The organism is Caballeronia sp. LZ008 (assembly GCF_031451435.1).
Classification (GTDB): domain Bacteria; phylum Pseudomonadota; class Gammaproteobacteria; order Burkholderiales; family Burkholderiaceae; genus Caballeronia; species Caballeronia zhejiangensis.
In genome coordinates this window covers 993,672-1,049,930 of sequence record NZ_JARUXK010000001.1, presented here as the reverse complement: position 1 = coordinate 1,049,930, position 56,259 = coordinate 993,672, and the positions used below count along the sequence as shown (strand labels likewise).

The window sequence follows — 56,259 nt, the reverse complement described above, 5'->3', positions numbered from 1 at the left end:
TAGTTGGCCCCGACGCTGTACGCGCGATTGTCCGAAAATCCGCCCGCTTGATTCGAGAACGCGTAGAGACCGCCGAAACTCAGGCCGCCATAGTTTCCACTGGTGTATTTGACGGAGTTCGCCGCGAGGAACGAATTGTTCGCGTTGTCGTTGTCGAGCAGATGCGCGAACGCCGTGCCGCCCGTGTTGCCGGTCAGCGTGAAGGTCTGGAAGTAATCGTGGATCGAGTCGTATTGATGGCCGAAGGTGAGCGTGCCGAGCGTATCGGTGCCGATGCCGACATACATCGGATGATCGTTCAGCCCCTCGCCCGTCGCGACGGACAAGCCGCGCTCGAGCCGGAAGATCGCGCGCGCGCCGCCACCGAGATCCTCGGTGCCTTGCAGTCCCCAGTAACTTCCGTCGATGGTGCCGCTCGTCAGGCGATATTGCGAGTGGCCGCCGACGTTGTTCGTATAAGCGATGCCCGCGTCGAGTTCACCGTAGAGCTGCACCGAGCTCTGAGCCCACGACGCCGCAGGCAAGCCGATGAAGGCCGCGCAAGCCGCGATGCAGCAAGTCAGCGAGCGATTGTTGCGCGCGGCAAGGTGATCGGACTCGGAGATCGACGACGCAGCTCGGGATGCTTTGCGGCGATTCGGCATGGCAGGCTCCGATGATTCTTGTTTGAGATCGATTGTCAATTTTGTGAAGAAGCTTGTCAGTCAAAAGAAGATGCCCGATCGCATCTGTGTCCAGGAACCAACGAACGACCGTATTCCCCGCTCGCTCCTGTTGCGGGGATGACGCGTTTTGGCGTAGCCGGCGCCCCGCCGCGCTTGTCGATAGAATCGGACGACTTAAGCCAACCCGACCACGCTCATGTCCGAACCGATTCGCGTCATCCTCACCGGCCACACCCGCGGACTCGGCGCCGCGCTCGCTTCGCTGCTGCTCGAGCAAGGCGCGCAAGTGCTCGCGATTTCCCGAAAGCGCAACGACGAACTCGCCGCGCGCCATCCCGGTCAGTTGCACGAAGTCGAGTTCGATCTCGCCGATCTCCCGAAGCTCACCGAATGGCTGTCGGGCGACGCCCTGTCCCGCTTCGTGTCCGGCGCGCAACGCGTGGTGCTCGTCAACAACGCGGGCCTGCTCGCGCCGGTCGGCAGTCTCGCGGATCAGAAGCCGGCCGACGTCGCGCGCGCGGTCAGTGTGAACGTCGCCGCACCGCTGATGCTTGCGTCGGCGGTGGCGCAGGCGGCCGGGCCGTCGATCGACACGCGCATCGTGCATATTTCGAGCGGCGCGGCGCGCAACGCTTACCCCGGCTGGAGCATCTACTGCGCGACCAAGGCGGCGCTCGATCATCACGCGCGCGCGGTCGCGCTCGACGGCAATCGCGCGCTGCGCATCTGCAGCGTCGCGCCGGGCGTCGTCGACACCGACATGCAGGCCGAAATCCGCGGCACCGCGCTCGAACGCTTCCCGATGCGCGAGCGCTTCGACGCGCTCAAGCGCGACGGCCATCTCGCAACGCCCGAGGCGTCGGCGCGCAAGGTCGTCGATTATCTCCTGAGCGACGCATTCGGCGACACCCCGACGGCGGACGTCCGCGATTTGTAATGATTCCGCAAGTCAGGCCGCTTCGACCGATGCGCGCACCGCGTCGAGCGCCTGACGCGACAGCGCATCGGCGCGGGCGTTGCGCGCACGCGGAATCCACTGCAGACGCACATCGCCGATTTGGGCGATGAGCGAGCGCACGCGCGCGGCGTGATGCGCGAGCGAGCGGATGCCGGCGTTCTCCGGTGCGCTGACGTCGTCGATGACGACGCGGCTGTCGCCGTAGATCACCACTTCCGCTGCACCTTCGCGCAGCGCCGCTTCGAGAAGCGCGATCAGCGCGAGATATTCCGCCGCGCTGCTGTCGCCGATGCCCGCGGCGATGCTGATCTCGACCGTCTCCCCGAGCGGACCGACGAGCACCCCTCCCATTCCCAGCCGCCCGGGATTCGGCAGCGCGGAGCCGTCGAACCAGCCGCGCCATCCTGTCGCTTCGGGCTCGGTCCTACGCGGCCTGCTCCGTTCGGCGCGCCGGGCGTCGCGTGAGCGCAGCGCATCGGCGTTTCGGATTTGCTCGGCGCGGCGCGCATCGACGAAATCTCGCAAGGATTGCTCGCCCGCCGCCTTCTGCAACGTCCTGACGAGCGCCGCGTGCTCGGTGAGCGCCGCGCCTTTGGCGAGACGGCGGCTCTGCATGCGCTCCTTCTTGTAGGCGACGGCCAGCAATTCCTCGAAAGCGATCATGGGCAGCGGACGGAATGAACGAATTCCGAGCTTAGCAGAGCGCGATGACACGCCATGGGTACGGCCGTTGCTCACCATAACGTGTCTCACGATGGTCAAAGGAGCGGATCATGAGTCAATCGATGGAACCGGCTTCCGCGGGCGCGAAGATCGTCGGCAAGGGCGCGGCGACGGCCGCCGGCCCCGGACCCGATGTCATGGCGGCGAGCACGCTCGACGGCAATTCGGTCAGAAGCAGCGACGGCCAGGATGTCGGATCGCTGAAGGAAATCATGCTCGACGTGACGAGCGGACGGATCGCTTATGCGGTGCTGTCGAGCGGCGGCTTTCTGGGCATCGGCGACAAACTGCTCGCCGTGCCGTGGAGCGCACTCACGCTCGATACGGACAACCACTGCTTCCGGATCGACGCGACGGCCGAGCAGGTGCGCAACTCGCCGGGCTTCGACAAGGATTCCTGGCCTTCGATGGCGGATCGCGTCTGGGCGAGCACCGTGCATCAGCACTACGGACGCGAGCCGTACTGGTCGAGCGACCGGACGAGCGACGTCGGCCCGGGCGGCGCGATCCCGCCCGGCGGAGTGGATGCGCCCGAAGCGGGCGGCGTGAAGCTATAGCAAAGGGGAAATCGCCGCCGATGGGCGGCGTTTAAGACGCGCGGCGCGCGGTCAGTCGAGCGGCCGCTCTCCGACCTGAATGTTGACGCCTTCGGTTTCGCCCATCAGCGCGCGCAGGACATCGCCTGCGAAATCCTCGATGGCGAAGTGCCATTCGAGCGAGCCGACCGGGAAGTCGTTGGGGCTGCACTTGCCTTGTGCACGGCGAATCGCACCGACCGAGAGGCTCAGCGCGCGAGCGTGCTGAAAGTGCGGATCGTCCGAGTCGAGGAACGGGAATTGGTCTTTATCCATGACATCCTTAACGGTCCCCGCCGACGAAACTTTAGGCCTGCTACGAGCGCGCAATCGTTTGCGTACGTTCGAGTTTGAAGACACCATGCAGCCTTATCGAAATATTGCCGGCAATTCGGGCGTCGAAGCATTCGACATCCTGCACGACGGCATCAAAGTGCGCTTCGTCAACGGCGGGACATACCTGTATGACTATCGCGTGCCCGGTCGCGCGCGCGTCGAGGAGATGAAGCAACTGGCCCGCGCCGGACGCGGGCTCAGCACATACATTGCGAAGTTCGGTGGGGAGTATGCCGAAAGAATCGACTAGCTGCCCGAAGGGGCGATTCTACGCGAGATCGGGAAGTTTTCTTCGGACGATTGAATGTGGCGTCATCGAACGACAGGCAGATTCGGCACGTTCTCGTTGACCGCCGTGTTGAGTTGGTGAAGCTGGCGCTGCAGCTTGTTGAGTTGCGCCTGGGCCGCGGCGCGCCGTCCTTCGAGTTGCGCCAGCTCCTTGCGGATTTCCTGCTGCTTGAGCGCAACCTCCTGATCGTGCCGCCCGCCTCGCTGCAAATCGACGCGCACGCGCTCGATCTGGGCGTCCGATTCCGCGGTGAGACGTTCGATCTGCTCGTTCTGCGCTTCGAGATGCGCGCGCCGCATTTCGGCGTCGGCAAGCCGCATCGCCTGTTCGACGAAATGACGGAACGCCGATTCCGCCGCGCCGAGGTCGCCGGCCTTGAGCACGCGCCAGACCGCATCCTCATGATGGAGCACGGCGTAATAGATCAGATCGCGCGGATAAAACAGCAGGCTCGCGGAATAGGCGAAGCTCTGAAACGTGCGAAACGTCGAAAGCGCACCTTGCTGAACGAGCCATTCGACTTCCGCGAGATGCGCGGCCTGCACGGCTTCCTTGCCGGATTGCTGGGTGGCGGGAACGACCCCGGGCCGCAGCGGCGTGACGCGCGTCGAAAGCTGAACCGGGACGGACTCCCCCTCGGACAGGTCTTCGGCGTGGATCTCCGGCGCGGTGAAGCCGCGTGGAATGTTGGCTTTTTGACGCACGAGAAACGATGGTGCGTTGTCGAGCAAGCTCCCTCTTCTGCTCAGCAGGCTTTTCACGATGGCTCCCTGGCCAGTCTTTTTCAGCACTGGCCGTCATGCATTGAGGTTGGTTTAAATTCGGTACCGCGACACGCGTTATTCGATTCGAATGAATACCGGCGCAACCATTCTGCATGACGAACGGAATCTGCTTTCTTTCGCTCGAATAAGCTATCGGATCAAGTATAGGCGAGACGTCCGGCGATTCAAACGATGCAGAAAATGCCGCCGACGCAGTGCGCGGATTCCGTGAGAAAGAGGATAAAAATGTAACGCGATGAAAAAATCGGAATGCGCCGAATGCAACGATCGAAAATCAAGAGTGGCGATAAAACGCTTGCGTCCCGTTCATCCTCATCCTGGCGATTTGAGCGGAGCGCGCTTTCGACATCAAGGCGACCATACGCATGATCCTGATGCCCTGAAGACCGCACGCAATGCCCGGCGTCTCAGCGACGCGCGACTCGAGCGAACCCATGACTCCATGCAGATTGACGACAGGCGTCGGCAATCCGGGCATGCCGATCTGCGTCGCGGGCCTGTGCAGCGGCGCGTGCGTCAGTGCGGCTTCGCGCCGATCGTCCGCGAAGAAATCTGACAGAACCTCTGGCGTTTCGACATGAGGCGCGCCTTCGTTTCGATTCTGAAAAAATTCGTCAATCGATTCCAAATAACGAACCGGCGTTTCTTCGACACGCCGTGCAATCGCCGCGCAGCGTTGCAGTTTCCAGTTTTCGCGCTGACTGACTGCCGCGATCGAATCCGCGATACGCGCGCGCATTTCCGCTTCGCGACGCGCAATCAATGCGTTCAGCATGTGCGCTTCCTCGCCCGACTCCTCGGGCAATTGATCGCGCCATTTCAATAATTCGCTCAGTGCGATGATCGACATGAAGTACTCCGTGGCGTGCAGACTTTCGAACGGGAAACAGGCAATTCGATATTGTTTGGATCGCGAATTGTAATAGACCCGCGCCCTGGATCGCCTGTCAAATATCCTATCCGTTTATCGGCCATTTAGCGTCGCTTAAGACATAAATAAGGACAGTCCTAATCGCGGCGCACGCGGCACGTTCGATGCTGACGGTTCTGTAAGCGGCGCGCCTGGCGCCGGCTCAAGGAGACAGATATGAAAACCACTACCGCGATCGCTGGCGCGCTCCTCGCGCTGGCCAGCACCAGCGCGCTTTCGGAGGAAATGTCGCGCGATCAGTTGATGCAGCGTCAGCAGCAGATGCAGCCGGGCAAGAATGAACCGATGCCCGCCCCGCGCACGGGCGACTCGTCGCAAGGCGGCGTGCAGTCCGGCACCTCCGGCGGCGGCACGCTGATGCAGCAGCGCGAGCAAGGGATGTCGCCGGCTCAGCCGGGTGACTCCAAATCGACCGGGACGATCAAGCAGTAGCCGCGCACTTTCGTCCACGACGCCGGCCTTGCGCCGGCGTTGTCGTTTCGGAATCGCGCGCTCGCATCGGTCGGATATGGCTCAAAGTAAAGGATCGCTTCCTTAGTCATACGAACGTCACTTGCCGCTCGCAATAATGCGCGGGCAATTCCATAGAAAGGAGACGTTCATGGTTCTAGCGCGTGCATGTGCCTTGTCGTTCGGTTTTTTAGCGTTGACCATCGCGGGTTCGTCCGCTTGGGCGAGCGTCGATCTCATCGCGATCGGTCAGTTGAGCGGCAATGCCGTCGATCGCTCGAAGGCGACGGCCGCGCCGCTCGAAAACGGCGCGCCGGGCAATCTGCTCGGCGGGCTCGGCTCCGAACTCGCGTATGCCGGCTGCGACACGTTTCTCGCCGTGCCCGATCGCGGCCCGAACGCGATCTCGTACAACAAGGCCATCGACGACACCGCGTCGTACATCAACCGTTTCCAGACGCTGATCCTGCGCCTCCAAGCCGGCGCGAAAGGCGGCACGTTGCCCTACACGCTCGATCCGACACTCGTCGACACGACGCTCCTCCATACGCGCGAGCCGCTCGTGTACGGCGACGGCGCCGCGGCGAACGTCGGCAACGGCGCGCCCGCGTTCAACGCGAAGAAGCACACGCACTACTTCACCGGCCGCTCCGACAACTTCGCGCCGACGCGGCCGTCGACGTATCCGCGCGACGCGCGCTTCGATCCGGAAAGCATCCGCGTGGCGCGCGACGGCGCGAGCGTCTTCATCTCCGACGAATACGGCCCGTACATCTATCGCTTCGACCGGCAGAGCGGCGAGCGCATCGCGGCGTACGCGGTGCCGGCGTCGTTCGCGGTGACGGCGCTCTCGCCCGTCGGCAGCGACGAGATCGGCGCGAACGCGTCGGGCCGCGTCGCGAACAAAGGCATGGAAGGCCTCGCGATCTCGCCGGACGGCGACGCGCTCTTCGGCGCGATGCAAAGTCCGCTGCTGCAGGACGGCGGCACCGATGGCGCGTACACGCGCATCCTGCGCATCGATCTGCGCACCGGCAAGTCGACGCAGTTCGCCTATCCGCTCACCAACATGGGCACGGCCGACACACCGAACTATCCGACGATCAGCGATATCGTCGCCGTGAACGACCACGAGCTTCTGCTCGACGAGCGCGACGGCAAGGGCCTCGGCGACGATTCGAGCGCGGCCGTCAAGCGCGTGTATCACGTCGATATTTCGGGCGCGCAGGACGTGAGCCAGACGAGCGGCGCGAGCGGCCTCGCGCCTTTCGCGCTGCAGAAGACGCTGTTCCTCGATGTCGTCAAGGCGCTGAACGCGCACGGCATCGCGTCGACCGACATTCCGGCGAAGCTCGAAAGCCTCGCGTTCGGGCCGGACGTGCGCGTCGGCGGCGCGCTCAAGCACACGTTGTTCATCGCGAACGACAACGACTTCGTCGGCACCGTGACGGACACGAACCATCCGGACGGCATCGATAATCCGAACCAGTTCTTCGTCTTCGCGATCGACGATGCCGATCTGCCGGGCTATGTCGCGCAACGTCTCGACGACAAGGCTTGCCGCTCCCGCCACGACGACGATCACGGCCATCGCCGTCATGACGATTGACGCGGCCCCTTCGCGCGCTTATCCACAGTTTCGGTGGACAAGCGTGTAGATAAGTCGAGGGCCGCGCGTCTATCCCGTTGATGCGACACGCGTTTCGCGGATGCGTCCGGCGAACGCGCGCCTCCTTAAACCGTATATACTGTTTTCTCCACATACGACGGGAGAGAACGGGATGAGCACACCGCAAGTCAAGGCGCCGACGAAGAAGGCGTTTCATTTCCCCAAGGGCGCAACGGAAGCCGCGCCCGCTCCCGCGAAGCGCGGGGCCAAGGCCAGCAAGAAGACGGCTAAACCAGCAGAGCAGACCAAGGCCGCGGCCACGACGCCGAAGACCGCGAAGAAGCCGGCCGCGAAAGCGCCCGTCGCAAAGAAAGCCGGGAAGACGCCGACAGTCGAAGCCGCTGCCGCGAAGAAAACGGAGAAGACCGTCGCGAGCCAGCCGAACGCCGACGCGAAAGCCCGCCGCGTGAAGAAGGAAAAAGTCGTGCGCGACAGCTTCACGATGCCCAAGTCCGACTACGCGAAGATCGCCGCGCTCAAGGAGAAGTGCCAGAAGAACGGCGTGCGCGTGAAGAAGAGCGAACTGCTGCGGGCCGCGCTCGCGATGCTCGACGCCGCGCCCGAGAAACGCCTCGTCGAAGCGATCAAGGCGCTCGAAAGGGTCAAGACCGGCCGCCCGGCGAACGCCTGAACGTCACGCACTCAGAAGAGGTTTCTGAACGCCCAGTAGAGACCGGCGGCGAGCGCGATCGACGCCGGCAACGTCAGCACCCACGCGAGCACGAGGCTGCGCACGGTGTTCCATTGCAGCCCCGAGCCGTTGGCGGCCATCGTTCCGGCGACGCCCGAAGACAGCACGTGCGTCGTCGAGACCGGCAGGCCGTAGGCATCCGCCGCACCGATGGTCAGCATCGCGATCAGCTCCGCCGACGCGCCCTGCCCGTACGTCAGATGCTGCTTGCCGATCTTCTCGCCCACGGTCACGACGATGCGCTTCCAGCCGACCATCGTGCCGAGCCCGAGCGCGATCGCCACCGCGACCTTCACCCACGTCGGGATAAACTTCGTCGCGTGGTCGAGCTGCTTCTTGTAGTTGTCGATCACGGCGCGGTCCGCGGGCGCGAACGCGGGCGCGTTCGCCTTCTCCATCAGGCGGATCGCTTCGGACGCGAGATACATGTTGTTGCGCACGTTATCGACAAGGTTCTGCGGCACCGCCGCGAGCGATCCCGACGCGCCGACCTGGTTCGCGATGATGTCGGTCAGTTGCTTCAGCGCGGGCAGCGTCGCGGGCGAAAGCTGGCGCGTACGCACGTAGGATTGAACGTCTTCGCGTGCATCGGCGGATGGTGGCGCATCGTTCGGATATTTCGCGAAGCTCGCCGATGCCTCGTGCGCCACGGCTACGAAGTTCTGCGTTTCGGCGGGGCTCACCGCCTTGTTGAGCGCGTAGGCAGTCGGCACCGTGCCGATCAGAATCAGCATGATGAGACCCATGCCTTTCTGCCCGTCGTTCGAGCCGTGCGCGAAAGATACGCCGGTGCACGTCAGAATCAGCAGTGCGCGAATCCAGAACGGCGGCGGATGATTTTTCTTCGGTTCCTTATAGAGCGCCGGCACGCGCACGAGCGCCTTCCGCAAAAGCAAGAGGAGTCCCGCGCAGATGAAGCCGACGATCGGCGAGAACAGCAGCGACTTGCCGACGCCCGCCACCTGCGACCAGTCGACGCCGCTCGTGCCGTTCGGCCCGCGCAATAGCTGATTCATGAGACCGACCCCGATGATCGAGCCGATCAGCGTATGCGAGCTCGACGACGGCAGGCCGAAATACCACGTCGCGAGGTTCCAGATGATCGCGGCGATGAGCAACGCGAAGACCATCGCGAAGCCTGCGCTGCTGCCGACCTGGAGTATCAGCTCGACGGGCAGCAGTTGCAGGATGCCGAACGCGACCGCGCCGCTCGAAACCAGCACGCCGATGAAATTCCACGTCCCGGACCAGACCACCGCGAGGTTCGGCGTCAGCGAGTGCGTGTAGATGACGGTCGCGACCGCGTTGGCGGTGTCGTGGAAGCCGTTGACGAACTCGAATCCGAGCGCGATCAGCAGCGCGACGGCGAGCAGGAAATAAGGCAGTGCGGAACTCAGCCGGACGGATTCGAGATCGTTAGCCAGATGCAATCCGACATAACCGATACCGCCGAGAAGTATGAGACCGAAAACGATGAGACCGGTCCGGCGCGTGCGTTCGCTCACGCCGCCCTGCTGAGGAAATGCGATATCCGGCATGGTTGCCTCGCGTTCACCGTAGCGGAGCAAAGATACGGTCCGTCGACCTTTCCGACTGTGAATCTTTTGTGTCAACAGTTCATGTAAAACTTTCGCTGCGCGCATGCTGAGGCGCGTACCCCTCCTTTCGCCCATGTCCGCATGCAAAGCGCGCTCCCCGCGTCATGCGGGTTTTGCGCTCGCGGAAGCATCGGCATCCTGAACGCATCGGAGTCGCTCACGTGACGCCGTTCGCCATCGATATCCGCAAAGGGGGCTGCCATGTACTTCGGGACACTCGTCGCTCGGTCGCGCGACGATCAGGAAAATGCGACCTGGCAGCGCGACATGGATGCATCGCGCGTCGTCACGGCCGGCCGTTGCCGCGCGTTCTGGCGCTGGCTCGCACGATGCTTCGCGTGAGCGGAAACATCCGAAAGTAAAGGATCGTCGCGCACCCGAGGTAATAGGATTCGTCCGAGCGTTTCCAAGCGCCGGAGCGGCTTAAATGCAGGCCTTCCGTTATTACAAGAGGCTTTTCAAGATGAATGACCTGCATATTTCCGTCGATCCGAACGGCCACGCGACGCTCTCGCAGTCGGTGCAGATCAGCGAACATTGCAACAATCGCGCGCGACTGCTTACGTCGCTCGTGAACATCGTCGCTGCGCCGGGTGGCTTCGAGCACTTCTGCGCTTATCCCGAAGCGATGCGGCGCGACATCCTGAATTTGCTGCGCTCGGTGGCAGAGGAGCAATTGCCGCTTATCGCCGCACTCGAGGAGCACGCGACGAAGGCCGGTTATGAGCGAGGTGCTCAGGCGGCGCGCGAAGTGCTCATTCAGGAACAGCAGGCGGCGAACTCGGCGCTGCACTACGACGCCGAGAATCACGCCGCTCAGATGATTCTCACGCACTGAGCTTGCAATGCGATGCCCCGTATCTTACGCGGGGCGTTTCTTTCTCGGCGGATCGGCCGCCGCGCGCAACCGTCCAAAGTCCGTTGCACCGCCGCAAAGCAAGAAGGCGACGCGCGAAGCGGCGGCACAATCCGCAGTCACCACGACGGAAACGGATCGAATTGCAGCGTTTGCCGGCAAGCCGGCGCATCGTTGAACGATTGCCGCTTACATAACGCGATTAATCCGATTTCTTTCCTGGCCGCATCGTCTATCCTTCTGAATGTCGTAAGAGATGGGCTGCATGGGCCGCTGCGCCCTGCCATGTGCGAGAGTTCATCGAGCATTATTAGAGGCGCAACCGTACCAGCGCTCATGACTCTTACGACAACTCTTCTCGCTCCCCTCCACTTGTTGTCCGCATGCTCGACGCTCGATCGACTGCGCGCCGCCATGTTTAATCAGTTATCCGAATCTATGATGTCGAAGCGCGAGGAAAAGGACGAAGCTTCCTCATTTCGATTGGAACCACTTGAGATTCGAAACAACGACGGGCCGCGTTTCGGATTTTTTCGGCATACGGGCCTTTTACAGCGCCCGCGTCAATTTTGAGAACAAAAAAAAAAGCCCTTGAAGATCAAGGGCTTGAGGTTCTGGCGGAGAGAGGGGGATTCGAACCCCCGATAGGTTTTACCCTATACACGCTTTCCAGGCGTGCGACTTAAACCACTCATCCATCTCTCCGGAAGACCGCGATTATACCAAGTTCCCGCGCCTGCGCCAGCCCCTACGGATGGCGAATGTAATCGACGAGCGCGCGCGTGTACGCATCCGGCTTCCGGTCGAACAGACTCACAACGATCGCCACCGCGAATCCGGCCGGCACCCCGAACACGCCCGAGCTGATCGGCTCGATGCCGAACCAGCGCGGCCCGGCGAAACCCGTCAACTGCACGAAGAACGGATACGTCGACACGATGTAATACACGCAGACGACGAGCCCCGCGATCATGCCCGCGACGACACCCCGCTGCGTCGTGCGCTTCCAGAACACGCCGAGTACGAGCCCCGGAAAGAGACTCGACGCTGCAAGCGAAAACGCCGCGCCGACCAGAAACAGAATGTTGCCCGCATTCAGCGACGCCACATACGACGCGAGCAGCGCCACGCCGAGCAACAGAATCTTCGAGATCGTCACGCGCCGCTGGCTCGTCGCGCGGCGATCGACCATGCAGTAATACACGTCGTGCGAGAGCGCATTCGCGATCGTCAGCAGGAGCCCGTCCGCCGTCGACAAAGCCGCCGCGAGCGCGCCGGCGGCAATCAGCCCGGAAATCACATACGGCAATCCCGCGATTTCAGGCGCCGCCAGCACGACCATGTCCGGCTGCATCTGAATGCCGGCCCAGCGCACGATGCCGTCGCCGTTCACATCGCCGATGCGGATCAGATACGGCTCCACGCGCCGCCATTGCGTGACCCACTGCGGCAGATCGGCAAAGCGATGCCCGACGAGCCCCGTCAATATTTCATGCTTGATGAGCACCGCGAGCACCGGCACCGTCAAATAGAACAACGCGACGAAGAACAGCGTCCAGCCGACCGAGCGCCGCGCCGACGACACCGACGTCGTCGTGTTGTAGCGCGTGAGGATGTGCGGCAGGCTCGCCGTGCCGATCGACAGGCACAGGAGCAGCGACAGAAAGTTGATTTGATGCACGCGCGGGCTCTCGTCACCGGCCGAGCCGGGCGCGAACGCCTCGGCCATCGGCACGGGCGCGGCGACGCGCTCGATCAACGCATCGCGTTCGCGCGACCATTTGGCGTGCGCATCGGCGGCATCGCGTGGAAAAGCCGCGAGTTCGCGCTCGCGCTCGTTGATCTCGCGCAGCGGCCCGTTGTGCCGGCGCAGTTCCGCGATCTCCGCGGCGAGGCGCGCGTGCTCGGCATGGAACGACTGCGGCAGCGCGTCGATGCGTTGCTGAATCAGCGCGGCCTGCCGCTGATAATCGGCGCGCACGCGCGCTTCGTCGGGCGACACGGCGACCGCGCGTTCGAGCGATTCGACGCGCTCCATCACGCGCCCGTAGTTGAATTGCGGGAACCACCCGAGCCCTTCGCGATGCGCGATCATCGACACGGGAATCAGCATCGCGCTGATGAGGATGATGTATTGCGCGACCTGCGTCCACGTCACCGCGCGCATGCCGCCGAGAAACGAGCACACGAGAATGCCCGCGAGACCGCAGAAGATGCCGATCGAAAACTCGATGCCGATGAACCTCGACGCGATCAGCCCGATGCCCTGGATCTGCGCGACGAGATAGACGAACGAACAGAGAATCGCCGCGAACGCCGCGAGCCCGCGCACGAGGTTGCTGGAGAAGCGCGTGCCGAGAAAATCCGGAATCGTGTAGCGCGCGAGTTTGCGCACGTACGGCGCGAGCAGGAACGCGACGAGGCAATAGCCGCCGGTCCAACCCATCACGTACGCGAGGCCGTCGTAACCACTTGCGTAGATCGACCCGGCTAGCCCGATGAACGATGCCGCCGAAAGCCAGTCGGCGGCCGTCGCCATGCCGTTGAACGCGGACGGCACGCGCCGTCCTGCCACGTAGTATTCGACGAGATCCGACGTGCGCGACAAAAGACCGATCACCGCGTACACCGCGATGGGCACGAACAGGAACACATAGCCGATCCACGTTCCCGGCCCCGTCGTGCGCTCGATGCGCTCCATCAGAAAGATGAACAGCAGGAAGCCGACCGTATAGAGCGCGTAGGAGAGGATCAGCCGGTTCGTGAGCTTCATGCGGCGTCGCCCTGTTCGGCGCGGGCGGCGCGGGCAAGACGCGCATCGGCCATCTGCATCAGCACGATATAGATGAGGATCAGCGCGATGTAGACGAGAATCGCGCCCTGCGCGCCGAAATAGAACGGCAGCGGAAAGCCGGCGACGCGGGCATGTTGGAAGCGTTGCGCGAAGAGCGGCAGGCCGAAGGAGACGACGAAGCCGATGGTCATCAGCACGCCGATCAGCGCGATATTGAAGCGCCAGTAGCGCCGATGCGCGCGCGCCATCGCCGCCGATACGGGCGGCGGCGAGGCAGGCGTCGGGTTGGAAGAATCGGACATGCGGTTTTTTAACAAAACCGCATGTCATCGGCAATAAGGATCGACCGCTGCCGCGCGAGGCAGCGGTCGCGGACGATCAGCGCGCTTCGCCGAGCTGATCCAGAATCGCGGGATTTTCCAGCGTGGAGACGTCCTGCGTGATCTCCTCGCCCTTCGCGAGCGAGCGCAAGAGCCGCCGCATGATCTTGCCGGAGCGCGTCTTCGGCAGGTTCTCGCCGAAACGGATGTCCTTCGGCTTCGCGATCGGACCGATCTCCTTGCCGACCCAGTTGCGCAGTTCGGTGGCGATCTGCTTCGCTTCGTCGCCTTCCGGGCGCGCGCGCTTCAGCACGACGAACGCGACCACGGCTTCACCCGTCGTATCGTCCGGACGGCCGACGACCGCGGCTTCCGCGACGATCGGATTCGCGACAAGCGCCGACTCGATTTCCATCGTGCCGAGGCGGTGGCCGGAGACATTCAGCACGTCGTCGATGCGGCCCATGATCGTGAAGTAGCCGGTTTCCTTGTCGCGCACCGCGCCGTCGCCGGCGAGATACAGCTTGCCGCCGAGTTCTTCCGGGAAATAGCTCGTCTGATAGCGCTTGGGGTCGCCCCAGACGTTGCGCAGCATCGACGGCCACGGGCGCTTCACGACCAGAATGCCGCCTTGCCCGTTCGGCACGTCCTGGCCGGTTTCATCGACGATCGCGGCCATGATGCCCGGCAGCGGCAGCGTGCAGGAACCCGGCACGAGCGGCGTCGCGCCCGGCAGCGGCGTGATCATGTGGCCGCCGGTTTCGGTCTGCCACCACGTATCGACGATCGGACATTGACCACGGCCGACGTTCTCGTGATACCACATCCACGCTTCCGGATTGATCGGTTCGCCGACCGTGCCGAGGATGCGCAGCGTCGACAGATCGAAGCTCTTCGGATGAACCTTCGCGTCCGCTTCCGATGCCTTGATGAGCGAGCGGATCGCCGTGGGCGCCGTGTAGAAGATCGTGACCTTGTGGCGCGCGATCATCTCCCAGAAGCGGCCCGCGTGCGGATACGTCGGCACGCCTTCGAACATGACCTGCGTCGCGCCGATGGCGAGCGGCCCGTACGCGATATAGCTATGCCCCGTGATCCAGCCGATATCCGCCGTGCACCAGAAGATGTCGCCCGGCTTCATGTCGAAGGTCCACTTCATGGTCTGCGCGGCCCACAGCAGCGTGCCGGCCGTGCTGTGCTGCACGCCCTTCGGCTTGCCCGTCGAGCCGGACGTGTAAAGGATGAAAAGCGGATGCTCCGCGCTCACCCATTCCGGCTCGCACTTCGCCGATTCGTTCTCGACGATTTCATGCAGCCACGCGTCGCGGCCTTCGGTCCATGCGACCTTGCCGCCCGTGCGCCGATACACGATGACGTCCTTCACCTTCTCGCAGCCGCCCGCGGCGAGCGCTTCATCGGCGATGCTCTTCAGCGGCAGCGCCTTGCCGCCGCGCATCTGTTCGTCGGCGGTGATGAGCGCGACCGCGCCGACATCGACGAGACGTTCGTTGAGCGACTTCGACGAGAAACCGCCGAACACGACCGAATGCGTCGCGCCGATACGCACGCACGCCTGCATCGCGACGACGCCTTCCACCGACATCGGCAGATAGATCACGACGCGGTCGCCCTTTTTCACGCCGCGCTTCTTGAGCGCATTGGCGAGACGCGAGACGCGGTCCAGCAGATCCTGATAGGTGACGTTGGTGACGGTGCCGTCGTCGGCTTCGAAGATGATCGCGTTGTCGTTGCCGCGGCCCGCTTCCACATGACGGTCGAGACAGTTGTACGACGCGTTGAGCTCGCCGTCCTCGAACCACTTGTAGAAAGGCGCCTTCGATTCGTCCAGCACCTGCGTGAAGGGCTTGTGCCACGTGAGCGTCTCGCGCGCAATGCGCGCCCAGAAGCCTTCGTAGTCACGTTCCGCTTCCGCTACAAGCGCCTTGTAGGCGTCCATGCCGGAGATTGCCGCACCCGCGCTTGCCTTGGCTGACGGCGGGAACACACGTTTTTCCTGAAGAACCGATTCGATCGCAGACATCGACAACCTCTCCTGATGGTGTTTCCGAAATCCGGCGGCGCGCGCATCGCTGAATGGGTTGCGCGCGCCGCATGTTTATGAGGTTCGAAAGCGGCGAACGCGCGGCGTTCCCGGCTTCGACCTTGTCTCCTTTCTACCGTACCGGAGCGGCACGGAAAAATGTCACGGCACATTCGCATACCGGCGACATCCTGCATTGAATTCAAGATAAGCCGCTCAACTTACCCGCTTCTTACGTGGCCGGGCCAACAGGCACGGGGTATACACGGAGTCCGCGCGGCTTCTACAATGCGTCCCCACAATCGTAACTGAACTCCCAGCGCGGTATCCAGCTTGAATCGCTACGCCCTTCTTTTGATTGCAGCGATGCTGCTCGTCGGAAGCAACGTCGGCATCGGCAAATCGATCGTCGCATTCGTTCCCGTTCCGCTCTTCGCGCTGCTGCGCTTCGTGATCGCGCTCGCGGTGCTCTGGCCGCTCTTGCGCTGGTCGAAGATGAAGCGCGTCGCGCGCGGCGAATGGCTCAACCTTTTCCTGCAGGCATTCTTCGGCACGTTCGGCTTCACCTTGCTGATGTTGAACGGCGTCGCGCGCACGAGCGCCGTCGCGGCGGGCGTCATCACGAGCACCATTCCGGCCGTGGTCGCGCTCTTAGCGTGGATCTTGCTCAAGGAGAAGCCGGGGCCGCGCGCGCTCGCGTCGATCGGACTGGCGATCGCGGGCGTGCTCGTCATCAACGTCGCGCAGGCCGGGGATGCGGGCGCGAGCTCCCTGCCCGGCAATCTGATGGTGCTCGGCGCCGTGTGCTGCGAATCGCTCTATGTGATCCTCTCGCGCCGTCTCACGCAGACGCTGCCCGCCATCGACATCTGCGCGTACACGCACGCGATCGGCCTGTTGCTCATGCTCCCGCTCGGCGCAACATCGCTCGCGCACTTCGACTGGACGAGCGTCGCCTGGAACACGTGGGCGCTCGTCCTGTGGTACGGGCTTTCGGCGAGCATCTTCTCGTTCTGGCTGTGGATGAAGGGCATCCGTCACGTCGACGGCAGTCTCGCCGGCGTCTTCTGCGCCGTGCTGCCGGTCGCGGCGGCGCTCTACGGCATCGCCTTTCTCGACGAACGTCCGACGCTCGCGCACGGCATCGCGCTCGCGTGCGTCGTGACGGGCATCGCGCTCGCAAGCTTGAAGGCGCGCGCCCGGGCTTCCGTTTCGGGCGAAACCGGCGCCTAAAACGGGTTCAGCGGATTCTGAAAGCATTTGGGAAGTCCGCGCGACGACACGCTACAATAGCGGGCTTCCCGACACCGCGAATGCGCCAATACCCGCCGCTCGCCGGCGGATTGCAAACGCTCCGCACGCACTTTGCACGTTCCGGTTCGTCATATTCGCCAGTCATCATTCCGGTTCGACCCGCCCCGACTGAAAAGCCGCCCATGTCCGCTCCCAAGCATTCTCCCGCCTCGCCCAAGCAGCCCGGCTCGATGAAACTGCTGCCGAAAGTCATCTTCATGAGCCGCTGGCTCCAGGTGCCGCTCTATCTGGGCCTGATCGTCGCGCAAGCCGTGTACGTCGTCCTGTTTCTGAAGGAAGTCTGGCATCTCGTCACGCACGCGATGACGCTCGACGAAACCAATATCATGCTCGTCGTGCTCGGCCTGATCGACGTGGTGATGATCTCGAATCTGCTCATCATGGTGATCGTCGGCGGATACGAGACGTTCGTGTCGAAGCTCGGCGTGGAAGGCCATCCCGACGAGCCCGAGTGGCTCGATCACGTCAACGCGGGCGTGCTGAAGGTGAAGCTGTCGATGGCGCTCATCAGCATCTCGTCGATCCATCTGCTGAAAACCTTCATCAACCCCGACCAGCACACGTTTCACACCGTGTTGTGGCAGGTGATCATCCACGTCGCGTTCCTCGTTTCCGCGCTCATCATGGCGTATGTCGACCGGCTGACCACGCATACGCATCCGCGCCATTTCCACGACGAGTCCTTTGCGCCGCCGAAAAACGCAGTCGAGTGAAGCGTCCTTCAGAACGCCCGCAGGAAAAAATTCAGTCCCCCAGAGCCCAAAGCCATGACAGTCATCAAGCAGGAAGACCTGATTCAGAGCATCGCTGATTCGCTGCAGTACATCAGCTACTACCATCCGCTCGACTATATCCAGGCGCTCGGCCGCGCCTACGAGCTGGAAGAAAGCCCGGCCGCGAAGGACGCGATCGCGCAGATCCTGACCAACAGCCGCATGTGCGCGGAAGGCAAGCGTCCGATCTGCCAGGACACGGGCATCGTCACGGTGTTCGTGAAGGTCGGCATGGACGTGCGCTGGGACGGCGCGACGATGTCGGTCACCGACATGATCAACGAAGGCGTGCGCCGCGGTTATCTGAACCCGGACAACGTATTGCGCGCATCGATCGTGAGCCCGCCCGAAGGCGGCCGCAAGAACACGAAGGACAACACGCCGGCCGTGATCCACTACGAGATCGTGCCGGGCGACAAGGTCGACGTTCAGGTCGCGGCCAAGGGCGGCGGCTCGGAAAACAAGTCGAAGTTCGCGATGCTGAATCCGTCCGATTCGATCGTCGACTGGATTCTCAAGACCGTCCCGACGATGGGCGCGGGCTGGTGTCCGCCGGGCATGCTCGGCATCGGCATCGGCGGCACGGCCGAAAAGGCGATGGTCATGGCGAAGGAATCGCTGATGGACCCGATCGACATTCAGGATGTCATCGCGCGCGGCCCGCAGGACTGGATCGAAGAACTGCGCGTGGAACTGCACGAGAAGGTGAACGCGCTCGGCATCGGCGCGCAAGGTCTCGGCGGTCTTTCGACCGTGCTCGACGTGAAAATCATGGCCGCGCCGACGCACGCGGCATCGAAGCCGGTCGCGATCATCCCGAATTGCGCGGCGACGCGCCACGCGCACTTCACGCTCGACGGCTCGGGCGCGGCGAAGCTCGAAGCCCCGCCGCTCGACGCATGGCCGAAGGTCACATGGCAGCCGAACACCGAGACGAGCAAGCGCGTCGACCTGAACACGTTGACGCCGGAAGAAGTCGCATCGTGGAAGCCGGGCCAGACGCTGCTCTTGTCGGGCAAGATGCTGACGGGCCGCGACGCCGCGCACAAGCGCATTGCCGACATGCTGGCGAAGGGCGAGAAGCTGCCGGTCGATTTCACCAATCGCGTGATCTATTACGTCGGCCCGGTCGATCCGGTTCGCGACGAAGCGGTCGGTCCGGCTGGCCCGACCACTGCCACGCGCATGGACAAGTTCACCGAGATGATGCTCGCGCAAACCGGCCTCATCTCGATGATCGGCAAGGCCGAGCGCGGCCCGGTCGCGATCGAGGCGATCAAGAACCACAAGGCGGCGTATCTGATGGCGGTCGGCGGCGCGGCGTATCTCGTGTCGAAGGCGATCCGCGAGGCGAAGGTGCTCGCGTTCGAAGACCTCGGCATGGAAGCGATCTACGAGTTCGACGTGCAGGACATGCCCGTGACGGTGGCAGTCGATTCGAGCGGCACGTCGGTTCACAAGACGGGCCCGGCCGAATGGCAGGCGAAAATCGGCAAGATTCCGGTCGCGACGGCTTGATCGCCGCTTAATGGCGGTTTATCACCGTGACTGAACGACGAGAGCCGGGCGATGCGCCCGGCTCTTTTCTTTGAACCGCCGCCAGTCGAGAAGCGTTTTCATTCTCAGTTTCGTCTGAAACAAAAAATTTCTACCTAACCTTGGCATCGGCACACTCAAGGTTTATCTTTCCAACAGCCCCACGTTACGAACAGGAAACAAAATCATGCAAGGCGACGCGAAAGTCATCGAATATCTAAACGCGCAGTTGAAAAACGAACTGACCGCGATCAACCAATACTTCCTGCACGCGCGGATGTACCAGCACTGGGGCCTCGAAAAGCTCAACAAGCACGAATACGACGAATCCATCGGTGAGATGAAGCACGCCGACTGGCTCATTCAGCGCGTGTTCATGCTCGACGGCCTGCCGAACCTGCAAGACCTGCACAAGCTGCTGATCGGCGAAGAGACCAAGGAAATCCTCGAATGTGACCTGAAGCTCGAGCAGATTTCCCAGTCGACCTGCAAGGAAGCCATCGCGTATTGCGAGTCGGTGCGTGATTTCGTCTCGCGCGAAATCTTCGAAAAGATCCTGCACGACACCGAAGAGCACATCGACTGGCTGGAAACGCAGCTGGATCTGATCGACAAGGTCGGCATCCAGAATTACCAGCAGACCATGATGGGCGATCACGAATAATCGGATGTCCCGCGTAGCGCCCTTCCCGATGCCGAACGAGCGTGCCGCGTCTGACGCGAGCGCGCCGGTCGGCATTTTCGATTCCGGCCTCGGCGGATTGTCGGTGCTGCGCGCCGTGCGCGCGATTCTGCCGCACGAGCGTCTGATCTACGTCGCCGATTCACTGCATGCGCCCTACGGCGAACGCGACGACGATTTCATCGTCGACCGCACGATGGCAATCGGCGAGTGGCTCGTCGGTCAGGGCGCGAAGGCGCTCGTCGTCGCGTGCAACACGGCCACCGCGCAGTCGATCGCGCTCGTGCGCGAGCGTCTGCCGATTCCGCTCGTCGGCGTGGAACCGGGCGTGAAGCCGGCGGCGGCGGTCTCGAAGTCGCGCGTGGTCGGGGTGCTGGCGACCGCCGTCACGCTGCGCTCCGCGCGCTTTCAGTCGCTGCTCGACCGCTACGCCGGCGACTGCCGCTTCATTTGTCAGGCGGGACATGGGCTGGTGCAGGCTGTCGAGCGCTGCGACACCTCGTCGCCCACGCTGATGGCGCTGCTCGAAAGCTATATCGCACCGATGCTCGATGCCGGCGCCGACACGCTCGTGCTCGGCTGCACGCACTACCCTTTTCTCGATCGCGCAATCCGCGACATCGCGGGCGAGCGGCTGCAGATCGTCGACACGAGCGTCGCCATCGCGCGGCAGCTCGATCGTCTGCTCGACGCGCACACGCTCAAAAATCTCGGCGCGCCGTCCGACGATATGCCGCGCTTCTGCTCCACCGCCGACGGCGAATCGCAGCGTCAACTCGCCGCCGCGCTCCTTCAGCTCGATGCCAAAGTCGAGCACGTCGACATCCCCTCGCGCCGAACGCGCCTCGCCGAACCCGACATCGTCTGAGGGTTTCTCACGCGCGTTGGCAGTTCCATCGCGCGCTTTGCCCCGTCAGACAAGGCTCCTAGCAATAAACCCGCTAACTTTCGCCCTCTGTTACAAAAAACACGGTCCTGCGCTTGCAAAGGCGGCAATACCGAATGATAATAATTCGCATTAACGCTAACTATTGCGAACGATCATGATTGTCTGCGTCTGCAAATCAGTGTCCGACCGAAAGATTCGAAGCGCCATCGCCGAAGGGGTGGACTCCTTTGATGAACTGCAGTTCGAACTCGGCGTCGCGCTGTGCTGCGGCAAGTGTGAAGAAAGCGTTCGCGACGTAATGGCACAAAGCGGCGTCTGCGCGTCGCGATGCGGCGTTCAGCAGCGCGAGCACGTTGCGCCGCTGACGTTCTACGAGCGCCAGGCTGCCTGAAGCAATTCGCGCGGCGTCGCCGCGCTCAACCGGCGACGCCGATGCTCCGGATGCGCCGCCCAGTCGTTTTATCGCCTCCAGCAAGCCAGGTTACCTTCGTATTTCCGGTCACTTTCAGCCAGCCGCGCAACCCTTACCCCTGGAGGGAAAGATGGAATTGCTGATTGGTTTCGTGACTACCCTGTTCATCTCCCTGCTGATTTTCCGAAAATGACGTCGTCTGGTTTCTTCCGCACCGTGCCTGTGCGCTCGTTGGACAGCGAACTCGAAGGCAGCGTTATCAGCAAGCATTCACGCAGCATCACAAGCAGCCAATAACGATGCAGTCCCCGACCACTTCTCCCGCCGCATTCCAGACCGCGCCGACAGCAAATGCGAATCCGCGCGTGATCGCGGCGTGCGTCGCCGTCGTCGCCATTCACGCTGCGTTGCTGGGCGTCGCGCTGACGATGAAGAACGAGCCGCCGCCCCGCCCGATCGAAGCCAAATCCATCACCGCGCAACTGATCAGCGAGACACCGCAGCCCGCGCCGCAGCCGGTCGCCGTCGAAACGCCGCCGCCGCCCAAGCCCGTGCCGCAGCCCGTTCCGAAGCCGCAGCCCAAGCCGAAGGTGAAACCGAAAGTCGAGCCGAAGCCGACGCCGATGCCGGTCACGGAAGCGCCTTCGCAGATCGCCGCGCCCGCGCCGGAACCCACGCCGCCCGCTCCGGCTCAGCCTGCGCCGCCGCCGGCCGCGCCCGCGATCGGCAAGCCGAGCATGGATCTCGCCGCGCCGAAGAACGTCGCGCACCTGAGTTGCAACATCGCGCAGCCCGACTATCCGGCGATGTCCAAGCGCCGCGGCGAAACGGGCACGGCCGTCATCCGTCTGACGGTAGGCCTGTCGGGCAAGATCGAAAACGTCACGCTGCAGAAGAGCAGCGGCTCGTCGCGCCTCGATGACGCGGCGCTCGACGCGGTGCGCGGCAGCGCGTGCAGCCCTTACAAGGAAAATGGCGAAGCGATTCGTGCTAGCGCCACGGTGCCATTCGTTTTCAGTCTGAACGACTGATCGTTTATTTAGATACAAGGAAGGAAACAGAAATGGAAAACTACGGGATTGCGCACGTCTGGGCGCAAGGCGACTTCGTGACGCGGGGCATCGCGCTCGCGCTCGTCATCATGTCGGTGCTTTCGTGGACGGTGATCGTCGTGAAGGCGTGGAACGTCGTGCGCCTGAAGCGCCTCACCAAGAACGCCGAACAGGCGTTCTGGCACTCCGACGACTTCAACGACGGCATCAAGAAGCTCGGCAGCCAGTCGTCGAGCCCGGCGGACAACCCGTTTCTCGCGCTCGCGCTCGCCGGCCAGGAAGCCGCCGACCATCATCATCAGACGCAGCCGCATCTGCACGACCGCATGGACGTGTCCGACTGGATCACGCGCTGCCTGAAAGACGTCATGGACGAAGGCGTCGGCCGCATGCAGGCGGGCCTCGCGATCCTCGCGTCGATCGGTTCCACGTCGCCGTTCGTCGGCCTCTTCGGTACGGTCTGGGGCATCTATCACGCGCTCTTGACCATCGGCGCGACGGGACAGACGTCGATCGATCAGGTCGCCGGTCCGGTCGGCGAATCGCTCATCATGACGGCGTTCGGCCTGTTCGTCGCGATTCCCGCCGTGCTCGGCTATAACGCGCTGACCCGCGCGAACAAGGGCATCGTCACGAAGCTGAACCGCTTCGCGCACGGCCTGCACGCGTTCTTCGTCACGGGCTCGAAGCTCTCGTCGACCAAGCGCGCGACGAACGCCGCGTCGGACAACCTGCGTCTCGCGACGCGCGCGTCGTAAGCCGGGGAGGTCCGCATCATGGCCATGAGCCCTTTCGCCGGAGACGAAGACGACGGCATGATGAGCGAGATCAACATGACGCCGCTCGTCGACGTCATGCTGGTTCTGCTGATCATCTTCCTCGTCACGATTCCGGCCATGCATCACGCGGTCAAGATCGACCTGCCGCACGCGAGCAGCCAGCCGCAGGACGAAAAGCCCGCGCACGTGAACATCGCGATCAAGGCTGACGGCACCACGCTCTGGGACGATCAGCCGATCGACGAAGCGGCGCTCAACGCGCGCATCGCGCAGGCGGCGCAGCAGAACCCGCAGCCGGAGATTCATCTGCGCGCCGATCGTCAGGTGGCGTACGAAAAGGTCGCCGATCTGATGTCGGCGGCGCAGGCAGGCGGATTGACGAAGATCGGTTTCGTCACCGAGCCGAAGAGCGGCAAGTAACAGCCCGACGCGCCCTCTTCCGGGCGCACAAAGTAAAAGGCCTTCATCGTCGGATGAAGGCCTTTTTTCGTGCGCGCTCGGCGCATTCGGGTGAGGCGGTCACTTTGGGTTCGAATAGCCAGAACCGGAAGTTCCGTCGCATGCAGCAGCCGTGGTCGACACGGACAGTGCAATCAACCCTATCAGGCTAACTATCAGAGCAGCCGTCAGTTTTCGCATAAGGAGCTCCTTAGCGAAGGAGGCTTCAATATACCGCCACAAATTGTGACGATCAATTGAATCTGTCCATCGCAAGCGCGCGCTTCAATGCCATAAACCAATGACAAACGCCGATGCGGTCAAACTGTTTCCCGTTCCGGCTGTTCGTGAACAGGACATTCTCCCGGAAAGCGCTGGCCGCTACCGATCGACTCGACGAGAAAATCGACGAATGCGCGGACGGCCGGGACCATGCCCTGACGCGACAAAAACACCGCGTAGAGTTGCGGCGACGGAAACGTCCAGCCGGGCATCACCGGCGATAGCTGCCCGGAGCGCAGCGGCGCGCCGTACATCATCTCGGGCAGCGCCGCGATGCCGACGCCGCGCATGACGGCCTCGCGGATCATCGACAGATCGGCCGTGACGAGGCGCGGCTCGTGCTCGAACTCATGGCGCGTGCCGTCCGGCGCGATCAGACGGTAGACGTGGCGGCCGTCCGCCGATGGCGTGTCGATCGTGTCGTACTGGGCGAGTTCGGCGGGTGTCATCGGCGGCGCATTCGACTTCAGCAGCGATGGCGCCGCGACCAGCATCTGCTCCGTGCGCCACAGCGGGCGCGCGACGACGTTCGAGCTCGCGGGCGGCTCCGAGCGCACGCGCAGCGCGACATCGACGGCATCCTCGAACAGATCGACGACACGGTTCGTCACGCGCATGACGACGCGCACTTCCGGATAGCGGTGCATGAAATCCGGCATCACGGCGGACAGGAACGTCTGCGCGATCGTGACCGGAACGCTCACGCGCACCGTGCCGCGCGGCGAATCGCGCAGGCTTTGCACGACGTTGACGGCCGCCTGTGCCTCGGCGAGCATCGCCTGACAATGCTGATAGAAAAGCTGCCCGGCCTCGGTCAGCGCGAGCTTGCGCGTCGAGCGCTGCAACAGACGCACGCCGAGCGACGCTTCCAGCTCCGACACGCGCCGCGACAGCCGCGACTTCGAGATGCCGAGCACGCGCTCGGCGGCGGAAAACCCGCCGTGCTCGACGACGTGCGAGAAGTACATCAGATCGTTCAGGTCATGCGAGTCGGCTTTCATGAGTCGCCCGGTGGGACTGGAAGAGATGAACATCGACGCGGTTCGTTATCCCCAGCGGGACAATCCATTGCGCCGCGACGGCTTTTACCGCGAAATGCGGCCCATATAATAGCTCTGTGTTTCAAATTTATCGCTATTCCCCTCTTTTCCGTATTCCCGACGCGAGGCAATAATGTCCACCAGCCGCAGCATCGAACGCATCATTCCGGCGACCCGCACTGTCGAAGGCGGCGGATTCGTCGTGCATCGCCCTTTCCCGACCCGTCTTCTGATGGATTTCGATCCGTTCCTCCTCCTCGACGAGATGGGCCCAGCCGACTACGCACCCGGCGAGGCTAAAGGCGCGCCGGACCATCCGCATCGCGGCTTCGAAACCGTCACGTACATGCTCGAAGGCGAGTTCGGTCACAAGGATTCGGCCGGGCATTCCGGCACGCTGCGTCCCGGCGACGTGCAATGGATGACCGCGGGCGCGGGCGTCGTGCATAGCGAGATGCCCGCCGAGGAATTCACGCAACGCGGCGGCCGCGTGCACGGCCTGCAGCTTTGGGTCAACCTGCCGCAGCGCTACAAGATGATCGCGCCGCACTATCAGGAGATTCCGTCCGTGCAGATTCCCGTCGCGACGAGCGAGGACGGCAAGGTCAGCGTGAAGGTCATCGCGGGCGAGGCGCTCGGCGTGAAGGCCGCGATCGAGACGCGCACGCCGATTCTGTATCAGCACTTTTCGCTCAAGCCGGGCGCGAAGATCGAACTCGCGGTGCCGCGCGATTACCGCGTGTTCGCCTATCCGCTGTCGGGCACCGCGCTGTACGGTCCGCAAAGCCAGCCGGTGCGCGCGCAACAGATGGTGATTTTCCGCGACGACAGCGATACGATCGCGCTCGCCGCCGGCGATGAGCCCGTCGAGCTGCTGCTGATCGGCGGCGTGCCGCTGAAGGAGCCGGTCGTGCGCTACGGCCCGTTCGTGATGAACACCGAGGACGAGATCCGCCAGGCCGTGATCGACTATCAGGCGGGCCGGATGGGCGCCATCGCGCATTGATCTGGTCACAGCGAAAACCGCGAAACGGTGCGGCACGAACGGACACATTGCGTCACAATGACCGTTCTTGCCGCGCCGTTTCGCCTTTGTCGTCAATCTTGCAGTCTCAACTTCAACCAGGAGCACGCATGGCCGGACCTTCCGTGACCGCCAGCATCGGCAACATCGACTATCAGGTCCGTCTCGGCGACGGGACGCATTCGTGGGTCGCGGACGAGCCGGCGGGCATCGGCGGCGGCGATACCGGACCGGAACCCGCGTCGCTGCTGCTCGCGAGCCTCGGCGCATGCACGTCGATCACGTTGAAGATGTACGCGAAGCGCAAGGAGTGGCCGCTCGAAGGCGTACACGTCGAGTTGTCGATGACAAGCACCGCCGACGGCACGAACATCGACCGGCGCATCGCGCTCACGGGCGCGCTGTCCGATGAGCAGCGGGAACGGCTCTTGCAAATTGCCAATGCGTGCCCGATGCACAAGGTCCTGTCCGGCGCGATTCGCATCGAATCCGGACTCGCGCCGCAGTGACGCATCGCGGGCACCACGAACGTCCAAGGGAAACGTCGTCTTGAATTTCGAACACCTGATCCAGATCAACGATCCGCTCAATCCGCTTCTCGAATCGCTGACGCGCGAGCAGCTCTGGGAAGGCCTCGTCCTGCGCGCCGAGCAGCCGCAACTATTCGTGATCGGCCTGGATAGCTGCGACATCCTCGCGCGCGATGGCGACACGATGGAACGCGAACTCCACTACGGCCAGGCGACCGTGCGCGACCGCGTGACGCTCACGCCCGGCACCAGCGTGCGCTACGACATTCTGCCGACCGCCGATTACGTCGGCGGCTCGCTCACGATGGCGATCGAGCAGCCCGATGCGGTCCAGCTCTTCCTGCGCTTCACTTACGCCACGACGCTGCCCGAGAACGAAAACGCCACGCCCGATGAGCGTCAGACGCAGGAAATCGTGAAGTCGGCGTACCGCGAGTCGGACATCGATACCGTGCGGCTCATTCGCCAGTTCGCGCACGGCCGCAGGGACGAGAGTCCGCTGCATTGAGCCTCTGACGGATGCGGTGGCGAATGTTTCGCGGCCGCATCGAGACTGGCTATCGAAAGAGGCGCTTCAATCGGAAAGTCTAGTTGCAAATAGGAATAGTTATCATTTACTATAGACCCATCGAATCAACGAACGCACATTTTCCGACATGACCGATACGCCGCGATCCTCCACGCTCAGGCTGCGCCGCCCGGCTGTCCGCGACGCCGCGATCACCCGCCCGAAAGCGACGACCGTGACCACGGTTCATGTCGCGCACGCGGGGGACAGTACCGGCGAGCGATCGCTGAAAAGCGACGCGCTGCTGCAGGGACGCAGTCACGTGAGCATCGTGCATAACGGAGAGACGTACCAATTGCGTGCGACGCGTTTGGGCAAACTGATCCTGACGAAATGACGCGCAGGCAAGAACAGCCGTAGTACCGGGTATTGTGGGGACCACCTCGCCAAGAGGTGTTTGGCCTTAGCCAGCGAGGACGACTTGCACGCGAGAAATTAGACCCCTTCGTGCAAACACCAGCCAGTCGTCGATAGCAAGCGAAGCCGCTTTTTTTTGGTTCCTGCTTGGGTCACGATGCGCGCCGACGAGCGCTGCATCCGAAAACAGAATGGCACGTCTTCGTTACGAGGACGTGCCATTTTTATTGCGCGAATGCTTCAGACGTTCTCGATGCCGAGCGCCGCGATGCCCGCCTTCGCGATCTGCGCATCCTGATCCGATTTCACGCCCGACACGCCGACGGCACCGACGATGTCCGTGCCCACGAAGATCGGCACGCCGCCTTCGAGCATTGCGGTCATCGGCGCGGAGAGGAACGCCGTGCGGCCCTGCTTGATGGTGTCTTCGTAGACCTTGGTTTCGCGACGGCCGAGCACGGCGGTGCGCGCCTTGCCCGTCGCCATTTCGGCGGTGCTCGCGCCTGCGCCGTCGAGACGATGCAGATGCAGCAGATGTCCGCCATCGTCGACGATCGCAATCGTCACGTTCCAGTTGTGTTCTCTCGCATGCGTCTCGGCGGCCGCTGCCATCACCTTGACGTCTTCGTCGGTCAGTACGGGTTTGGTTCTCACTTCTCGCTCTCGTTGCCGCGCTTGACGGCGTGGACGGTTTATCGGCTGAAGCCCCAGAACATCAGGTACCACGCGCTGTCCGCAACGGCCAGCGCAGCGACAAACCATACCATCGCAAGAAGGCGCGGAACAAGTGACGATGCATGGCGCCCCGTCACGCGCCACGCAAGCCACGCGCTCCAGAGATTCGCGGCCGCGAGCAAGCCGAGCCGCAGACCCGGCACCCACCACAACGGCAGATGCTCGGCGCGCAGCAGCGATACCGTCGTCGCGGACAGGCCCAGGAACACGCCGACGCCCGCAATCGGGATCAGGGCGAGCGTCAGGTGATGCAGGCGCGTCGCGTTCATCTTGCCGAGCATGCGCGTGCCGATGGCGAGCAGGCCGAGCAGCGCCGTGCCGTACACGAGCCCAGTCGCGACGATATAGCCGATGACCATGGTGCCGTCGAGCCACGAGAAGACGTCGTTCTGTTCCGGGTAATGCGTGAACAGGAACCACGGCGCGTTGGTGTCGAGCGGCCAGAGGATGTCGTGATCGATCAGCCAGGCGGCGAGAAATTGCTTCAGATCGACGAACCAGGTGCTCACGGTCCAGTGGAACGCGCCGATCGCGATGCCGAGCAGGCCGTACAGAATGAGCGCGGTGTCCCACGGATTCGCGGCCTTGTCGCCGAGCTTCACGACTTCCTCGGACGGCGAGCGCCACGTGAGCGCGATGGCGTCGCGATGGCCGCTGCATCGGCCACACATGTGGCAGTCCTGTGCGCCCTTCATGTTGCGCAGCGGGACGAGCGGCGCGCAGTTGATCGGAATCACGCGATGGCCGTGCTCGCCTTTCGTGTACGAACGGCGCCACGCTTCTTCGTCGACCTTGTAGTGAAACGGCGCGAGGCGCGCGAGCAGCGAGAACACGCCGTTGACCGGGCACAGATACTTGCACCACACGCGCTTCTCGCGGCCATACAGCACGCCGATGATCATCGCGCCGACGGTCGAGCCGCCGAGCACGAGCAGCACCGCCTTCGGATACTGATAGACGCTGACCATCTGCCCGTAGATCGTCGTGAGCCCGAATGCGACGAACGGCCAGCCGCCCCAGCGCATCCAGCGCGGAATCGCCCAGCCGCGGCCGAACTTGCTCGCGAACTCCGACAGCGCGCCTTCGGGACACAACACGCCGCACCAGACGCGCCCGAGCATGACCATCGACAGCAGCACGAATGGCCACCAGATGCCCCAGAACACGAACTGCGCGGCGAGCGTGAGATTGCTCCACAGATGCGCGGCGCCGTCCGGCAGCGGCATCACGGCGGGAACGATGATCAGAAATGCATACACGGCAACGACGACCCACTGAATCATGCGGATCGTGCTGCCGTGACGTTGCATCCAGTGGCCGGCTTGTTGAAGCCGGCCCGGTCTACGCATTACGGAACTCATGCTGGACGGCTTGCCGCCTTTTGTTTTTGCGCCATCTGGGTGTTCGAACGGCGCAGCAGAAGATAGATGACGACCCAGTACACCCCATACGCGACGAGATTCATGCCCGCGGGATGCGCGCGATAACCGGTGAGCGTAGCAACGAGCGATCCGAACGTACTCGAATCATCGAGCAGCCACGACGTGTTCCACACCTGATTGACGATGACCGGCAGCACTTCCATGTCGATCAGCTTGTCGACGCCCGTTTCGAAGAGGCCGGCCGCCAGGAACAGCAGCATTATTTCGGTGACGCGAAAGAACGAGCGCCACGAGAAGATCTTGCCGCCGAGCTGCAGGATATAGAACGTCAGCAGCGCGAGACCGAACCCGAGAATGATCGCGATGTACTGCGACGCGTCGACGTGCCCCGACTGACCGAAGCCGACGCCGTAGAGAAACACGGCCGTCTCGCTGCCTTCGCGCGCGATCGCCAGCGCGACGAGCACGGCGATGCCCCACCAGTGTCCGTCCTGCGTGCTCTTTTGCAGCGATGTTTCCATGTCGCGCTTGAGCGTGCGTCCGTGGCGCTTCATCCACAGGACCATCTGCACGATCAGCACGCAGGCGATCAGCACCATCGCGGTCTGGAAGTAATCCTGCGCATCGCCCGACAGCACTTCCGTGAAGCCGATGAGCGCGGCGCCCAACGCCACCGCCGCAAGCAGGCCGATGACGACGCCGGCCCACAGATAAGGCAGGCCCCGGCGCGCCTGATGATCGCCGTTCTTCAGCCACGCGTAGAGAATGCCGACGACGAGCAACGCCTCGACGCTCTCCCGCCACACGATGAAAAGTACCTGCCCCATACCCGACCTCCAGCAATTCCACTTCAAGCGGCCGCGCGCGGTGCGAACATCGCGCGGCACATTCCGTTACTTCGCGACGATCACGCCTTGCGCGGACTGATGAAAATCGTCGAAGAACTTGTATTCACCCGGATCCAGCGGTGCGATCACCACGAACGAATCCGCCCCCGGCGCGAGCACTTTTTCCTTGCGCAACTGCACGCTTTCGAACTCGGCGGCGCCCTTGCCGACGTTATGCACTTCGATCTTGATGCGCTGCCCCGCCGGCACTTCGATGCGCGCCGGATTGAGCTTGCCGTCGTTCATTTCGAGCTTGAACGTCGGCAGGTCGGCGGCGTGCGCCATGTTCATCCCGGCAAAGGCAAACGCGGACATCGCGAGCGCGGCCACCTGATTTTTCAGCTTCATGCGTACTTCCTGAGAGTGAATGCGCCCGGTCCGGGATGCCGGGCGCCACGGACGATCAGTAACCGCCCTTCTTTCCGATGCCCGCGAACGGGAAGTCGTACTCGATCGTGAACGGCTTGAACCACGGACCGACGCCCGTTTCCTTGTCGGTGTGACGGCCGAACGCCATGTGGCCTTCCTGCGACGGCGGCGAAATATGCAGCTTCAGGTGATACTTGCCCGGCCCGAAGAGCTTGACGTTGTCGCCGTAGTGCGGGCCGTCGCTCGCGACCATCGGCATCAGGTCGCCCTTGATGGTCTGCGTCGTGCCGACCTTCGTGAGTTCATACGTGACTTGCAGATACGGCATCCAGTCGCCTTCGGCGAATCCGGTCGGGTTGTTCTTGACCGCGTGGATATCCGCCTCCAGGTGGATATCCGAATCCGACGCCTTGCGCATCATGCCTTCCGGCGACATCGTGATCGGCTGCAGATACACGGCGCCCGTTTCCATGCCCGCCTCGATGTGCTGCTTGCCGATCGGATATTCGGCTGCCGACGCTGCCATCACCGCCGTGAGACCTGCGGCGGCGACGAGGCCGCGCATCAACGTTGAACCCATCAGAAAACTCCTTGTTGTTATCGATTGGCACGCGTGCCACGCGAGCCTTGCCACTGAGATACCGGAGCGCCGCTCGGTCGGCGGCGTTAGCACAACTCTGTGAACGTTAATACGAACCATTCTCAATGTTCGTCAGTTTAGCATCGTTCGATTCCCGCAACAATTTGAGCGAGCTTACAGACCTAGGCGCAGTAAGGCTTTTCGCCGAATCGCACGATCGCGGCGGGATAAAAAAAGGCGCGGCGAACCGTCCGATTCGCCGCGCCTTTCGAATTAAGCCTTGAAAATCACTTACATATTGCTTACTTGCCGCCGATTCCGCTCACGTGATCGCCCACGTTCGCCCCGAACACGCGCTGCCGCAGGAGCGCCAATTGGTCGCGGGTCTGCGCCGCTTTTTCGAATTCGAGATTCTTGGCGTGATCCATCATCTGCTTCTCGAGGCGCTTGATTTCCTTCGCGATCTGCTTCTCGGACATGTCTTCGAACTTCGCGCGCGCCTGCGCTTCCTTCAGCTCGGCGCGGGCGTCGTCGGCGTTGTAGACGCCATCGATGATGTCCTTGATGCGCTTCTCCACCCCGCGCGGCGTGATGCCCATCTTCTCGTTGTGCGCCATCTGCTTGGCGCGGCGCCGCTCGGTTTCGCCGATGGCGCGCTTCATCGAGTCGGTCATGTTGTCGGCGTAGAGAATCGCCTTGCCGTTCACATTACGCGCCGCGCGCCCGATGGTCTGGATCAGCGAGCGCTCGGCGCGCAGGAAGCCTTCCTTGTCGGCGTCGAGAATCGCGACGAGCGAGACTTCGGGAATATCGAGACCCTCGCGCAGCAAGTTGATGCCGACGAGCACGTCGAACGTGCCGAGCCGCAGATCGCGGATGATTTCCACGCGCTCGACCGTGTCGATATCGCTGTGCAGATAACGCACCTTCACGCCGTGATCGGCGAGAAACTCGGTCAGCTGCTCGGCCATGCGCTTGGTCAGCGTCGTGACAAGCACGCGCTCCTGCACCGCCACGCGCGCGTTGATTTCCGAGAGCACGTCGTCGACCTGCGAGCGCGCCGGACGCACTTCGATTTCCGGATCGACGAGACCCGTCGGCCGCACGAGCTGCTCGGCCACCTGCCCTGCCTTCTGCTGCTCGTAGTCGGCGGGCGTCGCGGAAACGAAGATCGCCTGGCGCATCTTGCGCTCGAACTCGTTGAACTTGAGCGGCCGGTTATCGAGCGCGGACGGCATCCGGAAACCGTAGTCGACGAGATTTTCCTTGCGCGCGCGGTCGCCGTTGTACATGCCGTTCAACTGGCCGATCAATACGTGCGACTCGTCGAGCAACATCAGCGCATCGGGCGGCAGATAGTCGACGAGCGTCGGCGGCGGCTCGCCAGGCGCCGCGCCCGAGAAGTGCCGCGAGTAGTTCTCGATGCCCTTGCAGAAACCGAGCTCCTGCAGCATTTCCAGATCGAAGCGCGTGCGCTGCTCCAGCCGCTGTGCTTCGACGAGCTTGCCCTCGCTGTGGAAGAATTCGAGCCGCTCGCGCAATTCGAGCTTGATGGTTTCGATCGCGCGCATGACGGTGTCGCGCGGCGTCACGTAATGCGACGACGGGTACACGGTGAAGCGCGGAATCTTGTTGCGCACGCGTCCGGTGAGCGGATCGAAGAGCATCATCGATTCGATTTCGTCGTCGAAGAGCTCGACGCGCACCGCCATTTCCGCGTGCTCGGCCGGAAAGATATCGATGGTGTCGCCGCGCACGCGAAACGAACCGCGCTGGAAATCGGCTTCGTTGCGCGTGTACTGCATCGCGATCAGGCGCGCGATGACGTCGCGCTGGCCGAGCTTGTCGCCCGTGCGCAGCGTGAGAATCATCTTGTGATATTCGGACGGATTGCCGATACCGTAAATCGCGGACACCGTCGCGACGATCACCACGTCGCGCCGTTCGAGCAGGCTTTTCGTGGCCGAAAGCCGCATCTGCTCGATGTGCTCGTTGATCGACGAGTCCTTCTCGATGAAGAGATCGCGCTGCGGCACGTACGCTTCCGGCTGGTAATAGTCGTAGTACGAGACGAAATACTCGACGGCGTTGCGCGGAAAGAACTCGCGGAATTCCGCGTAGAGCTGCGCGGCGAGCGTCTTGTTCGGCGCGAAGACGATCGCCGGACGGCCGAGCCGCGCGATGACGTTCGCCATCGTGAAGGTCTTGCCCGAGCCGGTCACGCCGAGCAGCGTCTGAAACGAGAGACCGTCCTCGACGCCTTCGACGAGCTTCGCGATGGCATCGGGCTGATCGCCCGCGGGCGGATACGGCTGATACAACTGAAACGGCGAGCCTTCGAACGTGACGAACTTCGATTCGTCCAGTTCTTCCGGGGATGCGATGAGAGTGTCGGACATGAGAAATCGAGAAAGTCAGCGCCTGAGGCAAACAATCATTCTAGCGTCGTACGCGATGCGCGCGCTCGCCTGGACGTGACCGGGATGTGGAAGCGTAGTCTCCATCAGATTGGGCATGGTTCGCCGATCTCAAGCGCACCGGCTCACGCCCTTTTTTATCGCGCGCTTTTGGCGTGTTCGCGGAATTAAGGGCCAAAAAGCACGCGCATTCGCGCCATATTCGGCCGAAAAGCCGCGCCGGATTCGCTACAATGTGCGACTGGGCTCGACGGCATGATGCCGTCGTCGCCACGCTTCCCCGCCGCACGTCTTTCCTCCACTGCCGATAGATCATGTCTCTTTTCTCTGCCGTCGAACTCGCTCCCCGCGACCCGATCCTGGGCCTCAACGAAGCCTTCAACGCCGATACGCGCACGACCAAAGTCAATCTGGGCGTCGGTGTATACACGAACGAAGAAGGCAAGATTCCGCTCCTGCGCGCCGTGCGCGAAGCCGAGAAAGCGCGCGTCGATGCCGCGCTGCCGCGCGGTTATCTGCCGATCGACGGCATCGCCGCCTACGACGCCGCCGTGCAGAAGCTGCTCCTCGGCAACGATTCGCCGCTGATCGCCGCGGGCCGCGTCGTGACGGCGCAGGCGCTTGGCGGCACGGGCGCGCTCAAGATCGGCGCGGACTTTTTGAAGCGCCTGAACCCGAACGCGGTCGTCGCGATCAGCGATCCGAGCTGGGAAAACCATCGCGCGCTCTTCGAAGGCGCCGGTTTCGAAGTGGTCCACTACCCGTACTACGAAGCCTCCACGCACGGCGTGAACTTCGACGGCATGCTCGCCGCGCTGAACAGCTACGCGGCGGGCACCGTCGTCGTGCTGCACGCGTGCTGCCATAACCCGACGGGCGTCGATCTGTCGGACGAGCAGTGGAAGCAGATCGTCGAAGTCGTGAAGGCGAAGGACCTCGTGCCGTTCCTCGATATGGCGTATCAAGGCTTCGCGGAGAACATCGACGCGGACTCCGCCGCCGTGCGTCTCTTCGCGGCATCGGAACTGAACGTGTTTGTGTCGTCGTCGTTCTCGAAGTCGTTCTCGCTGTACGGCGAGCGCGTCGGCGCACTGTCGATCATCACGACGAGCAAGGAAGAATCGGCACGCGTGCTCTCGCAACTGAAGCGCGTGATCCGCACGAACTATTCGAACCCGCCGACGCACGGCGGCTCGATCGTCGCGGCCGTGCTGGCGTCGCCGGAACTGCGCGCGACCTGGGAGCAGGAGCTGGGCGAAATGCGCGATCGTATCCGCGCAATGCGCAACGGTCTCGTCGAGCGACTGAAGGCGAGCGGCGTCGATCGGGACTTCTCGTTCGTCAACAAGCAGCGCGGCATGTTCTCGTACTCGGGTCTGACGGCTGCGCAAGTCGATCGTCTGCGTGAAGAATTCGGCATCTACGCCGTGAGCACGGGCCGCATCTGCGTGGCCGCGCTGAACACGCGCAACCTCGACGCCGTCGCGAACGCGGTCGCCGCCGTGCTCAAGTAAGCAGTTCGGCCGCGTCCAAATGAAAATGGCGCCCTTTGCGGGCGCCATTTTTTGTGTGCGTCGAAAACCGGCGAATCAGAGCGTCTTTTCCGCCGAGACGGCAGCGGGTTGTGCGTCTTCGTCGTCGACGAAGCCGAGCGAAATCGCGCGCGCCAGTTCTGCGCTCACGCCCGCCACGCTGGTTTCTTCATGGCGCATTGCCGCGCCGCTGCCCTCGCCCGCGTGCATGCAGAACGCGAGCGCGATCGGAAACAGGATGGCGACGGGCCAGTAGGTCGATATTGTCTTTCTCATGGGACTGCCTTTGGTCGATATGTCGCAGCGGGCATCGCATCAAGGGAACCCACTGATGAACATTTCGAATTTTACGGACTTGTCCCGACCTTAAAAAGCCGTTGAAAAGCAAAGGATTGTTGCGCCCGGGACAACAAGCCGTTTTGATGAACGTCGCGACCGCTCGCGCCTTTATGACAGCTTGCCGTCATAAAGGCTTACAAAGTTGTTCGCGACATCCACGCGCCGATGATGTCTTATTCAGTAATGGTTCTACAGAATTTCCCACGATCATGAAATCCGCAGTCGCTGGTGTCTTGCTTGCTTCGTCTGCCGCACTTCTCGGTGGTTGCGCGGCGTATCCCGATGCGTCGGCCTATGGCGGCGGCTACCCTGCTGTCTACGACGACCCGGGCTACGGATACTACGGTGGCCCGCCGCCGGGCGTCGTCGTAGGCGGCGGTTACTACTCCGGGCCGGGCCCGATTTACTACGGTCCGCCTAACCGATATTGGGACGATGGTCCCGGCTGGCGTCGTCCGCCGCCGGGCGGATGGCGCGGCGGGCATCCGCCGCGCGACCGGGGTCCGGGCGGCCCGCCTCCGCAGGCGGGCGGCGGACATCCGAACGGTCCGCCACCGCAAGCAGGCGGCGGCCGTCCTCCGGCAGCGCAGCCCCCGCAAGCAGGCAACTCGCCGGCGCCGCAGTCCGTGGGCGGTCGGCCGCCGGGACCGAATCGCGCCCCGCCACCATCCGCGAATGGCGGTGGGGGCAATTCGCAGGGCGGCAATTCGCGCGGCTTCCTGGGACGGTACGGCGGATAAAAGCGCTTCGACGACAAAGGCCGCGCCCGATCGAAAGATCCGGCGCGGCCTTGTTTTATCCGAGATGCGAATGCTGCGCCTTGTACAGCTCCCGGAATGTGCGCCCGACTGGCGCGGGCATGTCGCGCGTGTCGGTCCATCCGGCGCCGAACGGCAGTCGTGAAATCGTCTTCTTGTTGCCGCCGATGCGTTCGAGCACGCGCACCGCGAGCTTCGTGAAAAGGGCATAGGCGAGCGGCCGCTTCGCGAGATAGCCCCACGCCGCGAGCGCGGCGCGCTCGTTCCACGGACGCAGCCGACGCTCCATCTGCTTCTCGCGCAGCTTGCGCAGCAGATCCGACAACGGAATGCCGACCGGACAAACACTGTTGCACTCGCCGCAAAGCGTTGCGGCTTGCGGCAGATCGAGCGCCTTGTCGATGCCGACATAAGCCGGCGTCAGCACCGAGCCCATCGGTCCCGGATACACCCATCCATACGCATGTCCGCCGATCTTCTGATAGACCGGGCAATGATTCATGCACGCGCCGCAGCGGATACAGCGCAGCATCTCCTGAAACTCGCCGCCGATAAGCCCGGTGCGGCCGCCATCGACGAGCACGAAGTACATATGATCGGGCCCGTCCGTCTCGTCGGCCGCGCGCGGTCCGGTCAAGAGCGAAAAGTAATTCGAGATCGTCTGGCCGGTCGCCGAGCGCGGCAGGAGGCGCATCGCGGTCGCGAGATCTTCGAGCGTCGGCAGCACTTTTTCGATGCCCGTCACCACGACATGCACGCGGGGCATCACGGTGCACATGCCTTCGTTGCCCTCGTTCGTGACGACCGCCACCGACCCCGTCTCCGCGATCAGGAAATTGCCGCCCGTCACGCCCATGTCCGCCGACATGAAATGCGGCCGCAACACTTCCCGCGCCTCGCGCGTCATCTCCGGGATGTCGGTGAGGCGTGGCTTGTTGTGCGTCTTCGCGAAGAGATCCGCGATCTGCTCCTTATCCTTATGCACGACCGGCGCGATGATATGGCTCGGCGGCTCGTTGTCGTTGATCTGCAGGATGTATTCGCCGAGATCGGTCTCGATCGACTGCACGCCCATCTCGCCGAGCACGCGATTCAGCTGCATCTCTTCCGAGACCATCGACTTGGTCTTGATGACCTTCTTCACATCGTGTTTGCGCGCGATGTCCGCGACGAGCTTCGCCGCGGCCTGCGTCGTTTCGGCGTAAAGCACGGTCGCGCCGCGACGCGTCGCCTCGCGCTCGAAGGTTTCGAGCCACACGTCGAGATTCTCGAGCGCGCGATTGCGGCGCTCCTTCAACGCGGCGCGCGTTGCCTCGAAGTCGATGTCGCGCACCGCGCTCGCACGCGCGCTGACGAACTTGGTCGAGAGCTTGGTGAGATTCTGCTGCAGGCGCTCGTCGGCGAGCTTGCTTCCCGCGCGCGCCTTGAAGTGCATCGTCTGGACTTGCATCCGTTTGTCTCCTTCAGGCGCGACGCGCCGCGTCGCCCGCGAGCACTTGCGCGATATGCAGCACGCGCGTCGACGTATCGCCGGTGCGGCGCAGGCGCCCTTCGATGTTCAGCATGCAGCCGAGGTCGCCGAGCACGACGGTATCCGCGCCGCTCGCCTTGATGTTCGCGCATTTCTCATCGACGATCGCCGTCGAAATGTCGCCGTACTTCACCGCGAAGGTGCCGCCGAAGCCGCAGCAATGCTCGCATCCGGCCATCTCGGTCACGGGCACGCCTGCCTGGGCGAGCAGCTCGCGCGGCTGCGATTTCACGCCGAGTTCGCGCAGACCCGAGCAGGAATCGTGATACGTCACCATGCCGTCGAACACGCCCGGCTCCATGCGCGCCTTCGCGACGTTCACGAGAAAATCGGTCAGTTCGAACACGCGCGGCTGAAGGCGCGCGAAGCGGCTCATCAATTGCGGATCGTCGCGAAAGAGATCGCCGTAGTGCGCGCGGATCATGCCGCCGCACGAACCGGACGGCACCACGACATAGTCGAACTGCTCGAATTCGCGCAGCGTTTTTTCGGCGAGATCGCGGGCGAGCGGCCGATCGCCCGAGTTGTAGGCAGGCTGGCCGCAACAGGTCTGCGACGGCGGCACGACGACTTCGAAACCCGCCTGCTCGATCAGCTTGATGACCGAGAAGCCGATTTCCGGGCGCATCATGTCGATGAGACATGTCACGAATAATCCGACTCGCATTGGGGCGTTTCCTGTTTGTGGAGTGATGTGAACGCAGCGCCGATTATCCTTGATAAGTCCCGCGCGACGGGCTTCTCGCTGGCCATCGATGTCATCGACGAGCGCATTGTTTTGGCGAAGCGTTCGCTTTTTTCACATTATGAGATACAATCCCCATTCCGCTGTTTGACGCATCAACCGATTTTTCACGATGAGCGATACGAACCCGGAATCCAAAACCTCCATTCAGGTGATCGAGCGCATGATGCGTCTTCTCGACGCCCTCGCCGATCACACTGACCCCGTCAGCCTGAAAGAACTCGCCCAGAGCACCGATCTGCACCCATCCACGGCGCATCGCATTCTGAACGACATGGTGCTATGCCGGCTCGTGGACCGGTCGGACCCCGGCACGTATCGCCTCGGCATGCGCTTGCTGGAGCTCGGCAATCTCGTCAAGGCGCGTCTTTCGGTGCGTGAAGCCGCGATGCCGCCGATGCGCGAGTTGCATCGGCAGACCGGGCAGACCGTCAATCTTTCCGTGCGGCAAGGCGACGAGATCGTCTATATCGAGCGCGCGTACTCGGAGCGCTCGGGCATGCAGGTCGTGCGTGCGATCGGCGGCCGCGCGCCGTTGCATCTGACGTCGGTCGGAAAGCTGTTTCTCGCCGCCGACGAAGCCGCGCGCGTACGCGCGTATGCGATGCGAACCGGTCTCTCCGGCCACACGCAGAACAGCATCACCGATCTCTCGAAACTCGAGCGCGAACTGTCGCTGGTGCGCCAGCAGGCGTGCGCGCGCGACAACGAGGAACTCGAACTCGGCGTGCGCTGTATCGCGGCGGGCATTTACGACGATACGGGACGCCTCGTCGCCGGCTTGTCGCTGTCCGCGCCCGCCGATCGTCTGCAGGACGCCTGGCTGAAACAATTGAGCCACACGGCGCTCGAGATCTCGCAATCGCTGGGATATCACCCGGAAGAGGCAGCTTCCGACGCGCAACAACACGCGCATCGCTGATTTCTTCGCCGCATGTCAAAACGGGATTCGTCTTTCGACGAATCCCGTTTGCTTTTGCATCAGCGAAGATCAGGCGCTCAAGGATTTGCGCCGCTGCCCATGTCCGCGCTCATGATATGCGGCTCGCCGAGCGTGTCGAGATACGAACGCAGACGGCCCGCGTCGGCGAAGCGCGAATACTTGCCGTACGAATCGAGCAGCACGATGACGACCGGACGGCCGTTGACGGTTGCCTGCATCACGAGGCACTCGCCCGCTTCGTTGATGAAGCCCGTCTTCTGCAAGCCGATGTCCCACGAAGCATTGCGGATCAGCGCGTTCGTGCTGTTGTAGGCGAGATTGCGCTTGCCGGTGAAGACGTCGTAGCTGCGGTCGGTCGAGAACTTGCGGATCAGCGGATATTGATACGCCGCGTTGACCATCTTCACGAGGTCGCGCGCGCTCGACACGTTCTGGCTCGTGAGTCCCGTGGAATTCTCGAAGTGCGTGTCGACCATGCCGAGCGACTTGGCCTTCGCGTTCATCGCGGCGATGAACGCCGGACGGCCGCCCGGGTAATAGCGCGACAGTGCCGCCGCCGCGCGATTTTCCGACGCCATCAGCGCGATGTGCAGCATGTCTTCGCGATTCAGTTGAGATCCGACCGCGAGGCGCGAACCCGTGAACTTCTCGTAGTCGCGGTCTTCGTCGGTGACGGTGATTTCATCGGTCAGCGGCATGTGCGAATCGAGCACGACCATCGCGGTCATCAGCTTCGTGATCGATGCGATCGGCACGACGGCGCGCGAGTTCTTGTCGAAGAGCGTCTCGGACGTGTTCTGGTCGACGACGTAAGCCACGCTCGAACGCAGCGCGAGGCTGTCGGGGGTATCGTGCAGGCCGAACGCCTGACCAACCGACGTCGCGCGCGGCTGGAACGCAACCGCGTGCACCGCGGCGCGTCGCGAATGCGCTTCCATGCGATACGACGCGCGACGCTTGCGCGATGCGCGCGGCGCGTCATCGTCGTCATCGGCCGCGGCGACTTTCGCCGCTTTCGCGGGCTTCGGCGCTTTCAGCGTGGTCTTGGCGACGCGCGCGGGCTTTTCAGCCTTGGCGGTGGATTTCTTTGCGGTTTTGGTTTGGGTGGCGGTCTTCGCGAGGGCTTCAGCCGGAGCCGCTGCGAAGGACGTCGCTACTGCGATGGAGACGGCGATGGACAATGCCGAGCGCACTGCCACGCCATGCACCACCTTCAACGACGAAAACATTTCGGTTTTCATTAGTGTTCTGTTGGGCGGCTGGAGGGTACCGCCAAGTGTAGTGAAGCTACGAAATTTAAGCAATATTAAGCACTTATCGGCACTCGTTAAACCGAGTTGTAAGCCGTGATTGCGTATTGCTGAACAAAAAACCGCCTCGATCGGAAAAAACGATCGGCCCGGCGAAATAGTGCTGCCCAAAATGCGCTTTGCTACACCGCGACAAACGCACTATCGGCAAAACTTTCCACGACTTTAGTGAAACGTGAGGATCGGATCAGACAAAACGCAGAGATACGAACGGGAGTCAGCACCAACGGAGCGCACAGACGATCACGAGACAGCTCGGACAGCCGAAATGTTAACGTTTCTTCAACAATTTGGTGTACGGCGACATCCTAAAAATAAGACGACCTTCAGAAATATCTCGCTTCCGCATCGCCGCAGAACCCGCGCTGTCCGCGTCGCCGGAACATCAAAGTTTCATCAGGCCGTGCTTTGATCGTGTTGAACATGCGGCCCGATGCGTGTCGGAAGCCATGCCCAGCTTGAGTGCATAGGGTTTCCACGGACGCTTATTTCGACCACGCAATCGGCATGTAAGTTGTTGTTTAACATACGGTTTCTGCCTATTGTGCGGCGCACAAAAAGTGCTTGACATCCATCGGAATATCTCTAAAATGGGTCTCATGTTGCGACGCACCAATCGCAGTTGCACCTAGCCGGCAGGTATATCGCGCCGGATCTACCCAAACCACGACCCGCGTTGATGGGTCTGCCATCAGGAGCCTGAGATGACGCTGTTGACCCCCGAGCAAATCGCCGCTGCACAGAAAGCCAACTTCGACACGCTGTTCGGCCTCACGAACAAGGCGTTCGAAGGCGTTGAGAAGCTCGTCGAACTGAACCTGCAAGTTGTGAAGTCCACGCTGGCCGAAAGCCAGGAAAACGCACAGCGCGCGCTGTCGGTGAAGGACGCGCAGGAACTGCTCGCCCTGCAAGCCAGCCTGACCCAGCCGGTCGCGGAAAAGGTGCTGTCGTACGGCCGTCACCTGTATGAAATCGCGTCGGCCACGCAAGCCGAATTCGCCCGCGTCGCGGAAGCGCAGTACGAAGAGCAGAACCGCAAGGTCCAAACGCTCGTCGACAACGTCGCGAAGAACGCACCGGCCGGTTCGGAAACCGCCGTCGCCGTCATGAAGTCGGCCATCACCGCCGCCAACACGACGTACGAAACGGTTCACAAGGCAACGAAGCAAGCTGTCGAAATTGCGGAAAGCAACTTCAACGCTGCCGCTACGGCTGCGACGAAGGCCGCTACGCAAGCGACCGAGCAAGCTGCCCGCGCCACCAAGAAGTCGGTTGCGTAAGTTTGCCGCCGGGCCCCTGCCCGGCCGATGCAGCAAGAATCACGAAGAACCCGGCCATCGCGCCGGGTTTTTTGTCGTCTATTGCTCGTGAATCCCACAAACAAAAAGGCGCGCTCCGGTCAAGGAGCGCGCCTTTCTTCTGTAACCGCGGACGCTTACTTCTTGCGCTGCGGCGGCAAGTCCGTGCACACGCCTTCGTACAACTCGGCGGCCATGCCGACCGATTCGCCGAGCGTCGGGTGCGGGTGGATCGTCTTGCCGATGTCGGTCGCATCCGCGCCCATCTCGATCGCGAGACACACTTCGCTGATGAGATCGCCCGCATTCAGACCGACGATGCCGCCGCCGATCACCCGATGCGTCTCTTCATCGAAGATGAGCTTGGTGAAACCTTCGTCGCGGCCGTTGGCGATCGCGCGGCCCGACGCGGCCCACGGGAACACCGCCTTGCCGAACTTGATGCCTTCGGCCTTGCACTGCTCTTCCGTCTTGCCGGCCCACGCCACTTCCGGATCCGTATAAGCGACGGACGGAATCTGCAGCGCGTCGAAATACGCCTTCTCGCCGTGCGCCGCTTCCGCCGCGACGTGGCCTTCGTGCACGGCCTTGTGCGCGAGCATCGGCTGGCCGACGAGATCGCCGATCGCGAAGATGTGCGGCACGTTGGTACGCATCTGCTTGTCGACGTTGATGAAGCCGCGATCCGTCACCGCGACGCCCGCCTTGTCCGCGCCGATCTTGCCGCCGTTCGGGCTGCGGCCGACCGCGAGCAGCACGAGGTCGTAGCGCTGCGGCTCGGCCGGCGCCTTCTCGCCTTCGAATGTCACATAGATGCCGTCTTCCTTGGCTTCCGCCTTGGTCGTCTTGGTCTTGAGCATCACGTTCGTGAAGCGCTTGGAATTGAACTTCTCCCAGACTTTCACGAGATCACGGTCCGCGCCGAGCATCAGGCCGTCGAGCATTTCGACGACGTCGATGTCCGCGCCGAGCGTCGAATACACCGTCGCCATTTCCAGCCCGATGATGCCGCCGCCCACCACCAGCATGCGCTTCGGAAGCTGGCGCAGTTCGAGCGCGCCGGTCGAATCGACGACACGCGGATCGTCCGGGAAGAACGGCAGCTTCACCGCCTGCGAACCCGCCGCGATGATCGCCTGCTTGAACTTGACGACCTTCTTGCCGTCCGCGCCGTTCACTTCCATGTGATTCGGATCGACGAACGCGCCGACGCCCGTCACGACCTGGACCTTGCGCGCCTTCGCCATGCCCGCGAGACCGCCGGTCAGCTTCTTGACGACGCCTTCCTTGAAGCCGCGAAGTTTGTCGAGATCGACCTTCGGCTCGCCGAAGCTGATGCCGTGCGCCGCGAGCTCGGCCGCTTCGTCGATGACGAGCGCCGTGTGCAGCAACGCCTTCGACGGAATGCAGCCGACGTTCAGACACACGCCGCCGAGCGTCGAATAACGCTCGACGAGCACGGTCTTCATGCCGAGATCGGCGGAACGGAATGCCGCCGAATAACCGCCGGGACCGGCGCCGAGCACGAGCATGTCGCATTCGACATCGGCCGCGCCGGCGTAGCTGCCTGCTTGCGGCGCGGGCGTCGGCGCGGCTGCCGGCGCCGCTTTCTGGGGCGCGGGAGCAGGCGCCGCAGCGGACGCGCCGCCTTCGAGCGTCAGAACCAGCGTGCCTTCCGACACGTTGTCGCCGACCTTCACCTTCACTTCCTTGACCGTGCCGGCGGCAGGCGACGGCACGTCCATCGTCGCCTTGTCGGATTCGAGCGTGATGAGCGACTGCTCCTTCTCGACCGTATCGCCCGGCTTCACATGCACTTCGATGACGGGAATGTCCTTGAAGTCGCCGATATCCGGCACCTTCACGTCCTGCACGCCGCCGCCCGAAGCCGCAGCCGGTGCGGGCGCAGCGGCGGGAGCCGGAGCCGGCGATGGCGCGGCCGCAGCGCCGGCGGTTTCGATCATCGCGATGACCGAGCCCTGGCTCACCTTGTCGCCCTGCTTGACCTTCACTTCCTTGATGGTCCCCGCGACATCCGCGGGCACTTCCATCGTGGCCTTGTCGGTTTCGAGCGTGATGACGCCCTGTTCCTTTTCGATGACGTCGCCGGCTTTGATATTGACTTCGATGACATCGACATCGGAGAAGTCGCCGATGTCGGGTACTTTTAGTTCGACGAGACTCATGTTGTCCCCTAAGAGATATGCGGATGGAACCTCGGACGAACGTCCGAGGTTCCGCCGTCGGCCAGATCAGCAGATCAGAGAATGACGCGACGGAAATCGCCCAGAATCGCCGACAGATAAGCGTTGAAGCGCGCCGCGGCCGCGCCGTCGATGACGCGATGGTCATACGACAGCGACATCGGCAGCGTGAGGCGCGGCACGAACTGCTTGCCGTCCCACACGGGCTTCTGATAGCCGCGCGACAGACCGAGGATCGCGACTTCGGGCGCGTTGATGATCGGCGTGAAGTGCGTCCCGCCGATGCCGCCCAGCGACGAGATCGAGAAGCAGCCGCCCTGCATCTGATCGGGCTTCAGCTTGCCGTCGCGCGCGAGCTTCGACAGCTCCGCCATTTCCTTGGCGATATCGACGAGGCCCTTCTTGTCCGCGTCGCGGATCACCGGAACGACGAGGCCGTTCGGCGTATCGGCCGCGAAACCGATATGGTAGTACTGCTTGAAGACGAGGTTGTCGCCGTCGAGGCTCGCGTTGAAGTCCGGGAACTTCTTCAGCGCCGAGACCACGGCCTTGATGACGAACGCGAGCATCGTGAACTTCACGCCCGCTTTCTCGTGCTCCTTGTTGAGCTTCACGCGCAATTCTTCGAGCTCGGTGATGTCGGCTTCGTCGTTGTTCGTGACGTGCGGGATCATCACCCAGTTGCGATGCAGGTTCGCGCCCGAGATCTTCTTGATGCGCGAGAGCGGCTTCGGCTCGACCGGACCGAACTTCGTGAAGTCGATCTTCGGCCACGGCAACAGGCCGAGTTCGCCGCCGCCACCGCCAGCCGGCGCCGCAGCCGCAGGCGCCGCGCCCTGTCCCGACATCACGCCCTTCACGAACGCGGTGATGTCCTGCTGCGTGATGCGGTTCTTCGGCCCGGTGCCGCGCACGCGCGACACATCGACGCCCAGTTCCCGCGCGAACTTGCGCACCGACGGCGACGCGTGGCTCGACGTGCGCGAGCCGTCGCCGGCGGGAATGACAGGCGCCTGCGCGAGCGCGGACGGCGCTTCCTTCGGCGCGGGCGCGGGCTTCGCGGGCGCATCCGAGGGCACTTCCTTCGGTGCCGCCGGCGCGGGCGTGGGCGCCGGTGCGGCCGCGCCGCCTGCGCCGCCTTCCAGCACGAGGATCAGCGTGCCTTCGGAGACCGTATCCCCGATCTTGACCTTCAGTTCCTTGACCGTGCCCGACGCCGGGCTCGGCACGTCCATCGTGGCCTTGTCGGATTCGAGCGTGACGAGCGACTGCTCCTTCTCGACCTTGTCGCCGACTTTCACCGCGATCTCGATGACCGGGATGTCCTTGAAGTCGCCGATGTCCGGCACTTTCACTTCGACGGAACCGCCGCCGCTTGCAGCGGGCGCGGCAGCCGGCGCGGGCGCGGGCGCGGGCGCCGCAGCCGGCGCCGGAGCCGGCGCAGCGGCCGCACCGCCGCCTTCGAGCACGACGATGAGCGAGCCTTCCGACACGTTATCGCCGACCTTGACCTTCACTTCCTTCACGACGCCCGCCGCCGAGCTCGGCACGTCCATCGTGGCCTTGTCGGATTCGAGCGTGACGAGCGACTGCTCGGGTTCGACCGTATCACCCACCTTGACCAGCACCTCGATCACGGGGATGTCCTTGAAATCGCCGATGTCCGGCACTTTGACTTCGATCGCTTGACTCATTATTAGTGTCTCCTGGGTCGCACGCGGGCCTCCTTCCGCTTCGGAAAGAGGCCGCGTCACAACGCACGGGGGCGATGCCTTTAGACGGTCATCGGGTTGGGTTTGGACGGGTCGAGGTTGTACTTCTTGATCGCCTCGGCGACGACCTTGCGCTCGATCGTGCCTTCGTCGGCCAGCGCGTTGAGCGCAGCCAGCGTCACCCAGTAGCGGTCGACTTCGAAGAAGTGGCGCAGCGCTTCGCGCGTATCCGAGCGGCCATAGCCGTCGGTGCCGAGCACCACGAACTTCTGCGGGACATAGCCGCGAATCTGGTCGACGAGCGCGCGGATGTAATCCGTCGATGCGATCACCGGGCCCTTCGCGTCCTTCAGCAGCGCCGTGACGTGCGGCAGCTTCTTCTCTTCGGTCGGATGCAGCAGGTTCCAGCGCTCGCACGCCTGACCGTCGCGGGCCAGTTCGGTGAAGCTCGGCACGCTCCACAGATCGGCGCTGACGCCCCAGTCGTCCTTCAACAGTTGAGCCGCGGCGATGACTTCGTTGAAGATCGTGCCCGCGCCCATCAACTGAACGTGCGCCTTGGCCGGCGCATCGGCCTTCTTGAAGGCGTACATGCCCTTGATGATGTCCGAAGCCACGGCATCGCCTTGCGGGATCGCCGGATGCTCGTAGTTCTCGTTCATCACGGTGATGTAGTAGTACACGTCTTCCTGGTCCGCGACCATGCGGCGCAGGCCGTCCTGCATGATGACGGCGAGTTCGTAACCGAACGTCGGGTCATAGCTCACGCAGTTCGGAATCGATGCCGCCCACAGCAGCGAGTGGCCGTCTTCGTGCTGCAGCCCTTCGCCGTTCAGCGTCGTGCGGCCAGCGGTGCCGCCCAGCAGGAATCCGCGCGAACGCATGTCGCCCGCGGCCCACGCCAGATCGCCGATGCGCTGGAAGCCGAACATCGAGTAGAAGATGTAGAACGGGATCATGATCTCGCCGTGCGTCGAGTACGACGTCGCGGCCGCGATCCAGTCACACATGCCACCGGCTTCGTTGATGCCTTCCTGCAGGATCTGCCCCGTCTCCGATTCCTTGTAGAACATCAGCTGGTCGGAGTCTTCCGGGATGTACTTCTGGCCGTCCTGATTCCAGATGCCGATCTGGCGGAAGAGGCCTTCCATGCCGAACGTGCGCGACTCGTCCGGGACGATCGGGACAATGCGCTTGCCGAGCGCCTTGTCCTTCAGCAGGATGTTGAGGATCCGCACGAACGCCATCGTCGTGGAGATTTCGCGGCCTTCGCCCGTGCCCTTCAAGAGCGGCTCGAACGCGGACAGCGCCGGCACCGGCAGCGATTCGGCCTTCTCGCGGCGCGTCGGCAGATAGCCGCCCAGGTCCATGCGCTTCTGGCGCATGTATTCGAGTTCCTTCGAGCCTTCCTCGAACGTGAGATACGGCACGTCGGCGATCTGCTCGTCGGTAAGCGGCAGACGGAATTGGTCGCGGAATTTCTTCAGCGTGTCGATCGGCAGCTTCTTCTGCTGGTGCGTGATGTTCATCGCCTGACCATGCTCGCCCATGCCATAGCCCTTGATGGTCTTGGCGAGGATGACGGTCGGCGCGCCCTTCGTCTTGGTCGCTGCGTCGAAGGCCGCGTAGATCTTGTGCGGATCGTGGCCGCCGCGGTTCAGGTTCCAGATGTCGTCATCGGACCAGTCGGAGACGAGCGCCTTGAGTTCCGGCGTGTTGAAGAAGTGCTCGCGCACGAACGCGCCCGACTCCGACTTGTACGTCTGATATTCGCCGTCGACGACTTCCATCATGCGGCGCATCAGCGCGCCGGTCTTGTCGCGTGCGAAGAGCGCGTCCCAGCGGCTGCCCCAGATGACCTTGATGACGTTCCAGCCGGCGCCGCGGAATTCGCTTTCGAGTTCCTGAATGATCTTGCCGTTGCCGCGCACCGGGCCGTCCAGTCGCTGCAGATTGCAGTTGATGACGAACACGAGGTTGTCCAGACGCTCGCGGCCGGCCATGCCGATCGCGCCGAGCGATTCCGGCTCGTCCGTTTCGCCGTCGCCGAGGAACGCCCAGACCTTGCGGCCTTCGGTCTTCGCCATGCCGCGCGCGGCCATGTACTTCATGAAGCGCGCCTGATAGATCGCCATGATCGGGCCGAGGCCCATCGACACGGTCGGGAATTGCCAGAAATCCGGCATCAGCCACGGATGCGGATACGACGAGATGCCCTCGCCGCCCACTTCCTGGCGGAAGTTGTTCAGTTGCTTTTCGGTCAGGCGGCCGAGCAGGAACGCGCGCGAATAGACGCCCGGCGACGAGTGGCCCTGCACGAAGACGAGGTCGCCGCCGTGATCTTTCGAAGGCGCGTGCCAGAAGTGATTGAAGCCGACGTCGTAGAGCGTCGCGGCCGATGCGAACGAAGCGATGTGACCGCCGACGTTCGTGTCCTTGCCCGCGCGCAGCACCATCGCGATGGCGTTCCAGCGGGTGTACGAGCGGATGCGGTGTTCGATGTCCTGATCGCCCGGAATCTTCGCCTGCGAAGCGACGGGGATCGTGTTGATGTACGGCGTGTTCGCCGAAAACGGCAGGTGCTCGCCATGCACGCGAGCGAATTCGATCTGTTTCTCGATCAGGTAGTGCGCGCGATCAGGACCGACCGCGGAAATCACGCCGTCGAGCGCATCGAGCCACTCGGCGGTTTCCTGAGGATCGTCGTCCTTGGCGTTGGCGACATATTTGAGAACTTCGTCGGGTACAGCGGACATGCTCGTCTCCTGATGTGAGGAACACTCGATGAGAACCGCCGGCGCACGCCCGCGAACACACGCGGAAAAGCGGGCACTGGCCGCGTGCCGGCAATTCTAAAGAGGGTCCAGACCATGACGCAAGGAATTTTTCAAATCATGAGAGCCAATCTCACCATGCGAAAAATTGCTGCAACGCACCGTCCGATAAGACTTTTTTGTTCAGATGTTTCTCCTCCTTTTCCTGCAACTGAGCACGCTTTACCGTCTTTTTACGCCATTTAACAATCAGGTGGTGCGTTACAATCGCTCCATGTTGACCGAACGGCTGATCAAACGCTCGGCGAGGTCCGCGCGCAAGCCGACCGACGCCTCGCCCTCCCGCTGGCACCACGGACCGTGGTGGTCGAACTCCTATTTACTCACGCCGCTCATTTCGATCCTGGTGTTTCTGATCGTGATGAGTCTGATTCTCTGGAGCCTGAACCGGCGCGAGCAACAGCAGCAGGAAGACACGCTTTATCGCAACGTCGCGTGGGCTCAGCAACAAATTCGCCTGTCGATGACCGGTGCGCAGGAGCAGATCCAGGCGCTCGCGCGCGACATCGCGACCGGGCACGGCGATCCGCAAACCTTCCAGACATCGTCCACCGACATCATGCAGGGGCATCCCGAGATCCTCTACATGAACTGGTACACGAGCGAGCATAAGCCGCGCTGGCCGAATACGCCGCTGCCCGTGCTCGGATCGCGCCTCGCCAAGCCGAACGACACGCAGATGGACGAGGCCGTGCAGGCCGCCTTCGACGAAGCGCGCACCACCCGCCGCCAAGTCTACTCGCCGTTGCTGTACGACGATCTCGGCAACGGCTACATCACGCTGCAGACGCCGGTTTTCCGCGACCGCGAATTCCTCGGCTCGATCGCGGCCGTGTTTTCGATCGAAGGCATACTGAAGCACGACATTCCGAGCGAATTGTCGGCGAAATACAAGATTTCCATCACCGATCTGAACAACCGCGAGCTCGCGACCACATCGAGCCGCCCGCGCCTGCCGCGCGACATGTTCTACGACCTGCCGCTCGACCCGCCCGGACAAGGCCTGTCGGTGCGCGTGTACTCGTATCCGCAGCTCACGAACTTCACCAACAACACGCTCGTCTGGCTCGTCGCCGGTTTGTCGTGCTTCGTGCTGTGGAGTCTCTGGAGTCTGTGGAAGCACACGCGCCAGCGCTTCGAGGCGCAGCAGGCGCTCTACGCCGAGGCGTTCTTCCGTCGCGCGATGGAAAACTCCGTGCTGATCGGCATGCGCGTGCTCGACATGCACGGCCGCATCACGCACGTGAATCCGGCGTTCTGCCGGATGACGGGCTGGGACGAAAGCGATCTCGTCGGCAAGAACGCGCCGTTCCCGTACTGGCCGCGCGACGCGTATCCGGAGATGCAGCGCCAGCTCGACATGACGCTGCGCGGCAAAGCGCCCTCTTCCGGTTTCGAACTGCGTGTGCGCCGAAAAGACGGGTCATTTTTCCACGCGCGACTCTATGTCTCGCCGCTCATCGACAGTTCCGGCCGTCAGACGGGCTGGATGTCGTCGATGACGGACATCACCGAACCGAAACGCGCGCGTGAGGAACTCGCCGCCGCGCACGAGCGCTTCACCACCGTCCTCGAAAGTCTCGACGCCGCCGTCTCCGTGCTCGCCGCCGACGAAGCCGAACTGCTGTTCGCGAACCGCTATTACCGGCATCTGTTCGGCATTCGTCCGGACGGCCATCTGGAACTCGCGGGCGCGGCGTTCGACGGCGGTTCGCAGAGTTCGTCCGACACCATCGACATGGTCGATACCTACGCGGGCCTGCCCGCCACCGCCCTCACGGAAAGCTCGGCGGACGCGCAGGAGGTCTACGTCGAAGGCATTCAGAAGTGGTTCGAGGTGCGCCGCCAGTACATTCAGTGGGTCGACGGCCATCTCGCGCAGATGCAGATCGCCACCGACATCACGCAGAGGAAGCAGGCGCAGGAACTCGCGCATCAGCAGGAAGAAAAGCTCCAGTTCACGAGCCGCCTGATGACGATGGGCGAAATGGCGTCATCGCTCGCGCACGAGCTGAATCAGCCGCTCGCCGCGATCAACAACTATTGCTCGGGCTGCGTCGCGCTCGTGAAATCCGGCCGCATGACGCAGGAAACGCTGCTTCCGGTGCTCGAAAAAACCGCGCAGCAGGCCGTGCGCGCGGGCATGATCATCAAGCGCATCCGCGAGTTCGTGAAGCGCAGCGAACCGAAGCGCCAGGCGGCGCGCGTCGCGGATATCGTCGCGGACGCGGTCGGTCTCGCCGAGATCGAGGCGCGCAAACGCAAGATCCGCATCGTCACCGAAATCCGTTCGCGGATGCCCGTCATCTACGTCGACCCGGTTTTGATCGAACAAGTGTTGGTCAACCTGTTGAAAAACGCGGCCGAGGCGATGCATGATGCGAAACCACACGCCGTCGATCCGGTGATACGCGTAGTCGTGCAGCGCATGGACGGCGGCTTCGTGTGCATCAGCGTGGTCGATCAGGGTCCGGGCGTGGACGAAGCAACCGCCGAGCGTCTCTTCGAGCCGTTCTACAGCACCAAGTCCGACGGCATGGGCATGGGGTTGAACATCTGCCGTTCGATCATCGAGTCGCATCGCGGGCGCCTTTGGGTGGTCAACAACGTCGAAGCGGACGGCCACGTGACCGGCGCGACTTTCCACTGCAGCCTGCCGATCGGCGAAGTGGAAGGCGGCTCGGGCACGGGCGGCACGGATGCGCAGGACGAACATACGAGACAACAAACAGTTACGGGAGAACTATGAGCACAGTCACCACTCAGGAAACCGTCTTCGTCGTCGACGATGACGAAGCCGTACGTGATTCCTTGCGCTGGCTGCTCGAAGCAAACGGCTATCGCGTTCAGTGTTTCTCCAGCGCGGAATCGTTCCTCGACGTCTACCTGCCGATCGCCCATTCCGGCGCGATTTCCTGCCTGATCCTCGACGTGCGCATGGCCGGCATGACGGGGCTCGAACTGCAGGAGAAGCTCATCGCCGAGAACTCGCTCTTGCCGATCATCTTCGTGACGGGGCACGGCGACGTCCCGATGGCCGTCTCGACCATGAAGAAGGGCGCGATGGACTTCATCGAGAAGCCGTTCGACGAAGCCGAACTGCGCAAGCTCGTCGAGCGCATGCTCGAAAAGGCGCGCAGCGAGAGCACCAGCGTGCAGCAGCAGCGCGCGGCCGCAGAGCGCTTGGGCAAGCTGACGGCGCGCGAGCATCAGGTGCTAGAACGCATCATCGCCGGGCGGCTGAACAAGCAGATCGCCGACGATCTCGGCATCAGCATCAAGACGGTCGAAGCGCATCGCGCGAACATCATGGAGAAGCTTTCCGTGAACACGGTGGCCGATCTGCTGCGTCTCGCGCTGTCGAACAAGCCGCAGCAATAAGCGCTTCGGCTCTCCCCTTCGCGGCCGGCATCGTCATGCCGGCCGCGCGTTTATCGGCGCGCTCGCGAGCGAATGCGCCCGAATCTCCTTCCCGCCAAAGTTCGTTGAACGCCGAACTGAAAAGTGATATTGGCTGAATCACGCCGGATCACTACCCGATTTCCTCGCTTCAATCCCGGCTACGCGCAACGATCTCGCAACGTCTCGCACGGGGGGATTCGATGTCGAAACGAATGGGTGTCATTGGTTCGCAAATCGGCACGGCAAGAGCGATCGCGTTCGCCGTCACGCTCGCCGCGATGCCGCTTTTCGCCGCGCATCCGCTCGACGCGCAAGCGCAGAACGCCGCGCCGGCCGGCCAGAAACTCACGAACCAGCAACTCGACGCGCTGACCGCGCCGGTCGCGCTCTATCCGGATGCGCTGCTCGCGCAAGTCCTGATGGCGTCGACGTATCCGTCGCAGATTACCGAAGCGGCCGACTGGTCGAAGGCGAATCCGAACGTCAAGGGCGACGACGCCGTGAAAGCCGTGCAGACGCAGCCGTGGGACCCGAGCGTGCAGTCGCTCGTCGCTTTCCCGCAGGCGCTCGCGACGATGGCCTCCAAGATCGACTGGGTGACGCAGCTCGGCAACGCGTTCATCGCGCAGCCGAGCGACGTGATGGACTCCGTTCAGCGTCTGCGGCGCGCGGCGCAAAGCGCGGGCAATCTGAAGACGAACGAGCAGCAGAAAGTCACGAGCGCGCCCGCGCCGGCGGGCAGTACGACCACCAGCACTACGGTGATCCAGATCGAGCCCGCCAATCCGCAAGTCGTCTACGTGCCGACCTACAACCCGACGGTCGTGTACGGGACGTGGCCATATCCCGCGTATCCGCCGGTCTATGTGCCGCCGCCGCCCGGATATGCGATCGGGTCGGCGTTCATGACCGGCATGGCGTTCGCAACAGGCGTCGCGGTCGTGAATTCGCTGTGGGGCAACTGCAACTGGGGTCACGGCGATGTCAACGTCAACGTGAATCGCTACAACAACATCAACACGGCCAACCGCATCAATGCGAACAGCAATAACGTGCGCTGGAACCGCAACGATCCGCAGTTCAACCGGACGAACGTCGCCGCGAACCGCCAGAACCTGAACAACGCCAATCTCGGCGCGAACGGCAACCAGTTCCGGGGCCGCGAGGATGCGCGCGCGCAAGCCGCGCAGACCTTGCAGCAGCGCACCGGCCAGAACCTCAACGAATCGGCGAGCCAGCGCGCGCAGAGCATCCGCGAGGGCGGCGGACCGAACGCGCGCACGACGAGCGATCTTCGTCAGCGCTCGCAGGACGTAAATCGCGACAACGCGCTGCGCGGCGCGGGCGATGGCAACGGCGCGCGCCAGGACATGCAGCGCGGACAGGCGAGCCGGCAGTCGTTCAATCAGTCGCATGAGCGCGCCGGCGCGGGTGGCGGCGGTGTTCAGCGTCAGGCGGGCGGCGGCGGTGGCGGTGGCGGTGGTTTGGGCGCGGGCGGAGGCGGCGTGCAACGTGGCGGCGGCGGATTTCAAGGCGGCGGCGGTGGCGGATTCCACGGCGGTGGCGGCGGCGGCGGCGGGTTCCATCGAGGCGGCGGCGGAGGCTTCCGCCGTTGATGATCGATTCCATCGTCAAACGCCGCGAATGCGGCGAACGCCAGATCCAGGAGCCCGACATGAAACCATTCGCCTCATCGAAGAAGCTCGTCCTGCGCGCGTTCGCGGTCGCGTCGCTCGTGCTCGGCGCGTCGCTCGCGCACGCGCAGGCCGTTTATCCGACGCCCGAAGCGGCGGCGCAAGCGTTCACCGACGCCATCGCCACCAACGACGAAGCCGCGCTCGCCAAAGTGCTCGGCAAGGACCATCGCCGATATGTGCCCGAAGGCAGCATCGGCCGGGAGGATATCTACGCGTACCTCGGCGCGTGGGCGCAGCAGCATCGCATCGTCGAGGATGCGCAAAAGGTCGACGGACATCCTTCAGCGCGCATCGAAGCGGGCACGGACGGCTGGACGCTGCCGATTCCGCTCGTCAAGGTCGCGAACGGCTGGCGCTTCGACATGCGCGCCGCGCGCGACGAGCTGCTGACGAGGCGCATCGGGCGCAACGAGCGATCGGCGATGCAGGTCGCGCTCGCGGTCGTCGCCGCGCAGGACGACTATCGCAAGACGGCGGGGCGCTACGCCGACCGCTTCGTGAGCACGCCCGGCAAGCACGACGGCCTTTACTGGGACACGGCGCCGGGCGAGCCGGAAAGCCCGCTCGGTCCGCTCGCCGAGACGATGCCGAACAAGCCGACCGACAAGGACGGCTACTACGGCTATCACTACCGCATTCTGACGTCGCAAGGCTCCAACGCACCGGGCGGCGCGAAGAACTATCTTCAGGACGGACGGCTGACGCAGGGTTTCGGCGTCATCGCGACGCCCGCGCGCTACGGCCAGACGGGCGTGATGACGTTCATGGTCAATCAGGACGGACAGATCTACGAGAAGGATCTGGGCCCGGCTTCCGCAAGCAAGGCGGCGGCGATCAAGTCGTTCAACCCGGATTCGTCGTGGAAGGTGGTGACGCCCTGAGCGGGCGCGGGGTGGCGCGCGGCTCAGGGCGAGAGGACTATTGTTTCGTCAACTGGCCGTAGGCATAACGAAGTTCGTTCAGGTTATGCACGTTGTACAGAACCGTTCGGCGATAACCATTGCTGCCGGTGATCGGCACGAACAGAATGGCCGCGTTGCCGGTATAGGTCGTGCCGGCGGGCACCGAGCAGGAAGTGGCGGGCGCCACGCTCATCGTCACGGCGTACATGTTGCGATTGCTGCCGGGGGTCGCCAGCAACATTTTTCCGCTGACGTCGCAACCGCTTAGTTTGCCTGTGAAAGAGCCGTCGTCGGCGATCGTCAGCGACGTCGACGATTGCGTCCAGGTGCCCGCGACGCTCTGCTGCGTGACACTCAATGCGTTCGCTGCATCGTAGTTCGACGAGAACTCCGTGGTCGCTCCATTCGCGACGTAGCTCCCGCTGAAAGTGTTTCGCGGCGAGTAGGTTCCGCTTCCCGAGCTCGTCGGATACGCGAACAGCATGTTGTTGAAAGACAGACCGGACGTCAGCGTCCAGGCCTGCGGCGAGTATGAGATGACGCCATAGAGTGCGCTGGTCACGATCGACCCAATCGCATTGAGCGACGAGATATTGCCGTCCGGATCGACTAGCGCGATGGTGCGGTTCGTCAGCGAATTCGTCGTCCAGATTCCTTCGGCGTTCGTTCCTGTTTGCGCCGTCGATCCTGCTTGCGGATTCGCGAGGCTCGGCAGTGCTTCCCCCACCGTTGCCGGCGAAGACGCCGCAGCAGGCGCGCTGGCGCTGGTCGGCAAATCTGTCGAAGGGACCGTCGACGACGCCGCGCTGGCCGGTGCGGCCGCGGCGGGCGCGCTGGCGGGCTGACGGTTCTCATCCGCGCCGCCGGAGCCTCCGCCACCGCAGGCGGAAAGCAAAACGACACTGCTAAACGTCAATGATATGACTGCACATTTTCCGAAAGACATTCTTGATTTTCTCCTGCAAGCATCGGTAAATAACGCGGCAGGGAGTATCCCGGAAGAACGGTGGTTTACTGGTAAGCGGCAAGTAATTTGACAAGCGCTGGGCGAAGACTCATCAGCACGCAGCAGATCCGAGATTCTGGTTTCACGTCGGTGACCCGCCGAGACTCCCGAGCGCGCCCGGCGGTATAATTTCGCCCTTCCCAAGGGCGCATTTGCCGCACAGCGGCCAAGCAAGCGCCCAGCACCTTGCGCGAGCGCCGCGCACCGTCGCCGATCAGAGCGGCGGGCACGGCGTCGGCTTCACGCCCTCGCGCGCCCTCGCCCATCCTCGATCCGATTCGCCATGACCGCCCAACTCATCGACGGCAACGCCCTATCC

General features: G+C 63.2%; 55 protein-coding genes and 1 tRNA gene (2 of these 56 running past the window's edge). 31 read left to right on the top strand and 25 right to left on the bottom strand.

Going from position 1 to position 56,259, the window contains the following annotated elements; all coding sequences use genetic code 11:
• Positions 1-644 carry the 5' portion of a porin gene (locus QCE49_RS04935; protein ID WP_244807919.1) on the bottom strand. Its footprint begins 526 nt before the window's first position, so 644 of the gene's 1,170 nt are visible here — the first part of the coding sequence; its start codon is at positions 642-644; its stop codon lies off the left edge, out of view.
• A 217-nt stretch (positions 645-861) separates the two neighbouring features.
• On the opposite strand from QCE49_RS04935, the gene QCE49_RS04930 reads away from it, so the two are divergent.
• On the top strand, positions 862-1,602 hold the full coding sequence (locus tag QCE49_RS04930; RefSeq protein ID WP_250456438.1) for an SDR family oxidoreductase: 741 nt from the start codon (positions 862-864) through the stop codon (positions 1,600-1,602).
• A 12-nt stretch (positions 1,603-1,614) separates the two neighbouring features.
• Here QCE49_RS04930 and QCE49_RS04925 read toward each other — a convergent pair whose 3' ends face one another.
• The gene (locus QCE49_RS04925; RefSeq protein WP_250456439.1) at positions 1,615-2,286 is read right to left on the bottom strand and encodes a ribonuclease HI family protein; all 672 of its coding nucleotides are present in this window, start codon (positions 2,284-2,286) and stop codon (positions 1,615-1,617) included.
• A 110-nt stretch (positions 2,287-2,396) separates the two neighbouring features.
• Between QCE49_RS04925 and QCE49_RS04920 the strand changes: the two genes are divergently transcribed.
• Positions 2,397-2,903: a PRC-barrel domain-containing protein gene (locus QCE49_RS04920; RefSeq protein ID WP_008350394.1), complete on the top strand. Its 507-nt coding sequence runs from the start codon at positions 2,397-2,399 to the stop codon at positions 2,901-2,903.
• Between the two features lie 51 nt (positions 2,904-2,954).
• Here QCE49_RS04920 and QCE49_RS04915 read toward each other — a convergent pair whose 3' ends face one another.
• Positions 2,955-3,197 carry a hypothetical protein gene (locus tag QCE49_RS04915; RefSeq protein ID WP_008350396.1) on the bottom strand — a complete coding sequence of 81 codons (243 nt, stop codon included), beginning with the start codon at positions 3,195-3,197 and terminating at the stop codon, positions 2,955-2,957.
• Here QCE49_RS04915 and QCE49_RS04910 point away from each other — a divergent pair.
• On the top strand, positions 3,196-3,507 hold the full coding sequence (locus QCE49_RS04910) for a hypothetical protein (protein WP_372492530.1): 312 nt from the start codon (positions 3,196-3,198) through the stop codon (positions 3,505-3,507). The genes QCE49_RS04915 and QCE49_RS04910 overlap by 2 nt on opposite strands.
• A gap of 62 nt (positions 3,508-3,569) precedes the next feature.
• Here the strand turns inward: QCE49_RS04910 and QCE49_RS04905 are convergent, their stop codons facing one another.
• Both QCE49_RS04905 and QCE49_RS04900 read right to left on the bottom strand, forming a co-directional pair.
• A complete protein-coding gene (locus tag QCE49_RS04905; RefSeq protein WP_250456440.1) occupies positions 3,570-4,277 on the bottom strand; it encodes a DUF2968 domain-containing protein in 708 nt (235 codons plus the stop codon).
• 328 nt (positions 4,278-4,605) lie between these two features.
• On the bottom strand, positions 4,606-5,181 hold the full coding sequence (locus QCE49_RS04900) for a hypothetical protein (protein ID WP_008350403.1): 576 nt from the start codon (positions 5,179-5,181) through the stop codon (positions 4,606-4,608).
• Positions 5,182-5,418: 237 nt separating this feature from the next.
• On the opposite strand from QCE49_RS04900, the gene QCE49_RS04895 reads away from it, so the two are divergent.
• From QCE49_RS04895 to QCE49_RS04885, 3 genes are all read left to right on the top strand, one after another.
• Positions 5,419-5,694, top strand: coding sequence for a hypothetical protein (locus QCE49_RS04895; protein ID WP_008350405.1), 276 nt, complete (start codon positions 5,419-5,421; stop codon positions 5,692-5,694).
• A gap of 169 nt (positions 5,695-5,863) precedes the next feature.
• Entirely contained in the window at positions 5,864-7,321 is a 1,458-nt protein-coding gene (locus tag QCE49_RS04890) for an esterase-like activity of phytase family protein (RefSeq protein ID WP_250456441.1), read from the top strand.
• Between the two features lie 172 nt (positions 7,322-7,493).
• A complete protein-coding gene (locus tag QCE49_RS04885) occupies positions 7,494-8,012 on the top strand; it encodes a hypothetical protein (protein ID WP_250456442.1) in 519 nt (172 codons plus the stop codon).
• A gap of 11 nt (positions 8,013-8,023) precedes the next feature.
• On the opposite strand, the gene QCE49_RS04880 is transcribed toward QCE49_RS04885, so the two are convergent.
• Complete coding sequence (locus QCE49_RS04880; RefSeq protein ID WP_250456443.1) at positions 8,024-9,610, bottom strand: inorganic phosphate transporter; 1,587 nt, start codon at positions 9,608-9,610, stop codon at positions 8,024-8,026.
• Positions 9,611-9,871: 261 nt separating this feature from the next.
• Here QCE49_RS04880 and QCE49_RS04875 point away from each other — a divergent pair, with 261 nt between their 5' ends.
• Both QCE49_RS04875 and QCE49_RS04870 read left to right on the top strand, forming a co-directional pair.
• Positions 9,872-10,012 (top strand): hypothetical protein, encoded by a 141-nt coding sequence (locus QCE49_RS04875; RefSeq protein ID WP_160172896.1) that lies wholly within the window; start codon positions 9,872-9,874, stop codon positions 10,010-10,012.
• An 85-nt stretch (positions 10,013-10,097) separates the two neighbouring features.
• Positions 10,098-10,508 carry a hypothetical protein gene (locus QCE49_RS04870; RefSeq protein WP_008350411.1) on the top strand — a complete coding sequence of 137 codons (411 nt, stop codon included), beginning with the start codon at positions 10,098-10,100 and terminating at the stop codon, positions 10,506-10,508.
• Positions 10,509-11,141: 633 nt separating this feature from the next.
• On the opposite strand, the gene QCE49_RS04865 is transcribed toward QCE49_RS04870, so the two are convergent.
• The 4 genes from QCE49_RS04865 to acs all read right to left on the bottom strand — a co-directional run bounded on the left by QCE49_RS04865 (position 11,142) and on the right by acs (position 15,681).
• A tRNA-Ser gene (locus tag QCE49_RS04865) sits at positions 11,142-11,231 on the bottom strand.
• A gap of 43 nt (positions 11,232-11,274) precedes the next feature.
• Positions 11,275-13,299 (bottom strand): sodium:solute symporter family protein, encoded by a 2,025-nt coding sequence (locus QCE49_RS04860; protein WP_250456444.1) that lies wholly within the window; start codon positions 13,297-13,299, stop codon positions 11,275-11,277.
• Positions 13,296-13,622 carry a DUF4212 domain-containing protein gene (locus QCE49_RS04855; RefSeq protein WP_008350418.1) on the bottom strand — a complete coding sequence of 109 codons (327 nt, stop codon included), beginning with the start codon at positions 13,620-13,622 and terminating at the stop codon, positions 13,296-13,298. The genes QCE49_RS04860 and QCE49_RS04855 overlap by 4 nt, the downstream gene beginning before the upstream one ends.
• A 76-nt stretch (positions 13,623-13,698) precedes the next feature.
• On the bottom strand, positions 13,699-15,681 hold the full coding sequence (gene acs / locus QCE49_RS04850) for an acetate--CoA ligase (RefSeq protein ID WP_008350420.1): 1,983 nt from the start codon (positions 15,679-15,681) through the stop codon (positions 13,699-13,701).
• A gap of 333 nt (positions 15,682-16,014) precedes the next feature.
• Here acs and QCE49_RS04845 point away from each other — a divergent pair, with 333 nt between their 5' ends.
• The 9 genes from QCE49_RS04845 (at position 16,015) to QCE49_RS04805 (ending at position 23,538) form a co-directional block, all read left to right on the top strand.
• A complete protein-coding gene (locus QCE49_RS04845; RefSeq protein WP_250456446.1) occupies positions 16,015-16,914 on the top strand; it encodes a DMT family transporter in 900 nt (299 codons plus the stop codon).
• Positions 16,915-17,117: 203 nt separating this feature from the next.
• On the top strand, positions 17,118-17,708 hold the full coding sequence (locus tag QCE49_RS04840) for a TIGR00645 family protein (RefSeq protein ID WP_033537207.1): 591 nt from the start codon (positions 17,118-17,120) through the stop codon (positions 17,706-17,708).
• A 54-nt stretch (positions 17,709-17,762) separates the two neighbouring features.
• Positions 17,763-19,286, top strand: a complete 1,524-nt coding sequence (locus tag QCE49_RS04835) for a fumarate hydratase (protein WP_008350426.1) — start codon at positions 17,763-17,765, stop codon at positions 19,284-19,286.
• Between the two features lie 205 nt (positions 19,287-19,491).
• On the top strand, positions 19,492-19,968 hold the full coding sequence (gene bfr, locus QCE49_RS04830) for a bacterioferritin (RefSeq protein ID WP_008350427.1): 477 nt from the start codon (positions 19,492-19,494) through the stop codon (positions 19,966-19,968).
• Positions 19,969-19,972: 4 nt separating this feature from the next.
• A complete protein-coding gene (gene murI / locus QCE49_RS04825; RefSeq protein WP_250456448.1) occupies positions 19,973-20,854 on the top strand; it encodes a glutamate racemase in 882 nt (293 codons plus the stop codon).
• Between the two features lie 175 nt (positions 20,855-21,029).
• Positions 21,030-21,266 carry a bacterioferritin-associated ferredoxin gene (locus QCE49_RS04820; protein WP_008350432.1) on the top strand — a complete coding sequence of 79 codons (237 nt, stop codon included), beginning with the start codon at positions 21,030-21,032 and terminating at the stop codon, positions 21,264-21,266.
• A gap of 320 nt (positions 21,267-21,586) precedes the next feature.
• Positions 21,587-22,318 carry an energy transducer TonB gene (locus QCE49_RS04815; RefSeq protein WP_034472124.1) on the top strand — a complete coding sequence of 244 codons (732 nt, stop codon included), beginning with the start codon at positions 21,587-21,589 and terminating at the stop codon, positions 22,316-22,318.
• 32 nt (positions 22,319-22,350) lie between these two features.
• A complete protein-coding gene (locus QCE49_RS04810; RefSeq protein ID WP_008350435.1) occupies positions 22,351-23,097 on the top strand; it encodes a MotA/TolQ/ExbB proton channel family protein in 747 nt (248 codons plus the stop codon).
• 18 nt (positions 23,098-23,115) lie between these two features.
• Complete coding sequence (locus QCE49_RS04805; protein WP_008350436.1) at positions 23,116-23,538, top strand: biopolymer transporter ExbD; 423 nt, start codon at positions 23,116-23,118, stop codon at positions 23,536-23,538.
• A 338-nt stretch (positions 23,539-23,876) separates the two neighbouring features.
• Here QCE49_RS04805 and QCE49_RS04800 read toward each other — a convergent pair whose 3' ends face one another.
• A complete protein-coding gene (locus tag QCE49_RS04800; RefSeq protein WP_008350437.1) occupies positions 23,877-24,839 on the bottom strand; it encodes a LysR family transcriptional regulator in 963 nt (320 codons plus the stop codon).
• Between the two features lie 172 nt (positions 24,840-25,011).
• Here QCE49_RS04800 and QCE49_RS04795 point away from each other — a divergent pair, with 172 nt between their 5' ends.
• The 4 genes from QCE49_RS04795 to hemP all read left to right on the top strand — a co-directional run bounded on the left by QCE49_RS04795 (position 25,012) and on the right by hemP (position 27,337).
• Positions 25,012-25,884 (top strand): pirin family protein, encoded by an 873-nt coding sequence (locus QCE49_RS04795; protein ID WP_244807892.1) that lies wholly within the window; start codon positions 25,012-25,014, stop codon positions 25,882-25,884.
• Between the two features lie 128 nt (positions 25,885-26,012).
• On the top strand, positions 26,013-26,411 hold the full coding sequence (locus QCE49_RS04790; RefSeq protein ID WP_034472128.1) for an OsmC family protein: 399 nt from the start codon (positions 26,013-26,015) through the stop codon (positions 26,409-26,411).
• Between the two features lie 40 nt (positions 26,412-26,451).
• The gene (locus QCE49_RS04785; protein ID WP_008350440.1) at positions 26,452-26,940 is read left to right on the top strand and encodes an SRPBCC family protein; all 489 of its coding nucleotides are present in this window, start codon (positions 26,452-26,454) and stop codon (positions 26,938-26,940) included.
• Between the two features lie 148 nt (positions 26,941-27,088).
• Positions 27,089-27,337 (top strand): hemin uptake protein HemP, encoded by a 249-nt coding sequence (gene hemP / locus QCE49_RS04780; protein WP_008350441.1) that lies wholly within the window; start codon positions 27,089-27,091, stop codon positions 27,335-27,337.
• A 260-nt stretch (positions 27,338-27,597) separates the two neighbouring features.
• Here hemP and QCE49_RS04775 read toward each other — a convergent pair whose 3' ends face one another.
• The 6 genes from QCE49_RS04775 to uvrB all read right to left on the bottom strand — a co-directional run bounded on the left by QCE49_RS04775 (position 27,598) and on the right by uvrB (position 33,709).
• On the bottom strand, positions 27,598-28,011 hold the full coding sequence (locus QCE49_RS04775; RefSeq protein ID WP_250456449.1) for a heme-binding protein: 414 nt from the start codon (positions 28,009-28,011) through the stop codon (positions 27,598-27,600).
• 38 nt (positions 28,012-28,049) lie between these two features.
• A complete protein-coding gene (locus QCE49_RS04770) occupies positions 28,050-29,453 on the bottom strand; it encodes a 4Fe-4S binding protein (RefSeq protein WP_174447730.1) in 1,404 nt (467 codons plus the stop codon).
• On the bottom strand, positions 29,450-30,301 hold the full coding sequence (locus QCE49_RS04765) for an FTR1 family protein (protein ID WP_250456451.1): 852 nt from the start codon (positions 30,299-30,301) through the stop codon (positions 29,450-29,452). Before QCE49_RS04765 ends, QCE49_RS04770 begins: the two co-directional genes overlap by 4 nt.
• A gap of 66 nt (positions 30,302-30,367) precedes the next feature.
• Positions 30,368-30,676, bottom strand: coding sequence for a cupredoxin domain-containing protein (locus QCE49_RS04760; protein WP_372492535.1), 309 nt, complete (start codon positions 30,674-30,676; stop codon positions 30,368-30,370).
• 88 nt (positions 30,677-30,764) lie between these two features.
• Complete coding sequence (locus QCE49_RS04755) at positions 30,765-31,310, bottom strand: iron transporter (protein ID WP_372492533.1); 546 nt, start codon at positions 31,308-31,310, stop codon at positions 30,765-30,767.
• Positions 31,311-31,612: 302 nt separating this feature from the next.
• On the bottom strand, positions 31,613-33,709 hold the full coding sequence (uvrB, locus tag QCE49_RS04750) for an excinuclease ABC subunit UvrB (RefSeq protein WP_008350451.1): 2,097 nt from the start codon (positions 33,707-33,709) through the stop codon (positions 31,613-31,615).
• Positions 33,710-34,041: 332 nt separating this feature from the next.
• Between uvrB and QCE49_RS04745 the strand changes: the two genes are divergently transcribed.
• Positions 34,042-35,241 carry an amino acid aminotransferase gene (locus QCE49_RS04745; protein WP_250456452.1) on the top strand — a complete coding sequence of 400 codons (1,200 nt, stop codon included), beginning with the start codon at positions 34,042-34,044 and terminating at the stop codon, positions 35,239-35,241.
• A 75-nt stretch (positions 35,242-35,316) separates the two neighbouring features.
• Here QCE49_RS04745 and QCE49_RS04740 read toward each other — a convergent pair whose 3' ends face one another.
• A complete protein-coding gene (locus QCE49_RS04740; RefSeq protein ID WP_250456454.1) occupies positions 35,317-35,535 on the bottom strand; it encodes a hypothetical protein in 219 nt (72 codons plus the stop codon).
• 272 nt (positions 35,536-35,807) lie between these two features.
• Between QCE49_RS04740 and QCE49_RS04735 the strand changes: the two genes are divergently transcribed.
• A complete protein-coding gene (locus tag QCE49_RS04735) occupies positions 35,808-36,338 on the top strand; it encodes a hypothetical protein (RefSeq protein ID WP_008350459.1) in 531 nt (176 codons plus the stop codon).
• Between the two features lie 55 nt (positions 36,339-36,393).
• On the opposite strand, the gene QCE49_RS04730 is transcribed toward QCE49_RS04735, so the two are convergent.
• Positions 36,394-37,806, bottom strand: a complete 1,413-nt coding sequence (locus tag QCE49_RS04730; RefSeq protein ID WP_250456455.1) for a lactate utilization protein B — start codon at positions 37,804-37,806, stop codon at positions 36,394-36,396.
• Between the two features lie 13 nt (positions 37,807-37,819).
• Positions 37,820-38,554, bottom strand: a complete 735-nt coding sequence (locus QCE49_RS04725) for a (Fe-S)-binding protein (protein ID WP_034472139.1) — start codon at positions 38,552-38,554, stop codon at positions 37,820-37,822.
• A gap of 190 nt (positions 38,555-38,744) precedes the next feature.
• Here QCE49_RS04725 and QCE49_RS04720 point away from each other — a divergent pair, with 190 nt between their 5' ends.
• A complete protein-coding gene (locus QCE49_RS04720; RefSeq protein WP_008350464.1) occupies positions 38,745-39,554 on the top strand; it encodes an IclR family transcriptional regulator in 810 nt (269 codons plus the stop codon).
• A gap of 77 nt (positions 39,555-39,631) precedes the next feature.
• On the opposite strand, the gene pbpG is transcribed toward QCE49_RS04720, so the two are convergent.
• Positions 39,632-40,816, bottom strand: coding sequence for a D-alanyl-D-alanine endopeptidase (gene pbpG / locus QCE49_RS04715; RefSeq protein WP_033537204.1), 1,185 nt, complete (start codon positions 40,814-40,816; stop codon positions 39,632-39,634).
• A gap of 773 nt (positions 40,817-41,589) precedes the next feature.
• Between pbpG and QCE49_RS04710 the strand changes: the two genes are divergently transcribed.
• Positions 41,590-42,165: a phasin family protein gene (locus QCE49_RS04710; protein WP_008350468.1), complete on the top strand. Its 576-nt coding sequence runs from the start codon at positions 41,590-41,592 to the stop codon at positions 42,163-42,165.
• A 155-nt stretch (positions 42,166-42,320) separates the two neighbouring features.
• Here QCE49_RS04710 and lpdA read toward each other — a convergent pair whose 3' ends face one another.
• The 3 genes from lpdA to aceE all read right to left on the bottom strand — a co-directional run bounded on the left by lpdA (position 42,321) and on the right by aceE (position 48,855).
• Positions 42,321-44,369 (bottom strand): dihydrolipoyl dehydrogenase, encoded by a 2,049-nt coding sequence (gene lpdA / locus QCE49_RS04705; protein WP_008350470.1) that lies wholly within the window; start codon positions 44,367-44,369, stop codon positions 42,321-42,323.
• Positions 44,370-44,443: 74 nt separating this feature from the next.
• A complete protein-coding gene (aceF, locus tag QCE49_RS04695; protein WP_309805758.1) occupies positions 44,444-46,081 on the bottom strand; it encodes a dihydrolipoyllysine-residue acetyltransferase in 1,638 nt (545 codons plus the stop codon).
• Between the two features lie 80 nt (positions 46,082-46,161).
• Positions 46,162-48,855: a pyruvate dehydrogenase (acetyl-transferring), homodimeric type gene (aceE, locus tag QCE49_RS04690; RefSeq protein ID WP_250456457.1), complete on the bottom strand. Its 2,694-nt coding sequence runs from the start codon at positions 48,853-48,855 to the stop codon at positions 46,162-46,164.
• Positions 48,856-49,147: 292 nt separating this feature from the next.
• Here aceE and fixL point away from each other — a divergent pair, with 292 nt between their 5' ends.
• The 4 genes from fixL to QCE49_RS04670 all read left to right on the top strand — a co-directional run bounded on the left by fixL (position 49,148) and on the right by QCE49_RS04670 (position 54,913).
• Complete coding sequence (fixL, locus tag QCE49_RS04685; protein ID WP_034472179.1) at positions 49,148-51,682, top strand: oxygen sensor histidine kinase FixL; 2,535 nt, start codon at positions 49,148-49,150, stop codon at positions 51,680-51,682.
• Complete coding sequence (gene fixJ, locus QCE49_RS04680) at positions 51,679-52,314, top strand: oxygen response regulator transcription factor FixJ (protein ID WP_008350478.1); 636 nt, start codon at positions 51,679-51,681, stop codon at positions 52,312-52,314. Before fixL ends, fixJ begins: the two co-directional genes overlap by 4 nt.
• Before the next feature lie 233 nt (positions 52,315-52,547).
• Positions 52,548-53,951: a DUF3300 domain-containing protein gene (locus QCE49_RS04675; protein ID WP_250456458.1), complete on the top strand. Its 1,404-nt coding sequence runs from the start codon at positions 52,548-52,550 to the stop codon at positions 53,949-53,951.
• Between the two features lie 59 nt (positions 53,952-54,010).
• Positions 54,011-54,913, top strand: a complete 903-nt coding sequence (locus QCE49_RS04670; protein WP_235366347.1) for a DUF2950 domain-containing protein — start codon at positions 54,011-54,013, stop codon at positions 54,911-54,913.
• 37 nt (positions 54,914-54,950) lie between these two features.
• Here the strand turns inward: QCE49_RS04670 and QCE49_RS04665 are convergent, their stop codons facing one another.
• Positions 54,951-55,496: a hypothetical protein gene (locus QCE49_RS04665; RefSeq protein WP_239294958.1), complete on the bottom strand. Its 546-nt coding sequence runs from the start codon at positions 55,494-55,496 to the stop codon at positions 54,951-54,953.
• Between the two features lie 55 nt (positions 55,497-55,551).
• Between QCE49_RS04665 and QCE49_RS04660 the strand changes: the two genes are divergently transcribed.
• Positions 55,552-55,779 (top strand): hypothetical protein, encoded by a 228-nt coding sequence (locus tag QCE49_RS04660; RefSeq protein WP_235366345.1) that lies wholly within the window; start codon positions 55,552-55,554, stop codon positions 55,777-55,779.
• A gap of 444 nt (positions 55,780-56,223) precedes the next feature.
• Positions 56,224-56,259 carry the 5' end (the start) of a bifunctional methylenetetrahydrofolate dehydrogenase/methenyltetrahydrofolate cyclohydrolase FolD gene (folD, locus tag QCE49_RS04655; RefSeq protein WP_250456459.1) on the top strand. 819 nt of this gene lie beyond the right edge of the window, so 36 of the gene's 855 nt are visible here — the first part of the coding sequence; it begins with the start codon at positions 56,224-56,226; the stop codon falls past the right edge of the window.

Bases quoted from the DNA above. Each gene is read 5' to 3' on its own strand.
- QCE49_RS04885 (WP_250456442.1), top strand. From the start codon at position 7,494: ATGAGCACACCGCAAGTCAAGGCGCCGACGAAGAAGGCGTTTCATTTC.
- lpdA (WP_008350470.1), bottom strand. From the start codon at position 44,369: ATGAGTCTCGTCGAACTAAAAGTACCCGACATCGGCGACTTCTCCGAT.
- QCE49_RS04840 (WP_033537207.1), top strand. From the start codon at position 17,118: ATGTCCGCTCCCAAGCATTCTCCCGCCTCGCCCAAGCAGCCCGGCTCG.
- QCE49_RS04740 (WP_250456454.1), bottom strand. From the start codon at position 35,535: ATGAGAAAGACAATATCGACCTACTGGCCCGTCGCCATCCTGTTTCCG.
- QCE49_RS04675 (WP_250456458.1), top strand. From the start codon at position 52,548: ATGGGTGTCATTGGTTCGCAAATCGGCACGGCAAGAGCGATCGCGTTC.
- QCE49_RS04890 (WP_250456441.1), top strand. From the start codon at position 5,864: ATGGTTCTAGCGCGTGCATGTGCCTTGTCGTTCGGTTTTTTAGCGTTG.
- QCE49_RS04735 (WP_008350459.1), top strand. From the start codon at position 35,808: ATGAAATCCGCAGTCGCTGGTGTCTTGCTTGCTTCGTCTGCCGCACTT.
- QCE49_RS04745 (WP_250456452.1), top strand. From the start codon at position 34,042: ATGTCTCTTTTCTCTGCCGTCGAACTCGCTCCCCGCGACCCGATCCTG.
- QCE49_RS04855 (WP_008350418.1), bottom strand. From the start codon at position 13,622: ATGTCCGATTCTTCCAACCCGACGCCTGCCTCGCCGCCGCCCGTATCG.
- QCE49_RS04910 (WP_372492530.1), top strand. From the start codon at position 3,196: ATGACATCCTTAACGGTCCCCGCCGACGAAACTTTAGGCCTGCTACGA.
- fixJ (WP_008350478.1), top strand. From the start codon at position 51,679: ATGAGCACAGTCACCACTCAGGAAACCGTCTTCGTCGTCGACGATGAC.
- QCE49_RS04860 (WP_250456444.1), bottom strand. From the start codon at position 13,299: ATGAAGCTCACGAACCGGCTGATCCTCTCCTACGCGCTCTATACGGTC.
- QCE49_RS04920 (WP_008350394.1), top strand. From the start codon at position 2,397: ATGAGTCAATCGATGGAACCGGCTTCCGCGGGCGCGAAGATCGTCGGC.
- QCE49_RS04790 (WP_034472128.1), top strand. From the start codon at position 26,013: ATGGCCGGACCTTCCGTGACCGCCAGCATCGGCAACATCGACTATCAG.
- pbpG (WP_033537204.1), bottom strand. From the start codon at position 40,816: ATGAAAACCGAAATGTTTTCGTCGTTGAAGGTGGTGCATGGCGTGGCA.
- QCE49_RS04925 (WP_250456439.1), bottom strand. From the start codon at position 2,286: ATGATCGCTTTCGAGGAATTGCTGGCCGTCGCCTACAAGAAGGAGCGC.
- QCE49_RS04770 (WP_174447730.1), bottom strand. From the start codon at position 29,453: ATGAGTTCCGTAATGCGTAGACCGGGCCGGCTTCAACAAGCCGGCCAC.
- QCE49_RS04815 (WP_034472124.1), top strand. From the start codon at position 21,587: ATGCAGTCCCCGACCACTTCTCCCGCCGCATTCCAGACCGCGCCGACA.
- uvrB (WP_008350451.1), bottom strand. From the start codon at position 33,709: ATGTCCGACACTCTCATCGCATCCCCGGAAGAACTGGACGAATCGAAG.
- QCE49_RS04895 (WP_008350405.1), top strand. From the start codon at position 5,419: ATGAAAACCACTACCGCGATCGCTGGCGCGCTCCTCGCGCTGGCCAGC.
- QCE49_RS04795 (WP_244807892.1), top strand. From the start codon at position 25,012: ATGTCCACCAGCCGCAGCATCGAACGCATCATTCCGGCGACCCGCACT.
- QCE49_RS04765 (WP_250456451.1), bottom strand. From the start codon at position 30,301: ATGGGGCAGGTACTTTTCATCGTGTGGCGGGAGAGCGTCGAGGCGTTG.
- QCE49_RS04900 (WP_008350403.1), bottom strand. From the start codon at position 5,181: ATGTCGATCATCGCACTGAGCGAATTATTGAAATGGCGCGATCAATTG.
- QCE49_RS04725 (WP_034472139.1), bottom strand. From the start codon at position 38,554: ATGCGAGTCGGATTATTCGTGACATGTCTCATCGACATGATGCGCCCG.
- QCE49_RS04660 (WP_235366345.1), top strand. From the start codon at position 55,552: ATGGTGCGGTTCGTCAGCGAATTCGTCGTCCAGATTCCTTCGGCGTTC.
- QCE49_RS04810 (WP_008350435.1), top strand. From the start codon at position 22,351: ATGGAAAACTACGGGATTGCGCACGTCTGGGCGCAAGGCGACTTCGTG.
- QCE49_RS04755 (WP_372492533.1), bottom strand. From the start codon at position 31,310: ATGGGTTCAACGTTGATGCGCGGCCTCGTCGCCGCCGCAGGTCTCACG.
- QCE49_RS04730 (WP_250456455.1), bottom strand. From the start codon at position 37,806: ATGCAAGTCCAGACGATGCACTTCAAGGCGCGCGCGGGAAGCAAGCTC.
- QCE49_RS04820 (WP_008350432.1), top strand. From the start codon at position 21,030: ATGATTGTCTGCGTCTGCAAATCAGTGTCCGACCGAAAGATTCGAAGC.
- QCE49_RS04760 (WP_372492535.1), bottom strand. From the start codon at position 30,676: ATGTCCGCGTTTGCCTTTGCCGGGATGAACATGGCGCACGCCGCCGAC.
- acs (WP_008350420.1), bottom strand. From the start codon at position 15,681: ATGTCTGCGATCGAATCGGTTCTTCAGGAAAAACGTGTGTTCCCGCCG.
- aceE (WP_250456457.1), bottom strand. From the start codon at position 48,855: ATGTCCGCTGTACCCGACGAAGTTCTCAAATATGTCGCCAACGCCAAG.
- QCE49_RS04870 (WP_008350411.1), top strand. From the start codon at position 10,098: ATGCAGGCCTTCCGTTATTACAAGAGGCTTTTCAAGATGAATGACCTG.
- QCE49_RS04875 (WP_160172896.1), top strand. From the start codon at position 9,872: ATGTACTTCGGGACACTCGTCGCTCGGTCGCGCGACGATCAGGAAAAT.
- aceF (WP_309805758.1), bottom strand. From the start codon at position 46,081: ATGAGTCAAGCGATCGAAGTCAAAGTGCCGGACATCGGCGATTTCAAG.
- QCE49_RS04880 (WP_250456443.1), bottom strand. From the start codon at position 9,610: ATGCCGGATATCGCATTTCCTCAGCAGGGCGGCGTGAGCGAACGCACG.
- QCE49_RS04670 (WP_235366347.1), top strand. From the start codon at position 54,011: ATGAAACCATTCGCCTCATCGAAGAAGCTCGTCCTGCGCGCGTTCGCG.
- bfr (WP_008350427.1), top strand. From the start codon at position 19,492: ATGCAAGGCGACGCGAAAGTCATCGAATATCTAAACGCGCAGTTGAAA.
- QCE49_RS04915 (WP_008350396.1), bottom strand. From the start codon at position 3,197: ATGGATAAAGACCAATTCCCGTTCCTCGACTCGGACGATCCGCACTTT.
- murI (WP_250456448.1), top strand. From the start codon at position 19,973: ATGTCCCGCGTAGCGCCCTTCCCGATGCCGAACGAGCGTGCCGCGTCT.
- QCE49_RS04805 (WP_008350436.1), top strand. From the start codon at position 23,116: ATGGCCATGAGCCCTTTCGCCGGAGACGAAGACGACGGCATGATGAGC.
- QCE49_RS04930 (WP_250456438.1), top strand. From the start codon at position 862: ATGTCCGAACCGATTCGCGTCATCCTCACCGGCCACACCCGCGGACTC.
- QCE49_RS04800 (WP_008350437.1), bottom strand. From the start codon at position 24,839: ATGAAAGCCGACTCGCATGACCTGAACGATCTGATGTACTTCTCGCAC.
- QCE49_RS04720 (WP_008350464.1), top strand. From the start codon at position 38,745: ATGAGCGATACGAACCCGGAATCCAAAACCTCCATTCAGGTGATCGAG.
- hemP (WP_008350441.1), top strand. From the start codon at position 27,089: ATGACCGATACGCCGCGATCCTCCACGCTCAGGCTGCGCCGCCCGGCT.
- QCE49_RS04835 (WP_008350426.1), top strand. From the start codon at position 17,763: ATGACAGTCATCAAGCAGGAAGACCTGATTCAGAGCATCGCTGATTCG.
- fixL (WP_034472179.1), top strand. From the start codon at position 49,148: ATGTTGACCGAACGGCTGATCAAACGCTCGGCGAGGTCCGCGCGCAAG.
- QCE49_RS04710 (WP_008350468.1), top strand. From the start codon at position 41,590: ATGACGCTGTTGACCCCCGAGCAAATCGCCGCTGCACAGAAAGCCAAC.